Consider the following 56614-nt stretch of genomic DNA (forward strand, 5'->3'; position numbering starts at 1 on the left):
GAGGCGCCGTCGGGGACGGCGCCTCCGCGCGGGGGGTCAGGCCGATGCGCCGGACAGGGTGACCTCGACGGTGAAGGTCGCGCCCTGGCAGCCGTCGGCGGCCGTCGTCAGCATGGTCAGCGCGCCCGGGACGGTGACGTTGATGCCGACGGAGTTGGCCGGCAGCGTGATCCCGGAGAGGCTGACCGGGCCGGACACCGCCACGTCGGCGGCGGTGCACGTCCGGCCGTCGACCGGCGTCACGGTGACCGCGCCGAAGGTGGCCCCGGTGAGCATCACCGGGAACGGGTTCGGGTTGCTGACCCGGGCGGCGAGGTCCCCGGTGGCTCCCGGGTAGAGCGACGCCGTCGGCGTGCCGGCGGACACGCCCAGCTCCGCGACGGTGGCCGCCTTCGCGGAACCCGGACCCGTACCGTCGACCAGCCAGGACGCCACCGCCACGCTCCCGCCCAGCAGCGCCAGGAAGAGGACGGCGAGGACGCCGATGCGCCTCCGCTTGGTGTTCATGGGACCCCCCACTCGTTGCCTGATGTGACGCAGCACTCGCGCTGCGTCACGACAATGAATAGGGGAGGACGCACTGGTACCGGAAGTGCTGGAGGGGTGAAGTCACCCTTTCGGGGCCGCGGACGACCGTCCGTGGGGGTCCGGGGGCTCTGCTGCGTCGCGGGAGCCGGCGTCACGCCGTGCCGGTCAGGGTGATCGCCACGGTGACGACGGCACCCTGGCAACCCGGCTCAGCCGTGGGGAGCATGCGCAACGCTCCGGGCAGCACGACCGGCACCCCGGTGGCGCCCGGGCGCAGGTCCACCGGCTGGTCGAGCGTCACCGGTCCGCTGCTCACCGCCACGATGCTGCCGGGCGCGCAGGTCCGTCCCTCTGCCGGAGTGACGTCCACCCGGCCCAGGGCGGCGGTGGTCAGCCGGACCGCGGCGGTGCCGAGGTTGCTCGCGGTCGCCGAGACGGCCCCCACCGCGGGAGACGGGTAGCCGGTCGCCGGCTCGGGGTAGAGGGCGCCGGCCGGGGCCCCGTGGGTGATGGTGATCCGGGGCCGGTCCGCCGCCGCCGGGTCGGTGGTCCAGGCGGCCAGGGCCGCACCGCCGGAGAGCAGCACGACGGCGAGGACCTGGGCGATCACGGTGCCGGCACGGGCCACCAGGTTCACGGGTCCTCCTCGGGGTCGGCAGCGGCCGGAGGTCTTCCGGCCGTGCCATCCCCGTCGTCAGCTCCGCGCGGTGGCCTGAGGGATTCCGGAACAGATTCCCCCGAACGCGTGAACGAGCCTTTCCCCGGTGGAGACCACGGTCACACCCCGGTGCCCGGTACCCTCGTCGGCGTGCCACGGGTGATCGTCGACGTCGTCCTGAAGCCGGAGATCTCCGACCCCCAGGGGCAGGCGGTGCTCGGCGCCCTCGGACGGCTCGGCCACGATTCCGTCCGGAGCGTCCGCCAGGGCAAGCACTTCGTGCTCGAGGTCGACGGGACGCCGGACGAGGCCGAGCTGAAGCAGATCGCCGAGACGCTGCTGGCGAACCCGGTCATCGAGGACGTCGAGCTGCACCTCCCCACCGACTGAGAGAGACCGCTGTGCGCATCGGTGTCATCACCTTCCCGGGCTCCCTGGACGACGTCGACGCCGCACGCGCGGTGCGCCTCGCCGGCGGTGAGCCGGTCGGCCTCTGGCACGCCGACCACGACCTGAAGGACGTCGACGCCGTCGTCCTCCCCGGTGGCTTCTCCTACGGCGACTACCTGCGCGCCGGCGCCATCGCGGCCCGCGCCCCCCTGATGCAGGACGTCGTCGACCGCGCGAAGCAGGGCATGCCGGTGCTGGGCATCTGCAACGGCTTCCAGGTGCTCTGCGAGGCGGGCCTGCTGCCCGGCGCGCTGACCCGCAACAGCCACCTGCACTTCCGCAACCGCGACCAGGTGCTGGTCGTCGAGCGCGCCGACACCTCCTGGACGTCCGACTACGCGGCCGGCCAGCGCATCGTCATCCCGGTGAAGAACGGCGAGGGCCGCTACGTGGCCGCCGACGCCGACCTCGACCGGCTCGAGGGCGAGGGTCGCGTGGTGTTCCGCTACGCGGACGGCAACCCGAACGGCAGCTCCCGCGACATCGCCGGCGTCACCAGCGGGGACGGCCGGGTGGTCGGGCTCATGCCGCACCCCGAGCACGCGATCGAGGACCTCACCGGGCCGTCGACCGACGGCCTCGGCTTCTTCACCTCCGTCCTGAAGGCGGTCGTCAGCGCGTGAGCGAGTCAGCAACCGCAGGTCTGAGCGACCTCGACACGGGCCCCGGCCGGCTGGCCAACCGCCTCGACACCGTCGACCTGGCGGCGGGCACGCCCGGCGACGAGCAGCCCTACGCCGAGCTCGGCCTGAAGGCCGACGAGTACGCCCGGATCAAGGAGATCCTCGGCCGGCGGCCGACCACCGCCGAGCTGGCCATGTACTCGGTCATGTGGAGCGAGCACTGCTCGTACAAGTCCTCGAAGGTGCATCTCCGGCGGTTCGGCGACCTGCCGCCCAGCGACGCGCTGCTGGTCGGCATCGGTGAGAACGCCGGCGTCGTCGACGTCGGCGACGGCTACGCGGTCACCTTCAAGGTCGAGAGCCACAACCACCCGAGCTACGTCGAGCCCTACCAGGGCGCGGCCACCGGCGTGGGCGGCATCGTGCGCGACATCCTCACCATGGGCGCCCGACCGATCGCGGTCATGGACTCGCTCCGCTTCGGCCGGGCCGACGCTCCCGACACCGCCCGCGTGCTGCCCGGCGTCGTCGCCGGGGTGGGCGGCTACGGCAACTGCCTGGGCCTGCCCAACATCGGCGGCGAGCTGCTCTTCGACGACTGCTACGCCGGGAACCCGCTGGTCAACGCGCTGTGCGTCGGCGTGATGAGGCACGAGGACGTCCGGCTGGCCAAGGCCGAGGGCGTCGGCAACAAGGTCATCCTGTTCGGCGCCCGGACCGGCGGCGACGGGATCGGCGGGGTCAGCGTGCTGGCCAGCGAGACCTTCGACGCCGAGGGCCCGGCCAAGCGGCCGAGCGTGCAGGTGGGCGACCCGTTCACCGAGAAGCTGCTCATCGAGGCGTGCCTGGAGATCTTCGCCGCCGACCTGGTCACCGGCATCCAGGACCTCGGCGGCGCCGGGCTCTCCTGCGCCACCAGCGAGCTGGCCAGCGCCGGCACCGGCGGCATGCACGTCGACCTGGACACCGTTCCGCTGCGCGACAGCACCCTGACGCCCGCCGAGATCCTGATGAGCGAGTCGCAGGAGCGGATGTGCGCGATCGTCGAGCCGGCCAAGGTCGACGCCTTCCTCGCCGTCTGCGAGAAGTGGGACGTGCTGGCCACCGTCATCGGTGAGGTCACCGACGGCGACCGGCTCACCGTCGACTGGCACGGCGAGCGGATCGTCGACGTCCCGCCGCGCACCGTCGCGCACGAGGGCCCGGTCTACGAGCGCCCGATGGCCCGGCCGCGCGACCTCGACGCGCTGCAGGCCGACGACCCCGCCCGGCTGCCGCGCCCGCAGAGCGGTGCCGAGCTGCAGGCGCACTGGCTCGCCGTCGTCAGCAGCCCGGACGGCGCGGACAAGACCTGGGTCACCGAGCAGTACGACCGGTACGTGCGGGGCAACACCGTGCTGGCCCAGCCCGACGACGCCGGCGTGGTCCGCATCGACGAGGACAGCCACCGCGGCATCGCGCTCTCCCTCGACGGCAACGCCCGCTACGCCCGGCTGGACCCGTACACCGGGGCCCAGCTGAACCTAGCCGAGGCGTACCGCAACGTCGCCGTCTCCGGGGCGAAGCCGCTCGCGGTCACCAACTGCCTGAACTTCGGCTCCCCGGAGGAGCCCGAGGTCATGTGGCAGTTCGCCGAGGCCGTCCGCGGGCTGGCCGACGCCTGCCGCGAGCTGGGCCTCCCGGTCACCGGCGGCAACGTCAGCCTCTACAACCAGACCGGCGACGTCCCCATCAACCCGACCCCGGTCATCGGCGTCCTCGGGGTGCACGAGGACGTGCGCACCCGGGTGCCGTCCGGCTGGCGCGTGCCCGGGGAGACGGTGCTGCTCCTCGGCGAGACCCGGCCCGAGCTGGGTGGCTCGGCCTGGGCGAGCGTGGTGCACGGGCAGCTGGGCGGGCGGCCGCCGGCGGTCGACCTCGCCGCCGAGCGCGCGCTCGGGGACCTGCTGGGCGCGCTCGGCCGGGAGGGCCTGATCAGCTCCGCGCACGACCTGGCCGACGGCGGGCTGGCCCAGGCGCTGGCCGAGTCGGTGCTGCGCCACGGCGTCGGCGCCCGGCTGGAACTCGGGGACGACCCGTTCACCGCGCTGTTCAGCGAGTCGACGGCCCGCGCGGTCATCACGACGTCGGACCCCGGCGGTGTGAAGACGACGGCCGAGTGGGCCGGCGTGGCCGTGACGGAACTCGGGACGACGGGCGGGGACGCGCTCTCCCTCGACGGCGTCCTGGAGCTGCCGCTCGCCGAGCTGCGCGCCGCCTGGAGCGCCACCCTCCCGGCGCTGTTCGGCCGCCCCGAGGACGCGGTCGGCACCGTTCCGGCGGGCACCGTCCCCACCTCCTGATGCCGGCGGCCGCCCCCATCCCGGCCGAGGAGCTGCGCGCCGCCGTCGACCCGGTGCGCGCGTGGCTCGCCGGCGAGGCCGAGCAACCGCCCCGGGCGGTGCTCGGCGCTGCGGTGAAGACGACGGCGCGCTGGCTGGCCCAGCAGGTGCCGGGCCGGTCGGTGGAGCTGCGCGTGCCGCCGCACGTCGCCGTCCAGTGCGTGGCGGGGCCCCGGCACACCCGCGGCACCCCGCCGAACGTCATCGAGACGGACGCGGCGACCTGGCTGCGGCTGGCCACCGGGCAACTCACCTGGGGCGACGCCGTCGCCCAGGGCAGGCTGACCGCCAGCGGCAACCGCGCCGACCTGTCCGCCCACCTCCCGCTGCGCCCCCTGTCGCCCTCCGGGCGACACCGCGGCGATTTGTGCACATAACGCCGCACCGGGCCTCCCGTGGCGGCGGTTTGTGCACATAACGCGGCACTGGGACTCCCGTGGCGGCGGTTCGTGCACGAAACGCCGGGAACGACGACGGCGGGGACCCCGGGAGGGATCCCCGCCGTCGCGGGTGTTCAGCTGGTTCAGCCGCCGAAGAGCGAGCTGGCCGCCTTCACGGTGTTGTAGAGGCCGTACACCAGCGGGACGCCCACCAGCGTCCAGGCGAAGGCGATGAGGCCGGTGGGGGTGTGCGTCGTCGGCTGGTCGCCGGGCGTGGACGCGGGGTGGCTCATCGGACGGTGCTCCTCTCGGGGGCCGCGGCAGCGGTGGGGACGTCGGTGGGCTTGGGCTCCCACCACTTCTCGGCGACCGGCTTGATCAGCAGGTTGGCGACGAAGCCGACGCCCAGCAGCCCGACCATGATGAACAGCGCCGGCCGGTAGTCGCCGGCGACGAGCTCACCCGGGGTGCCGCGGGCGTCCAGGACGCCGTTGATGATCAGCGGACCGGCGATGCCGGCAGCTGCCCACGCGGTGAGCAGCCGGCCGTGGATGGCGCCCACCTGGTAGGTGCCGAAGAGGTCACGCAGGTACGCCGGGACCGTCGCGAACCCACCGCCGTAGAAGCTGATGATGATGGCGGCGGTGACCACGAAGATCCAGGTGGCGGTGCTGCCGAGGGTGGCCAGGATGACGTACAGCACGATGCCGACGCCCAGGTACACCATGTAGATCGGCTTGCGGCCGATGTAGTCCGAGGTCGAGGACCAGACGAATCGGCCACCCATGTTGAACAGCGAGAGCAGCCCGACGAAGCCGGCGGCGGTCGCGGCCGCGACCGCGGAGGTCCCGTTCTCCCGGAAGAAGTCCTGGATCATCGGCGCGGCCTGCTCGAGGATGCCGATGCCGGCGGTCACGTTGCAGAACAGGACGGTCCACAGCAGCCAGAACTGCGGCGTCTTGATCGCGTTGTTGGCCGACACGTTCTCGGTGGTGACGAGGGACTTCTGCTTGACCGACGACGGGTCGAAGCCGTCGGGCCGCCAGTTCGCCGCGGGCACCCGGATGATGAACGCGCCGAACATCATGAAGACCAGGTAGAGCGCGGCCAGCGTCAGGAACAGCAGGGCGACGGCGTTGCCGCCGGGCACCGTGCCGGCGACGGCGGGGTCGTAGTCCGGGTCGTACCAGTTCATCAGCTGGCGGGACAGCGGCGAGGCGATCAGCGCACCGCCACCGAAGCCCATGATCGCCATGCCGGTGGCCAGGCCCGGGCGGTCGGGGAACCACTTGATCAGCGTGGAGACCGGCGAGATGTAGCCGATGCCCAGGCCGATGCCGCCGAGGAAGCCGTAGCCGAGGTAGAGCAACCAGAGCTGCTCGGTGTAGATGCCGAGCGAGCCGACGAGGAAGCCGGACACCCAGAAGACGGCCGAGGTGAACATGGCGGCGCGGGGGCCGTTCTTGTCCACCCAGGTGCCGAACACCGCGGCCGACAGGCCGAGCATCACGATGGCGATCGAGAAGATGATCCCGATCTGGGTGAGGCCGGTGCCGAAGTGCTCGACGAGCGCCACCTTGTAGACACTGGTCGCGTACGCCTGGCCGATGCACAGGTGGACGGCGAGCGCGGCTGGCGGGATCAGCCAGCGGTTGAATCCCGGCCGGGCGACGATGCGCTCACGGGCCAGGAAGCTGGGTACTGCCACGGGGTGTACCTCCGGGGACGGGGACCGTGCGTCCGGGCGAACGCCACCGGGACGCGCACTGTGATATGGGTCGCTATCGGATGGCACCGTACGTCGCCATCGGTGCCATTGCGCGCTCAACGGGCGTCCCGTGATCCACGCGTGACCCCTCCCGCGGGGCGGAAGCGGCCCGGACGCGTCGGCGACCGGCCGCCTAGGCTGCCGGTATGGCGTACGAGGTGCGGGGCGTCGTAGCCCGCGGCAAGGGACAGCCCGTCACGGTCGAGACCATCCTGGTCCCCGATCCCGGTCCGGGTGAGGCGGTCGTGGACGTGCAGGCCTGCGGGGTCTGCCACACCGATCTGCACTACCGCGAGGGCGGCATCAACGACGACTTCCCGTTCCTGCTGGGCCACGAGGCGGCCGGCGTGGTGTCGGCGATCGGCGACGGCGTCACCAACGTCGCCGTCGGTGACTACGTCGTCCTCAACTGGCGGGCCGTCTGCGGCGAGTGCCGCGCCTGCCGCAAGGGGCAGCTGCAGTACTGCTTCAACACCCACAACGCTGCGCAGAAGATGACGCTGGCCGACGGGACGGAGCTCTCCCCGGCGCTGGGCATCGGCGCGTTCGCCGAGAAGACGCTCGTCCACTCCGGCCAGTGCACCAAGGTCGACCCGGCCGCACCCCCGACGGCCGCCGGCCTGCTCGGCTGCGGCGTGATGGCCGGCGTCGGCGCGGCGATCAACACCGGTGCCGTGCAGCGCGGCGAGACGGTCGCCGTGTTCGGCTGCGGTGGCGTCGGTGACGCCGCGATCGCCGGGGCGAAGCTGGCCGGCGCGACGACGATCATCGCCGTCGACATCTCCGACCGGAAGCTGGAGTGGGCCGAGCAGTTCGGCGCCACCCACACGGTCAACTCGAAGGAGACCGACGCCGTCGAGGCGATCAAGGCGCTGACCGGCGGCTTCGGCGTGGACGTCGCGATCGACGCCGTCGGCCACCCGGCGGTGTTCGAGCAGGCGTTCTACGCCCGTGACCTGGCCGGCCGCGTCGTCATGGTCGGCGTCCCGACGCCGGGCATGGAGGTCACCCTGCCGGCCACCGAGATCTTCGGCCGCGGCGGGGCGATCAAGTCCTCCTGGTACGGCGACTGCCTGCCCAGCCGCGACTTCCCGATGCTGGTCGACCTCTACCTGCAGGGGCGGTTCGACCTCGACGCCTTCGTCTCCGAGACGATCGCCCTCGACGACGTCGAACAGGCCTTCGAGAAGATGCACCACGGCGAGGTGCTGCGCTCGGTCGTGGTGTTCGACAAGTGAGCGAGCGTGCGAGCTCACCGATGGACACTGCACCGCGCGGCACGCGCGTGACGAGCGCCAGCGAGGAGGCCGCGTGACCGCGCGGATCGACAAGGTCGTCGTCGCGGGGGTCTTCTCCCTGGACGGCCAGGACTTCGACGTCGAGAACAACGTGTGGCTCGTCGGGAACGACGACGAGGTGCTGGTCATCGACGCCCCGCACGACGCCGCCCCCATCGTCGAGGTGATCGGCGGCCGGAAGGTCACCGCGATCGTGCTGACCCACGGGCACAACGACCACATCACCGCCGCCCCCGCCCTGCGCGAGGCCACCGGCGCCCCGATCTGGTTCAACAGCGACGACCGGATGCTCTGGGACATGACCCACCCGGACACCGCGCCCGACCAGGACCTGCGGGCGGGCACCCGGTTCGACGTCGCCGGCACCCGGCTGGTCGCGCTGCACACGCCGGGCCACTCGCCGGGCAGCACCTGCCTGCACGCGGCCGACCTGCGGACGGTCTTCACCGGGGACACGCTGTTCTGCGGCGGGCCCGGGGCGACCGGGCGGTCGTTCAGCGACCACCCGACGATCGTCAACTCCATCCGGGCGCAGCTGCTCAGCCTGCACGGCGACACCGTCGTGCGGACCGGGCACGGCGAAGACACGACGATCGCCGCGGAGCTGTCGAACGTCCGCTGACCCCGGGCGGGGCGTCGAGCGTCCCGTCGGCCTTGCGCCGGCGGGAGCCCGCAGTCATGGAGCAGTGGTCGCGGACCAGCGCGTCATCGGGGCTCCAGCTCCGCATCGCGTCTCCCCGGTCGACCGCGTACACCGGCGAGTCGGGGGAGCAGCACGGGCTCGACCGGCATGAAGTCGTCGACGTCGACCATGTCCGCGACGACGAAGCCCGGCTTCCCAGCGAGCTCGAGCAGCGGGGTGAGGGCCGATGCCGGTACCCGCTCCGGGTGCAGCACGAGCAGGTTTCCCGGGCGCGTCCCGGCGCTGACCAGGGTGGGCCGGCGCCGGGAGTGACGCGCTCCACCTCCTCGGCAGCGGGCGGAGCCGCCCGCGCCGGTACCCTCGGCGCTGTGCCCCGTGGTGATGGACGGCTGACCCATGACCTCGACCCCCAGTCCCCCGGACCTCAGGACGCCTGCGGCGTCTTCGGTGTCTGGGCGCCGGGGGAGGAGGTCTCGAAGCTGACCTATTTCGGTCTGTACGCCCTCCAGCACCGCGGTCAGGAGGCGGCCGGCATCGCGGTGTCCGACGGCGTCTCGGTCGTCGTCTACAAGGACCTCGGGCTGGTCAGCCAGGTCTTCGACGAACCGACCCTCGGCAGCCTCCGCGGCCACCTCGCCGTCGGCCACACCCGGTACTCGACCACCGGGGCCTCCACGTGGGAGAACGCGCAGCCGACGTTCCGCACCACCGAGGCCGGTACCGGCCTGGCGCTGTGCCACAACGGGAACCTGGTCAACACCGCCGAGCTGGCCAGCAAGGCCGCCGACGCCGGGGTGCCGGGAGCCTTCGTCGCGACGAACGACTCCGACCTGGTCACCGCCCTGATCGCCTCCTACCAGGACCTCTCGGTCGAGGCGGCGGCGATGGAGGTGCTGCCGCAGCTGCGGGGCGCCTTCTCCGTCACGTTCATGGACGAGGACACCCTCTACGCCGCGCGCGACCCGCAGGGGGTCCGTCCGCTGGTGCTCGGCCGGCTCGAGCGCGGCTGGGTCGTGGCCAGCGAGACCGCCGCCCTCGACATCGTCGGCGCCTCGGTGGTCCGCGAGGTCGAGCCCGGCGAGCTGATCGCCATCGACGAGAACGGGCTGCGCAGCCAGCACTTCGCCCCGGCGGAGCCCAAGGGGTGCGTCTTCGAGTACGTCTACCTGGCCCGGCCCGACACCACGATCTCCGGCCGCAGCGTGCACGCGGCGCGGGTGGAGATCGGCCGCCGGCTGGCCAGGGAGCACCCCGCCGAGGCCGACCTGGTCATCCCGGTGCCCGAGTCGGGGACCCCGGCGGCGGTCGGCTACGCCGAGGCGTCGGGCATCCCGTACGGGCTGGGCCTGGTCAAGAACTCCTACGTGGGGCGCACCTTCATCCAGCCCAGCCAGACCATCCGGCAGCTGGGCATCCGGCTCAAGCTCAACCCGCTGCGGGACGTGATCCGCGGCAAGCGGCTGGTCGTCGTCGACGACTCCATCGTGCGCGGCAACACGCAGCGGGCGCTGGTCCGGATGCTGCGCGAGGCCGGGGCGGTCGAGGTGCACGTCCGGATCGCGTCGCCGCCGGTCAAGTGGCCGTGCTTCTACGGCATCGACTTCGCCAGCCGGGCCGAGCTGATCGCCAACGGCCTGGACATCGACGGCGTGCGGGCGTCGGTCAACGCCGACTCGCTCGCCTACGTCTCCGAGCAGGGCCTGATCGCGGCCACCGAGCAGCCGGTCAACCGGCTGTGCACGGCCTGCTTCACCGGCGAGTACCCGATCCCGCTAGGCGCCCCGGAGGTGCTGGGCAAGCACGTCCTCGAGGGCATCGGCCACCGCGCGGTGAGCGGCTGGACCGGGCAGCAGGCCGGCAGCGCCGCGGTTCCCGGCGGCGCCGAGGACGCGCTGAGGCGGCCGTGAGCGAGACGTTCACCTATGCGGCGTCCGGCGTCGACATCGACGCCGGCGAGCGCGCGGTCACCCTGATGCGGTCCGCCGTGGAGCGGACCAACCGGCCCGAGGTCGTGGGCGGGCTCGGCGGCTTCGCGGGGCTGTTCGCCCTCGACACGCAGAAGTACCGCCGGCCCCTGCTGGCCTCCTCCACCGACGGGGTAGGCACGAAGATCGCGCTGGCCCGTCAGCTCGACCGGCACGACACCGTGGGCATCGACCTGGTCGCGATGGTCGTCGACGACCTGGTGGCCTGCGGTGCCGAGCCGCTGTTCCTCCAGGACTACGTCGCCTGCGGCAAGGTCGTGCCGGAGCGGATCGCCGCGATCGTCACCGGCATCGCGGCCGGCTGCACCCAGGCCGGCGCCGCCCTCGTCGGCGGGGAGACCGCCGAGCACGGCGACCTCATGGACGCCGACGAGTACGACCTCGCGGCCACCGCCGTCGGGGTCGTGGAGGCCGACGCCGTCCTCGGCCCGGAACGGGTACGCAGCGGGGACGTCGTCGTGGCGATGGCCTCCTCCGGCTTCCACTCCAACGGCTACTCGCTGGTGCGGCGGGTGGTCGCCGCCGCGGGGCTGGACCTCGCCGCCACCCCCGCCGGGCTGGACCGCCCCCTGGGCGACGTGCTGCTCGAGCCGACCCGCATCTACGCCCTGGACTGCCTGGCGCTGGTGGCCGACCTCGGCGTGGAGTCGGTGCACGCCTACGCGCACATCACCGGCGGCGGGCTCGCCGGCAACACCGCGCGGGTGGTCCCCGAGGGGCTGCAGGCCGTGCTCGACCGCGGTACCTGGGCGCTACCGGCCGCGGTGCGGCTGATGGAGGAGCACGGCGTGCCGCGGGCGGAGTCCGAGCGCGCCTTCAACTGCGGCGTCGGCATGGTCGCCGCCGTCGCTCCCGAGCACGCCGACGCCGCCGTCGCCCTGCTCGCCGCGCGCGGGGTGCCCGCGTGGATCGCCGGCACCCTGCGGGACCGCGACGACGCGGTGGCGCCGGCCGCCGAGCTGACCGGCTCCTACCGCTGACCTGACCGCGCGGCGGTCCCGGCGCCACGGCCCGAGACCCGCCCGACACCACGACACCGACCCGCCCGACACCACGACACCGCTGCCCCGGAGGGTCGCGGTGTCGTGGTGCTCGGACGGAGGATCAGCCGGTCAGCGGCTGGCCGCCCAGTCGTCGTCGGAGTCGTCGTCCGCCCAACGGTCGGCGTACGTGTCGTCCTCGTCCTCGTCGTCGTCCTCGGCCGCGCTGGGCGCGGTGTAGGTCGACGACGAACCGGCCAGCTCGCGCTGAAGCGCGGTGAGGTCGGTGTTCGGTGAGCTGTACTTGAGCTCACGGGCCACGCGTGTCTGCTTGGCCTTCGCTCGGCCGCGCCCCATCGGCTCGACCCCCTCGTTACGGAGTGCGGTGGACCAGCCAAGCGGCTGATGCGGCCCGCGTGGCGACCCCGACTGAGTGACTATGTCTCGGACAACATTACGACACGGATCGGCGGCGGGCACATGCCCTCCCCCAACGGGTGCTGCGCGACCCGCCGTCGGTCAGCGGGGGAGCCGGATCGTGGCCAGCCGGCCGACCGTCCGGATCCGCTCCTCGGCCAGCCGATCGGCCGCCACGGCGGGCGAGACGCCCTCGGCGTCGGCCAGGGCGAACACCCGCAGCGCCACGCCGAAGATGCCAGAGGCCTTCGCCCGGGCGCGGTCGAAGGAGAAGCCGTGCCGCTCGTCCTCCACCTGGATGACGCCGCCGGCGTTGACGAGGAAGTCCGGGGCGTAGAGGACGCCGCGCTCGCGCAGCCGGTCGGCCATCTCCGGGGTGGCGAGCTGGTTGTTGGCCCCGCCGCAGACCACGCGCCCGGGCAGCACCGCGACCGTCTCCTCGTCCAGCGCCCCGCCCAGCGCGCACGGCGCGTAGACGTCGTGCGGCGTCCGCACCAGGGCCGCGGTGTCGTCGACCGCGCGCACCTCCGGGTGGCGAGCCTGCAGGCGCTCCACGGCGGCCGGGTCCACGTCGGTGACGACCACGTCCGCGCCGTCGTCGACGAGGTGGCCCACCAGCCAGGACCCCACCTTCCCCACGCCGGCCACCGCGACCGTGCGCCCGGCGAGCGACGGGGAGCCCCAGCAGTGCTGCGCGGCCGCCCGCATGCCCTGGAAGACCCCGTAGGCGGTCAGCACCGAGGAGTCGCCGCAGCCCCCGTAGGCCTCGGACCGGCCGTGGGCGAACCGGGTCTCCCGCGCGACGACGTCGAGGTCGGCGTTGTACGTGCCGACGTCGCAGGCGGTGAGGTAGCGCCCGCCCAGCGATTCGACGAACCGGCCGTAGGCGCGCAGCAGCGCCTCGGTCTTGTCGGTGCGCGGATCGCCGATGATCACCGCCTTGCCGCCGCCGAGGTCGAGGCCGGCCAGGCTGTTCTTGTACGACATGGCGGCCGACAGCCGCAGCGCGTCGGCGACGGCGGCGTCCTCGTCGGCGTAGGGGTAGAAGCGCGTGCCCCCGAGCGCCGGCCCGAGGGCCGTGGAGTGGATCGCGATGATCGCCCGCAGCCCCGACTCGGGGTCGCTGCAGAACACGACCTGTTCATGACCGGATGCCAGGACGTCCACGACTGGAGCGTAGAACGCCCGGAGGCCGGTGCCCCGTCGGCGGAGAGCGGCCGCGTCGCCACCCTCGACGGCGCCGACGGCGGGCGGGAGGGGCATGATCCTGGGCGGACCGAACGCGCGGGCCCGGGCCCCGCGAGCACAGGAGGACTCTCGATGGCCGCACCCAAGCGTCTGCTGGCACTCGCCGTGGCCGCGCCCCTGCTCCTCGCCGCCTGCACCACGGACGGGGGTGGCGGCGGCAGCGACGGCGGATCCGGCGACGCCGCGGCGGGCGGCGGCGGCGACCTCGCCTTCTCGGTGATCACGCACGGCTCGGCCGGTGACGCGTTCTGGGACGTGGTGCAGAACGGTGCCCAGGCCGCCGGGGAGGACCTCGGGATCGACGTCGACTACCAGAGCGACGGCGACCCGCAGCGGCAGGCGCAGCTGATCGAGGCCGCGGTGAACCAGGACGTGGACGGCATCGTCGTCTCGATGGCGAACCCCGACGCGCTGCAGGCCTCCATCGAGGAGGCGGTCGAGGCCGGGATCCCGGTCGTCACCATCAACTCCGGTGCCGACCGGTCCACCGAGTTCGGCGCGATCGGCCACGTCGGGCAGGAGGAGCGGGTCGCCGGCCAGGGGGCCGGGCAGCGGCTCGCCGAGGACGGGGCCCAGAACGTGGCCTGCGTCATCCACGAGGCGGGGAACATCGGCCTGGAGCAGCGCTGCGCCGGGGCGGCGGAGGCGCTGGGCGGCGAGATCACCCCCGTGCAGGTGGACATCAACGACCTGCCGGGGGCGCAGTCGACCATCACGTCCCAGCTGCAGAGCGACCCGACCATCGACGCGGTCCTCGCGCTCAACTCGGCCGTGGCGGCCGTCGCCGTGGAGGCCGCCCAGGACGCCGGCTCCGAGGCGCAGGTGGCCACGTTCGACCTCAACGAGGACGTGATCGAGGGCATCCAGGCCGGCGACATCGCCTTCGCCGTCGACCAGCAGCAGTACGAGCAGGGCTACCTGCCGATCGTGATGCTCCAGCTGTACGTCGAGAACCTGAACACCGTCGGTGGTGGCCAGCCCGTGCTCACCGGACCGGCGATCGTCGACGCCGAGAACGTCGACGCGATCGCCGACCTGGCCACGGCCGGCACGCGCTGAGCACCCGGGAGGCCGCCGCCCCCACGGAGCCGCGCGGCGACGAACGGCTGGGCTCAGCCGGACCGCTGCGCCGGCTGCTGGTCAAGCCGGAGCTGGGCGCGCTGGTGGGCGCGGTCGCGGTGTTCACCTTCTTCGCCGCCCAGTCCGAGGTGTTCCGGTCACCCCGGGGCATCGCCAACTGGCTCGACCCGGCGTCGACGCTGGGGATCATGGCGGTCGCGGTCGCGCTGCTCATGATCGGCGGTCACTTCGACCTCTCCGCCGGGGTGATGACCGGGACCACCGCGCTCACCGTCGGCATCGTCGCCGTCGAGTTCCGGCAGAACCTGTGGGTGGCCATCGGCGTCGCGCTCGTGGTGGCGCTCGCGATCGGCTTCTTCAACGGCTGGCTGGTCACGCGCACCGGGCTGCCGAGCTTCATCATCACGCTCGGCACCTTCCTCATGCTCCAGGGGCTGAACCTGGGGCTGACGAAGCTGTTCACCGACACGGTCACCGTCGGCGGCATCGACGACGTGCCGGGGTACGCCGCGGCGGAGTGGGTGTTCGCCTCACGCGTGGAGATCCTGGGCGCGCCGATCCGGGTGGCGGTGCTGTGGTGGCTGCTGTTCACGGCCCTGGCGACCTGGGTGCTGCTGCGCACCCGCTTCGGCAACTGGATCTTCGCCACCGGGGGTGACGAGGTGGCCGCCCGCAACGTCGGCGTGCCCGCGCGGCGCACCACGATCGCCCTGTTCATGACGACGGCGGCCGCGGCGTGGTTCGTCGGCACCACCCTCGCCGTCCGGCTGACCTCGGTGCAGGCCAACACCGGCATCGGCCAGGAGCTGATCTACATCGTGGCCGCGGTCATCGGAGGATGCCTGCTCACCGGCGGTTTCGGCTCGGCCGTCGGGGCCGCCCTCGGCGCGCTGATCTTCGGGATGACCCAGCTGGGCATCCCGTACCTGCGCTGGGACGCCGACTGGTTCTACTTCTTCCTCGGGGCCATGCTGCTGCTCGCCGTCCTCGCCAACCGGCTGGTCCGCCGCTCCGCCGAGGCGACGCGGCGATGACCGGCTCCCGGGACGGCGCCCCGCCGCTGCTGCAGCTGACCGACGTCGGCAAGGACTACGGGTCGGTCATCGCCCTCGACGGCGTCAGCACCACCGTGCGCGCCGGGGAGGTCACCTGCGTGCTGGGGGACAACGGCGCGGGCAAGTCGACCCTGATCAAGATCCTCTCCGGGGTGCACCGGGCGGACCGCGGGACGATGCTGCTCGACGGGCGGCCGGCGGACTTCGGGTCACCGCGCGAGGCGCTCGACGCCGGGATCGCCACCGTCTACCAGGACCTGGCGATGATCCCGCTGATCTCGATCTGGCGGAACTTCTTCCTCGGTGCGGAGCCCACCCGCGGGCGGGGGCCGTTCCGCCGGTTCGACGTGGCGCGTGCCAAGGAGACCACCCGCCGGGAACTGGCCGCGATGGGCATCGACATCCGCGACCCCGACCAGCCCGTCGGCACGCTCTCCGGCGGGGAGCGCCAGTCGGTGGCGATCGCCCGGGCGGTGCACTTCGGCGCCCGGGTGCTGATCCTGGACGAGCCGACCTCGGCCCTCGGCGTGAAGCAGGCCGGCGTGGTCCTGCGCTACGTCGCGCAGGCGCGGGACCGCGGGGTGGGCGTCGTGCTGATCACGCACAACCCGCACCACGCGCACCCCGTCGGCGACCGGTTCCTCGTGCTCAACCGGGGGCGGAGCATGGGTGAGTTCGCCAAGGCCGACATCAGCCGGGACCAGCTCACCCGGCTGATGGCCGGCGGGGCGGAGCTGGACGCGCTCAGCCACGAGCTGGAGCGGCCGGGAGGCTGACCCGGGGGCGGTCGCCGACCCGTCGTGTCGACATACCTACCGTGACGAGACGGTCGCTGACCGTTCTATCTACGGCGCGGCGGGAATCCCGCGTGTTGCCTTTGTGACTCCGGGTGACAGTGGGACCGTTCGCGGGCCACACCGCCCACCCTCTTCCCCAGGGAGCGAGCACATGTCCCAGCGCCGTCCGTCCGGACCGGCGACTCCGGGGGGCCGCACCTGCCGGCCCGTCGCGGGCCGCTCTCCCCGACCGCTCCGCACCGCCCTGCTCGGCGTCCTGGCCGGCGCGACGCTGCTGGTCACGGCCGTCCCCGCCGTCGCGGTCCCCGCGCCGCCCCCCAACCCCAGTGACAGCCAGATCGGCGAGGCGCAGGGCAAGCAGGCGGCCGCGGCCGCCGAGGTCGGCCGCATCGCCGGGCTCGTCGCGGAGGCCGAGTCCGAGCTCGAGCGGGTGGGCATCCAGGCCGAGGCCGCCGGAACCGCCTACCTCGTCGCCGAGGAGGAGCTGGCGCTCGCCCAGGAGGCCGCCGACCGCGCCGCCGCCGAGCTCCGGGCCGCCGACGAGGCGGTCACCGCGGCCGAGGTGCGGATCGCCGCGTTCTCCCGGGACAGCTACATGAACGGCTCCTCGCTGTCCAGCTCGGCGGCGCTGCTGGACTCCGAGGGGCCCGGGGAGCTGATCCAGCGGGCCGCGATGCTCGACTACGTGGCCGCCAACCAGCTCGACGTCCTCGGCGAGCTCGAGGTGGCGCGGGTCCGGCAGGCCAACGCCGACTCGACGGCCCGCGCCACGCGGGACGAGCGGGCCGCGGCGGAGGACGCCGCGCAGGCGGCCAAGGAGGCCGCGGACGCGCAGCTCGCCGCCCAGCAGGCCGCCTACGTGGAGATCGAGAGGCAGAAGGCGCAGTACGAGGAGCAGCTGCAGGCCGCGCAGATCCACCTGCTCGAGCTCCAGGGAGCCCGGAACGCCTACCAGCAGTGGGTCGCCCAGAAGGAGGCCGAGGAGGCCGCGGCCCGGGCGGCCGCCGAGCGCGCCGCGCGCGAGGCCGAGGCGGCGGCCGAGGCGGCCCGCAACGCCGCCACCAGCGGCGGCAGCGGGAGCGGCGGCGACAGCAGCAGCAGCGGCGGTAGCAGCGGTGGCGGCGTCAGCGGCGGCGGGTACGTCAAGCCCACGTCGGGCCGCGTGTCCAGCTGCTACGGCTGGCGCTGGGGCGCCCTGCACGGGGGCGTGGACATCGCCGCCCCCATCGGCACGCCGATCTACGCGGCGACCAGCGGCGTGGTGCGCCGCGCCGGCACGGCCTCCGGCTTCGGCTACGCCGTCTACATCGAGGGTGACGACGGCGCCGTGACCGTCTACGGCCACGTCAACCGGTACTTCGTGTCCGTCGGCGAGCGGGTGGTGGCCGGCGAGCGGATCGCGGAGGTCGGCAACCGCGGGCAGTCCACCGGACCGCACCTGCACTTCGAGGTCCACCCGAGCGGCCGGATGTACGGCGGCCACGTCGACCCGGTCCCGTGGCTCAACGCCCGCGGCGTCCGGGTCGGAGGCTGCGGCGGCTGAGGGGGGCCTCAGGTGGACGGAGCGGTCTCCCCGGTGGGCGGCTGGATGCCGCACTCGTCGACGAGGTAGTTCTGCACGTTCGTCGAGGCCTCGTTCAGCTCCTGCTCCAGCGGGGCGAGCCGCTGCTCCAGGGTGGCCAGCGCGTTCGGATCGGTGAGGTCGACGTCCTGCAGCGTCGAGGCGAACCGCTCGGCGCCGTCGGCCAGGGCGTTCCAGTCCGGGGCCAGCTCGGCGGGCGCCTCGATGCTGCGGATCTCCTCCGCCGCCTCCCGGAAGATCTGCGGCAGGCCGCGCGGGTCACCGGCCGCGCCGGCGCTGCCGGTGAGCCGCTCCTGGATGCTCGTCGCCTCCCTGCAGAACCGGGAGCCGGCGTCCTCGGACCCGGTGTCCTCGGCGGGCGAGGTCTCCGGAGCCGTCGTCTCCGGAGCCGACGTCTCCGTAGCCGAGGCCGAGGTCTCCTCCGACGCGGTGGTGTCCCCGTCGTCGGAGCTCCCGCAGCCGGTGACCAGGACGAGGGCGACGGCCGCCGGGACGAACCCGGAGCGGACGAGGGATCGGCGCATGGCCGGAGGGTAGCCGCCGGATGCGCGCTGTGGGGGCCTCGCGGCTAGCGTGCCCGTCGTGACCGTCCCGACCGATCCCCGCGGCGCGTGGGATCTCCCCGCCCCCGGCGCCCTGCCGCGCACCGCCGAGCCGGAGCCGCTGGTCACCCGGGTCCTGGCGCCCAACCCCTCGCCGATGACCCTCGACGGCACCAACACCTACGTGGTCGGCGCACCGGGCAGCGGGCAGGCGGTGGTGGTCGACCCCGGTCCCGACGACCCGGCGCACCTGGCGGCCGTGGAGGCCGCGCTGGCCGCCCGCGCCGCGCGCTGCGTCGCCGTCCTGGTCACCCACCACCACGGCGACCACGCCGACGCCGCCAGGCCGTGGGGTGCCCGCTTCGGAGCCCCCGTCGCCGCCGCCACCGAGGCCGTCACCGGCCCGGGCGGGCGGCTGCTCGGTGCGGGGGAGCGGCTGCGCCTGGCCGGGACCACGATCGGCGTCGTCGCCACCCCCGGCCACACGTCCGACCACCTCGCCTTCCGGCTCGAGTCCGGCGCGGTGCTCGTCGGCGACCACGTGCTCGGCCGCGGCACCTCGGTGGTCACCCACCCGGAGGGCGACGTCGTCGCGTACCTGGAGTCGCTCCGGCGCGTGCACGACCTCGGCCCCAGCGCCCTCTACTGCGGCCACGGCCCCGAGCTGACCGAGGACCCCGGCGCCGTCCTCGACTACTACCTGGCCCACCGGGCGTACCGGGAGCAGCAGCTGGTGGACGCGCTGGCCGCCGGTGCGCGGAGCGTGGACGAGCTGGTGGCCACCGTCTACGCGGAGGTGCCCCGGGCGGTGTGGCCCGCCGCGGCGCAGTCCACCCGGGCCACGCTGGCCAAGCTCGCCGCCGAGGGGCGGGTCGAGCTGGCCGGTGACGGCGGGGTGCGGCCGGCATGAGCGACGTCGCCGTCGTCACCGCGGCCGGGAGCGAGCGCGACCAGCGGCGGGCCGCGGCGTCCTTGGCCACGGCCGGCCTGCGCGAGGGCGACCGGCTGCTGCTCTCCGCCGCCGCCTCGCCGGCGCTGCTCGCCGTCGTGCTCGGGGCGCTGCGCACCGGCATCGTGCCCGTCGTCCTGGACCCCGGCCTGCCCGCGGAGGAGCGGGCGGCCCTGGCCGCGGACGCCGACGCCGCGCTCGACGCCGGGACCGACCCGGCCCACCTGCTCGGCGACGAAGAGGCCGCGCTGGCACCGGTGCCGCTGGCCCGCCCGATGCACTACACGTCGGGCACCACCGGCCGGCGCAAGGGCGTGTGGTCCGGCGTCCTCGCCGACGACGACGCGCGGGCCCTGGCCGGCGAGGAGATCGAGCTGTGGGGCTTCGGCCCGAAGGACCGGCACGTCGTCCTCTCCCCGCTGCACCACAGCGCGCCGCTGCGGTTCGCCGTCCACACGCTGCTGGCCGGCGGCGAGGTGCTGCTGCCCGGCCCCTTCGACGCCGCCCGCGCCGCGCGGGTGCTGTCCGGCCTCCGGCCGACGACTGCGTTCTGCGTGCCCACGCACCTGCAGCGGCTGCTCGCCCGCGACGACGTCGACTGGTCGTCGTTCCGCCGCCTGGTGCACGCGGGTGCGCCCTGCCCCGAACCGCTCAAGCGCGCGGCGCTCGCCGCCCTGCCGGCGGGCAGCGTGTGGGAGTTCTACGGCTCCACGGAGGCCCAGTTCACCGTCTGCCCGCCCGAGGACTGGCTGGCCCACCCCGGCAGCGTCGGGCGGGCGCGCCCCGGCCGGCGGCTGGCGACCGACGAGCGCGGCCAGCTCTGGTGCACCGTGCCGCGCTGGGCCCGGTTCGAGTACTGGCGGGCGCCGGAGAAGACGGCGGCGGCGTGGCGGGGGGACCGGGTCACCGTCGGCGACCTCGGCCGGGTGGACGACGACGGGACCGTCTGGCTGGACGGTCGCCGGGAGGACCTGGTGATCTCCGGTGGGGTGAACGTCTACCCCGCCGAGGTGGAGGCGGTGCTCGACGCCCATCCCGGCGTCGTGGAGAGCGCGGTGTTCGGCGTACCCGACGCCGACTGGGGGCAGCGGGTGGTGGCCGCCTACGTCGGCGCGGCGGGCGCCGACGAGCTGGCCGCCTGGGCCCGGGAGCGGCTGGCCCCCGCGAAGCGCCCGAAGTCGCTGCACCCGCTGGCCGGCCTGCCCCGGACCTCCACGGGAAAGGTGCGCCGGCTGGACCTGCCGGGGGTGCTCGGGCTCGCCGGTGGCTGAGCACTGGGACGTCGTCGTGGTCGGCGGCGGCACCGCGGGCTGCCCGCTGGCCGCCCGGCTGGCCGACGCCGGCCGGACCGTGCTGCTGCTCGAGGCCGGGGCGCACCACCCCGGCCCCGCGGACGCCCCCGAGGAGCTCCGCGACGCCACCACGCTGCGTGCCGCCGTGCCCGGCCACCCCGCCAACTGGGACCTGCCCGGCCTGCTGCCCGGCGGCCGGACCGTTCGCGTGCCGCGCGGCCGGGTCACGGGTGGCTCCAGCGCGGTGAACGCGGGCTACTTCGTGCGCCCGACCCCCGCGGACGCCGCCGGCTGGGCCGCCGCGGGCAACGACCTGTGGTCCTGGGACCGGCTGCTGCCGGTGCTGCGCCGGCTGGAGGCCGACCGCGACTTCGGCGACCGCCCCGGGCACGGTGCCGACGGGCCGGTGCCGGTGACCCGCCCCACCGGGGGACCGCCGCTGGCCGAGGCGTTCGCCGCGGCCGCCGAGGAGCTGGGGGTGCCGGCCGAGCCGGACAAGAACGCTGGGAGCGCTCCCGGCTACGGCCCGCTGCCGCGCAACGTCGTCGACGGGGTGCGGATCAGCACCGCGGAGGCCTACCTGGCACCGCGCCGCGGGCATCCCGGGCTGACCGTCCGCGGCGGAGTCCGCGTGCTCCGGGTCCTGGTCGAGCGGGGGCGTGCGGTGGGGGTGCGGACGACCGCGGGTGACGTCGCCGCCGGCGAGGTCGTGCTCGCCGCCGGGGCCGTCGGGTCGGCCCACCTCCTGCTGCTGTCCGGGATCGGCCCCGCGCCGGCGCTGCGCGCCGCCGGCATCGAGGTGCTCGTCGATGCTCCCGGGGTGGGCCGCGACTGCTCGGACCACCCGCTGGTCTACCTGCCGTTCGCGCCGGTCGACGGGGTGACCGCGGGACCGGGGCGTGCCCCGCTGGACGGCGTCCTGCACCTCACGTCCACCGGGGCGGAGGTGCCGGGCGACCTGGAGGTGCTGCCGTGGCTGGCCCCCTTCGAGCAGGTGATGACCGGTCGCCCGGCGCCGGCGGGCGAGGTCGTCGAGATGGGCGTCGGGCTGCAGCGCACCCTCGGCCTCGGGCGCCTCGTCCTCGCCGACGGCGATCCGTCCGCTCCGCCGGTCGTGGAGTACGGCCACCTGGCCGAGGAGGCCGACCGCCGGCGGATGCGGGAGGGGGTCCGTGCCGCCGCACGGCTGCTGCGCACCCGGGCGCTGGCCGCCGTCGGCCGGCCCGCCGGCGGCCTCACCGAGCCGCTGCTGGCCGATGACGCGGCGCTGGACGCCTGGATCGGGGAGCGGCTGACCACGGCGGTGCACCTCTCGGGCACGGCCCGGATGGGGCCGGAGGGCGATCCGGGCGCGGTGGTCGACCAGCGGTTGCGGGTGCGCGGCGTCGACCGGCTGCGGGTGGCCGACACCTCGGTGCTCCCGCGGGTGCCGAGCCGGGGGCCGGCGGCCACCGCGGTGCTCGTCGGGGAGCGGGCCGCGGAGTTGATGGCCGGCCGGTGAGGCCGCCGCAGGCGGCCGGACGGTCCCGGCGGCGCGCTGTCGCAGCCGCCGGGACCCCGGGTCCAGGGATCAGCGGATGGCGGGGATCTCGCTGGTCGTGGTGGAGGTGAGGGGCGACCACGCGTCGGGGTGCGGGCGACCGGCGTCGGCGACCCAGCCCGGCGAGCGAGGGGCGGTCTGCGCGCCGCGGGTGGCCGGGCGTCCGCTCAGGCTCACGATCACCGCCAGCAGCACGAGCAGGCCGACCAGCACACCACCGATGACCAGGAGCGTCGAGAGCATGCACTCAACGTAAGCGTTCGGACCGTTCCGTGTCACCAGGCAGATGTAGCCGAAGATCAGCGTCGACACACGCACAGTTCGCCGCACGGACGTCGGCCGTTCCCGTGCGTACGGTCAGCATTCGCCAGACGGTCGACCGCCGCACGCAGCCCCTCCGGTGGCTGCTGCATCCCCCGCACCTCGCGGCGGGTAGGGCAGCGGCCGGTCCGAGGAGCGGAGGGTGTCGTGCGCGATCTGGTGGATGCCGCCGGGCGACTGGTGGCGGTGCCCCTCGGTGCCGTGGCGCGGTGGCGCCGGGGCCGGGCGATACATCCCCGGGGGGCCGTACTGGACGCCGTCCTGGAGCGGCACGGCGCGAGCCCGCCCTTCGGCGTCCCGTGGCTCGACGCGGTGCGCTCCGACCGGGTCGTCGTCCGCCTGTCCCGCGGCGCCGGCCTGCCGGCGCCCTTGCCCGACCTGCTCGGCCTGGCCATCCGCATCCCCGGCGAGGACGGGCCTCCGGTGGACCTGCTGCTGTCGACGAGCGGGAGCGGGCCGCTGACCCGGCGGATCCCGGTGCCGAGGTCCGGCGGGGCGGTCACCTACGGCTCGATCATGGCCTACCGGTCGGCCCCCGGGGCGGTGCGCCTGGCCGCCGTACCCGAACGGTCGGGCATCCCGTCCGACCCCGAGCCGGTGGCCGGGGCGGCCGACCGCGGTGCCGTCGTCTTCGCGCTCAGGGCGGCGGTCGGCTCCGGGGAGTGGCGGACCTTCGCCACGCTGCGCGCCACCGGTGCGCGCCGGCCGCTGGACCCGGCGCTCCGGTTCGACGCGGTCCGCCACGCGCCGCCGGGCCTGGCTGCCGACGGGCCGATGGCGCGCTTCCGCGAGCCGGCGTACGCGATGGCCCGGAAGGTCGGTCGGCCACCTGCCCGGTGACGCACCGGCCACGCCGGCTCACCCGATGGAGTTGGTCACGGGTTGGCCCGCAGGACGGTGGGTAGCAGGCTGGAGGACGGGCTCCAGCACCGCGGCCGGTCCCTGGATGTCGAGCCTGACCACCGTGATCGCTCGACCGTACGAGGAGACGTACCCCCGCGTGACGCATGCAGAGCCCCCGCTCCCGGGGCTGCCCGCCCTTCCGGGGCAGGGCGTCCGGGTGGCGTCGATCCCGCACGCCGGCCCCTACGTGGACGCCGTCGTCCCGCCGGGTGCCATCCGTGTCGGGGACGCCACCGAACCCAGCCCGTGGCTGGACGTCGCCCACCTCGCCGCCTCGGCGGGCGAGGTCGACGTCGTGCACCTGCACGCCGGCTACGGGCACCTGGGCACCGCGGAACTCGTGGCGTGGGCCGAGGAGCTGCAGCGGCTCGGCGTGCCGCTGGTCGTCACCGTGCACCAGCTGCGCGACGCCGACGAGGCGACGCCGGGCCGGCACGACGCGCTCCTCGCCGCGGTACTGGCCACGGCGGAGGTGGTCCTGACGCTCACGCCCGGCGCGGCGGACGAGATCGCCGAGCGGTACGGGCGCACCTCGATCGTGGTCGCGCACCCCTCGATCGCGACCCCCGACCCGGATCTCGGAGCCGAGCGCGGCCTCGTGGGCGTGCGCGTGGGGGCGGCGTCGAGCGCCGTTCCCGATCCGGTCGGTCTGGTGCGGGCGGCCCTCTCCGGCGCGGTCTCCGGCGGCGGCCGGCTGCGCGTCCTGGTCGACGAGGTGGCCGCACCGGCCCTGGCCCCGGCGATCGCCGCGCTGGCCGACGACGGGCAGCTCGAGCTGGTCCGCTACCGGGCGGGCGAGTGGGCCGCGGCGCTGCAGCAGCTGCACGTGGCGGTGCTGCCGGAGCGCTGCGGGACGCACTCGCAGGACGTGGAGATCTGCCGGGACGTCGGCACCCGCGTGGTGGCGCCGAGCTGCGGCTGGTTCGCCGACCAGTGGTCGGAGGTCGTGCCCTACGCCAACGACGAGCGCGGTGGCCTCGACCCGGTGTCCCTGACCGCTGCGATCGGTGCGGCCCTGACCCGGCCGATGCCGCGACCGGCCGACCGCAGCTGGCGCGCGCAGCAGCGGGCGGCCGTGCAGGAGGTCCACGCCGAGGTGTACGCGCAGGTGGCGGCGGACCGCAGCTGGGCCTGAGACGACGACGGGCCCGGCGCGATGCCGGGCCCGTTCCGAAAGTGTGGGCAGGGGCGGGGTCGAACCGCCGACCTCTCGCTTTTCAGGCGAGCGCTCGTACCGACTGAGCTACCTGCCCCTCCCGGCGTTCCCGCCGGAGAGCGACCCTGACGGGACTCGAACCCGCGACCTCCGCCGTGACAGGGCGGCGCGCTAACCAACTGCGCTACAGGGCCTTGCTGAATGGTGCTGGTGGTGCGTGCCCCCAACGGGGTTCGAACCCGTGCTACCGCCTTGAAAGGGCGGCGTCCTGGACCGCTAGACGATGGGGGCTCGTGTTCGCCGGGGGCAGCGAGAACAATACATGCCCCTCGCGCCTCCCCTGCGGCGGGGTCCCCGGATGTGAGGCTGTGTTCCGTGCGCACCCGATCCCAGGCGGTCCTCCCCGCCCTCGTGACCTCGCTGATCGCCCTGTCGGGATGCGCCGGCGGCAGCGGAGCTCCCGGCCCGACGACGACGGACAGCGCCGCGGGAACGGCACCCGCCACCTCCACGACCACCGCGACCACGGCGCCGGCGACGGACCCGGGGACGGAGCCGGCGACGGGCGGGGCGCCGTTCGACGCCGACACCGAGCCCGACACCGGGGACGCCTCGTCGGACGCCCGGGTGACGGTCCGCGACGTCCGGGTGGGGACCTCCGACGGCTACGACCGGGTGGTCTTCGAGGTCGCCGGGGCGGGAACGCCCGGCTGGGACGTCCGGTACGTCGACGAGGCGTCCGCCCCCGGCAGCGGTGCCGCGATCGAGGTCGCCGGGGACGCGGTGCTGCAGGTGCAGATCATCGGGGCCGGCTATCCCTACGACACCGGCGTGGAGGAGTACTCCGGGCCCGACCCGCTGACCGCTCCGGACACCGGAGCGGTGACGGAGGTGCTCTTCGAGGCCACGTACGAGGGGGTCACCACGGCGTTCATCGGCACCGGGGACCGCACGCCGTTCCGGGTGCACCTGCTGGAGGACCCGGCCCGGGTGGTCGTCGACGTCCGCCACGCCGGCTGACGTCCGCCGTCAGCCGACGCTGGCGGTCAGCTCCACCGAGTCCGCGGCGACGCTCGTGCAGGAGATCTCCAGCGGCCCGGCGGCGACGCCCTCGCCCTCGCCGCAGGACACGCTGTTCCCGCCGACGGTGAGCGAGGCACGGCCGTCCTGCACGCCGTCGAAGGAGAGCGTGGTGCCGAGGATCTCGGCCTGCGCGCCGTCGCCGGACAGGGTCACGGTGCAGGTCCCCGACGAGCACGAGACGTTCTCGGACGTGAAGGAGCAGCCGGTGAGCACCGCCAGGGAGAGGCCTGCGGCGAGCAGCCCTCCGGCGATCCGGGGAGCGCGGGTCGTCGACGTCATGGGCGAAGCGTAGGGCCCGTCGCTCAGCCGGGCGGGGACGCCGGCGCCACCGCGTCGCCGGCCGGGGCGGGGGCGACGACCGTGCGGTCCCCGGCCGTCGGCCCCGGCGCACCGTCGGACCCCAGCGCCTCGTCGGCCGCCGCCACGATCGTGCGCTGCACGGTCACGTCCGTCTCGCCGAGGCCACCGAGGGTGATCTCGTCGTAAGCCTGCAGCGCCCCGGTGACCGGGTCGAGGTAGAGGATCGTGCAGGTGAGCGGCTCGGGGTACTCGCCCTGCAGGGCACGCAGGCCGGCGCCGCCGGTGGAGCCCTGCACCATGAGCAGGGTCTCCTCGGACAGCTGCTCGACCGCGCGCTCGTGGGTGTGTCCGGCGAGCACCAGGGGGACGACGCCGTCGAGCGGCGGTGCCTGCTTCGGGTCGTGCACCAGGGCGATCGCCGGCTGCTCGGGCAGCGTGCCGGCGTAGTCCGCCAGCTCCTCGCCGGACGCCACCAGCACCTCCTCGCCCGCCTCGTCGTCGCCGGTGCTCTTGTCCGGGGTGAAGCGCGGATCGGGGGCGCCCACGATGCGGATGCCGGCGACGCTGACGCCGGAGTCGTCGAGGACGGTGACGTTCGACTGGGCCGCCAGGATGCTGGCGGTGGCGGCCGAGTCGTGGTTGCCGCGGATGTAGACGTAGGGGACGTCGAGATCGCCGACCGAGGTGATCAGCCGGTTCTCCGGCGCGCTGCCCCAGTCGGTGAGGTCCCCGGTGTCGAGGACCCCGTCCACGTCGAACTTGTCGACGACCTGCCGGACCAGGTCGAAGCCGGCGGGGTTGAGGTGGATGTCGGACACGTGCAGCAGCGCCACCGAGTCACCGGAACCGGTGGGGGTCGGCAGCGCCGACAGCGACGCGTACAGCGTGCCGACGTTGGCCACCAGGTCCTCCAGCGAGGCCCGGTAGGCGTCGAACCGGGCGACGATGTCCTGCGCGTTGCCGATGAGGCTGTTGGCGTTGACCAGCAGGCCGGTGTACGTCGGCTGGGAGAGGGCCTCCGGTCGCCACGTCGCGGCGCCCACGGCCCCCGTGCCGGCCAGGACGGCGGTGGTGACGCCGAGGGCGATCAGCGGCTCCCGGCGCCGCCGCAGCACCGCCCAGGTGGTCACCGCGGCACCGGCCAGCGCCCACAGCACGGTCACCCACACCAGCCGGACGACGGCCGACTGCAGGTTCTCGGTGACCCGGTCGACCACACCGGCCAGTCGGACCGGATCGCTCGCCAGCGCCTGGGCGCGGGCCTGGTCGACGCTCTGCAGGGAGATGTCGAGCCGGAGAGGTCCGTCGTAGACGTCCACCGCCAGCGAGCCGAGCGGGGGCACCGCGACCTCGGCGCCGCCGGAGGCCGGCCGGAAGGCAAGCGTCGCGTCGAACGGGCCGATCGGCGCGGAGACGCGGGCGAACAGCAGGACGGCGATCAGCGCACCACCGAGGGCGAGGGCGACGCGCGCGGCCCAGCGTCCGGCCACCCGGGCGCGGCCCGGCCAGGGGGACGTCGTCTCGGTGGGCTCGCTCACCGCGCACACGCTAGCGGTCGTCCGCGGCCCCCTCGGGTCGGCGCGGCGGGCCGGCTCAGGCGGTGGCCGGCCCGGGGCGGAAGATCCAGCGCAGGGCGAGGAAGCGCATCAGGCCGACGAGGGCGGTGACGGCGGCGACCGTGGCGATCTGCAGCCACGGGAGGGCGCCGTCGGTGACCGCGTCCAGCCAGCCGAGCGCGGAGCTGGTGGCGAGCAGGCCGATCACCGTGACGCCGCCTGCCTCCCACTGGGCGGTGAACCAGTTCACCCGCTCGTCGGCCCGGAAGGTCAGCCGGCGGTGCATCTCGTTGGCCAGCACCGTGGAGGCGGCGGTGGCCACCAGGTGGCCCGCCAGGTAGCCCCGGCTGCGCAGCGCGATGAAGAGGACCGCGTAGACCCCGGTGGTGACGGCGCCGACGAGGACGAACCGGAGGAACTGGGCGGTGGTGTCGTCCTTGCGCAGCCGCGCGGTCAGGTGCGGGGCGGACACCCGGGCCAGCTGCGCCGTCGTCCGTGCGAGATCGCCGACGGCGTCGGCGGCGTGGCCGCGGCGGAGCAGGGACGGGCAGGTCACGGGAGGTCCTTCGGGCAGGCGGCGAAAGCAGAGGTGAGCGAGGTCAAGGGTCCTCTCCGGCATAACCCTTGTCACCACCGAACATGCCGGGTGGACCTGTGACGCACCCGTGTCCTTGCTCACGGTTCCCTGTGGATCACCGGCTGAGAGTGCCGGCCGTGCGGTGCGTCGGGTCGCTGCCATCCGGGTAGGGGCCGCCCATGAGTCTCATGGGGTTCCTGGACCGCATCGCGGACGTGTCGGCGTTCGACAAGGCCATCGAGCCGGCCCGGCGCGCCGTCCAGGGCATGCCGAGCGCGGTCAAGGACGTCCTGCACGGCACGTGGCTGGGCCACCCGCTGCATCCGGTGCTGGTCCAGGTGCCGGTCGGCAGTTGGGTCTCCGCCGGGCTGCTGGACGCGGTGCCGCCCCTGCGACCGGCCGCCACGGTGCTGATCGGCACCGGCGTCGCCGCCGCCGTCCCGGCGGCGCTGTCGGGTGCCGCGGACTGGTCGGAGCAGGGCAGCGGGGTGCGCCGGCTGGGTGCGCTGCACGCGGTGATGAACACCGCCGCGCTGGGGCTGTACGCCGGCTCGCTGGTGGCCCGGGCCCGGGGGCGCGGCACGCTGGGTCGGGTGCTGGCCTACTCGGGGCTGAGCGTCGCCGGGGGGTCGGCGGCGATCGGTGGCCACATGTCCTACGCGCAGTCCTCGGGCGCCTCGCACGCGGCGCCCGCGGTGCGGGCGCTGAGCACCGACTGGATCGACCTGGGCCCGCTCGACGACCTGCCCGAGGGCCGGCCCGCGATGCGCACCGGGAAGGGCAGCAGCATGGCGGTGCCGCTGGCCGTCGTCCGGCGCGGGGCGCGGGTCGACGTCTTCGTCGCGGCCTGCTCGCACCTGTCCGGCCCGCTGGACGAGGGCACGGTCGAGAGCGTGCGGGGCAGCGACTGCCTGGTGTGCCCGTGGCACGGCTCGGCGTTCGACCTGGACAGCGGCGAGCCACGGCGCGGTCCCGCGGCGAACCCGCAGGAGAAGCTCGAGGTCCGCATGGAGGCCGGCCGGGTCAAGGCGCGGGTGCCGGGCCGCCACCGCTGACGTCAGTCGCCCGCGGCCCTACGCTGCGGCGCCATCAGGCGGACGCCGGTCCTGCTCGTGGCGGCGGTGCTGCTCGCCGGGTGCGGCGGGGAACCGATCGTCTCCGGCACCGCGCCGGCGTCCTCGCCGCCCGCCCGGGCCACCGTGCCGCCGGTGCCCGGCATCGCGGCCGAGGCCGTCCGGCTGCGGACCGACGAGGCCGCCGGAGGGCGGGTCCAGGTCCGGGTCACCGCCACGGGGGACGAGCCGTTCACCGTCACCGCGGTGGCCCTGGGCGTGTCGGGCTTCGCACCCCTCCCGCCGTCCCCGGTGACCGCCGCCTTCGTGCAGGGCCGGGTCATCGACCTGCCGGCCCCTACTGGGCGGCGCGGTGCCCGGGCGCCGGGGCGCCGGCTGCCGCCCGTCTCACGGTGCTCCGTCCGGACGGTGCGGTGGAGAACGTGCGCGTGCCGCTCGGCGGGCGGGCGCTGGAGCAGGTGCACGACGAGGAGTGCGTGGCCGTGTCGGTGGCCCAGGTGGTGGACCTCGGGGTGGCGGACCTGCGGGCGGGTGGGGTCGAGCTGGCGGCGGGAGCCAGGACGGTGGACAGCGCGGTGCGGTTCTCCCGTGGCCGCCTGCGAGCCGCACGTGCTGGCCGAGGTCAAGCAGCCCTACGTCGTGCCGCTGGGGGTGCGGATCGGGGACGAGCCGGCGGTGGTCGTGGACCTGCCCGTGAGCGACCGTCTGCGGACCGCGTTGGCCGAGCTGGTGGTCCGGGTGTGCCGGGCCGCAGGCTGAATCGGCCGGGAGAGGAGCCGGCCCGGCTGCCCCGGGGGGAACGGGTCAGCCGGGCCGGGGTCTGGCCGCCGGGCGCCGGAGCGCGAGGCGGACGATGCGGCGGACAGGAGCGCGGTGCCGCGCTCCCGACCGGAACGATGATGACGGTACGTAACTGGCAGGGTCGGCCGCGATCCCCTGAACGGGTGGTCCCCCGGCGCACCGAGGTGACGCGCCGCACACGAGGTGTCGTGGGTACCACGCGGCGGGCACCCCCCGGGGATGTTCTTCCTCTTCTCCAACCGCCTCGGTTGCCTCGGCTCGCTGCTGATCTCGGCGGTGCTGACGCTGATCCTGCTGCTGGTGCTGGGCGTGCTGTGACGACGATGCCCGGACGACCGGTCTGCGTGCAGACCAGCCGCCCGGGCGCGGATGCCGGGGAGTGCGGGAGGCCCTGAGGGGCCACCAGGCGATCAGCCGTTGAGCTCCAGCGTCTGCATGGTCTCGGTGCGGACCTGCTCGAGGAGCGCCGGCTCCTCGTTCAGCGAGTGCCCGTAGGAGGGGATCGCCGTCTGCAGCAGCGGCCGCCAGGCGTCGATGCGCTGCGGGAAGCAGCGCTCCATCAGGGTGAGCATCGCCGAGACGGCGGTCGAGGCGCCCGGGGAGGCGCCGAGCAGGCCGGCGATGCTGCCGTCGCCGCCGACGATCAGCTCGGTACCGAACTGCAGGACGCCCTTGCCGGTCTTCGGGTCCTGCTTGATGACCTGCACCCGCTGCCCGGCGGTGACCATGTCCCAGTCGGCCTTCTCGGCGGTGGGCACGAAGGCTTGCAGCGTGCGGTGCCGGGCCGACCGGGTCTGCAGCAGCTCGCCGATCAGGTACTTGGTCAGCGCCATCTCGGTGCGGGCGACGCCCAGCATCGAGCCCAGGTTGTTGGGTTTGACGCTCTTGGGCAGGTCGAACATCGAGCCGGCCTTGAGGAACTTGGGCGAGAAGCCGGCGTAGGGGCCGAACAGGACCGAGTACTCGCCGTCGATCAGGCGGAGGTCCAGGTGCGGCACGGACATGGGAGGCGCACCCACGGCGGCCTGCCCGTACACCTTGGCCTGGTGGGCGCCCACCAGCTCCGGCGACCGACTGCGCAGGAACATGCCGCTGACCGGGAAGCCGCCGAAGCCGCGGATCTCCGGGATGCCCGCCTTCTGCAGCAGGGGCAGGGCGCCACCGCCGGCGCCCACGAAGACGAAGCGGGCGCGCATGGTCACGCGGTCCCCGGAGACGGTGTCGCGGACGGTGACCTTCCAGCGCCCGTCGCTCTGCTTCTCCAGCGCGTCCACGCGCTGGTTGACGTGCACGTCGACGCCGCGGGTGGAAACGTCGTCGAGCATGAGGCGGGTGAGGGCACCGAAGTTCACGTCGGTACCGGCGGCCGAGCGGGTGGCGGCGACGATCTGCTCGGGATCGCGGCCCCGCATCACCAGCGGCAGCCACTCGGCCAACTCGGTCGGGCTCTCGGTGTACTCCATGCCCTCGAACAGCGGCTGCGCGGCCAGGGCGGCGTGGCGGGCGCGCATGTAGCTGCGGCCCTGCTCGCCGGTGACGAAGCTCAGGTGCGGGACCGGGGAGATGAAGTCCTTGGGCGAGCCGGTCATCCCGCCGCGCACGAGGTGCGACCAGAACTGGCGGGAGACCTGGAACTGCTCGTTGATCGTGATGGCCTTGGCCGGGTCGACCCGGCCGTCGGGGCCCGCAGGGGTGTAGTTGAGCTCGCAGAGGGCGGCGTGCCCGGTGCCGGCGTTGTTCCAGGGGCCCGAGCTCTCGCCGGCGACGACCTTGCCCGACTCGAAGACCGCGATGCTCCACTCGGGGGCGACGACCTTGAGCAGCTGCGCCAGGGTCGCGCTCATGATGCCGCCCCCGACGAGTACGACGTCGGGGTTCGCGCTGTCGGGAACGCTGCGCTCGGAAGTCACGTCTGCCTCTCTGGCTGTGCTCGGCGAGGCGCTGCAGCGCCCTCCATCGATCGTCGGCCGAAATCGGCCGGTACATACGCCGCCGGCGTATGAGGTATGTCACCGTGATTCGCCGGTACGGCCCCTCAAGGTTATGACCGGCACCGACGGGTCCCATGCGCGGGCCGGTGTGTGCACCTTCACCCCGTCGGCGCGCCGTCCTCGGGAGGTCAGGAGCCGTCGCGCCCCCGATACGGCTGCGCGGCGCCGCTCAGCCAGGCGCGCAACTCGGCTGCCTGCTCCTCCAGCCGCCGTCGCTGCCCGGGCAGCGGGGGCGCCTCGGTGGCGACGAGGTGCAGCGTCGGCCCGTCCCGCAGGAGCAGTTCCAGCCGGCGCAGGGAACCGGGCCCGCCCTGGCGCCCCAGCATCACCCGGCCGATGTCGGAGCGCTGGAGGCGGCGGGTCCTCAGCCGGTTGCGCACCTCGATCGAGCCGTCGTCGTGGGCGCGGACCCGGCTCAGCGCCGTCGCGGTGTTGTAGCCGGTGATGGCCACCGCGAACGCCAGGAAGAGGACCAGGACCAGCGGCGGGAATCCGGCGGTGAGCAGGACCACCAGGAGCCCGACGGCGACCACCAGGGAGATGCCCCGGCAGGCTGCGAGGCAGTGCGGGGTGACCGAGGATCACGTCGTGGCGGGCGAGGGGCGCATCGCGACCGGGGTCGCCGGGGCGTGCGTCGACGAGCGCGGTCGGCTGGTCGAGCACCCCCATGATCGACCAGGCCGTCCGCGCGGCGCTCACCGCCGATCTCGCTGCTGTGGGGCGCCTGGTGGAGGAGAGGGACGCGATCCGGATCGACCCCGCGCCAGTGGGTTGGGAGCCGTTGGACGTGGCCCTCCGACACCTGCTCGACGACGGTCGGACGCTGGACGATTGGATCCGCACGGGGCCGCTGGGCCTGTCGGACGTCGTCGATGCGCTCGTCGACGCCGGGGTGTGGCGCCGGCGGAGCCGATGGTTCCGGCGACGGGCCCGGTACGACCCGGGACGGCCGCGGGACCGGTGGGGGCGCACCCCGGAGCGGCGGCTCGTGCACGGGTTCGCGGGGGTGCCGGGGTCCCCGGCGGACGCTGCAGTACTGGCCCTCGCGTGGGCCGCCGGGGTCGGGGACCCGCAGCGATCGGTCGACGAGGTGCTGGACAGGACGCAGGGCATCCGGTGGATGTGCGAGTCGGCGCAGCTCATCAGCACGGAGCGGGCGAGGAACTTGCAGGCGGCGCGGGCGATGCGGCTGGGCGGGACCATCGGCGCACCCGGCTGACCGCGGCCTTCGGCTGAGCTCTCGGCGGTAGCCTTCCCGCGGGCCGCAGGACCACGGGACGTCGCACGTCCAGAGGGTCTGCACCCACCGGGCCTCTAGCTCAACTGGCAGAGCAGCGGACTTTTAATCCGCGGGTTGTGGGTTCGATCCCCACGGGGCCCACGCGGGATGCCCCCTGACCAGGAGATCCGCGGGTCAGGGGTCGCTCATGGGGAAGGCCTGAGGGTCGATCCGCGCGAACCCCTCACGCTGACCCCCGGCAGGACGATCTGGGAGGACGTCGGTTGGAACCGAGGGAGCCTGTCTCCTGGGCGCCGGGCTTGTCGTTGCTGGCCGACACCGGGCCGGCTGCCTGGGTGGAGAGGGCGCTGGCGCCCACCGCCGATGCCCGCAACTGGACCGTGGCCACGATGGTGCCGTCCGGGTTCGCCGCCTACGCCCGTGTGCTCCCCCCTACGTACGACCGGGACGACGAGCACGGCGAGCCGCGGCACAGGTGGTCGGAGATCTCGGCCCACACCGGCGTCCCGCTCACCGCCGAGACGCAGTTCGACGCCCTCGTGGCGGGGTCCGACCGCTGGGGCCGGCCCTCCGACGGCGGTCTGGACGCGCGGGAGACCGAGTCCCTCGCCGAGGTCCTCGCCGGCTTCACCGGGACACCGGAGGATGCCTACTTCTGTCTCTGGGAGGGCTTCGGCGTCGAGGAGACCGACGCCTGGCGGGACCGGCCGATGCGTGTCCGGGTTCCCCACCGGGCCTATCACCTGCTCGCCGGGCCCGTTTCCGCCGCCCCGGTGCTGCCGACGCCGCTGGAGTGGCGGTGCGCGAGCCTGTGGTGGCCGGCCGATCGGGCCTGGCTGGTCGCCACCAACATCGACGGCTACCTGACCTACGTGGGCGGGAGCCGGGCAGCGATCGATGCCGTTGTCACCGCCTCCGCGCTCGACGCCGTGGCGGTGGAGCCCTCGACTCCTGTCGACCCCAGCTACGGCTGACCTCGGCCGGCACTCCACCTCTCAGCGGGGCCGGCGGGCGTTGAGCCGGGCGGCCTGGCGGGTGAGGTGGTCGCGCTCGGCGGCGTCGGTCGCCTTGCGTGCGGCCTCGGCGTACAGCCGTGCCGCGGTGAGCGGGTCGCCGTCACGCTCGTGCAGGTACGCGGCGACGGCGGTGTGCCGCGGCAGCGAGTCGTCCAGCGCGGCGAGCGCCGCCAGACCGGCGCGCGGGCCGTCCGCCTCGCCGACGGCCACCGCCCGGTTGAGCCGGGCGACCGGATTGCCCGTCAGCCGCACGAGCTCGTCGTACCACTCGACGATCTGCACCCAGTCGGTCTCCTCCGCGGTGCGGGCGTCGGCGTGCAGCGCCGCGATGGCCGCTTGCGCCTGGAACTCGCCCAGCCGGTCGCGGGCCAGCGCCGCCTGCAGGATCCCGACGCCCTCGGTGATCGCCCCGGTGTCCCACCGGCTGCGGTCCTGCTCGGCGAGCGGCACCAGGCTGCCGTCGGGCGCGGTCCGGGCGGCGCGCCGGGCGGAGTGCAGCAGCATGAGGGCGAGCAGCCCCGCCACCTCCGGGTGGTCGATCACGGCCGCGAGCTGCCGGGTGAGCCGGATGGCCTCGGCGACGAGGTCGACGTCGCCGGAGTAGCCCTCGTTGAAGACCAGGTACAGGACGCGCAGCACGGTGGCGACGTCGCCGGGCCGGTCGAACCGCACGCCGGAGACGGTGCGCTTGGCCCGGCTGATGCGCTGGGCCATGGTCGGCTCGGGCACCAGGTAGGCGTGCGCGATCTGCCGGGTGGTCAGCCCGCCGACGGCCCGCAGCGTGATCGCGACCGCGGACGACGGCGTCAGCGACGGGTGCGCGCACAGGAAGTACAGCTGCAGCGTGTCGTCCACCGCGGATGCGGGCCGGGGCGCCGGCTCCTCGTCGACGAGCTCCTCGCGCCGGCGCCGGGCGGTGTCGGCCCGGGTCGCGTCGAGGAACCGGCGCCAGGCCACGGTGACCAGCCAGCCCTTCGGGTCCCGCGGCGGGTCGGCCGGCCACGCACGGACCGCCTCGACCAGCGCCTCCTGCACGGCGTCCTCGGCGGCGGCGAAGTCGGCGCCGCGGCGGACGAGGACCCCGAGCACGCCCGGCGTGAGGCTGCGGAGCAGGGCCTCGTCCACCGCGGGGGGTCATTCCGTGACGGTGGGCGGCGCGGTCAGGAACGGGCGCACCTCGAGCCATTCGTGGATCGGCTTCCCGCCCGCCCCCGGGGCGGCCGACAGCTCGCCGGCCAGTTCGACGGCGCGCTCCTGGCTGTCCACGTCGATGACCATCCAGCCGGCGATGAGGTCCTTGGTCTCGGCGAACGGCCCGTCGGTGACCGGCGGCCGGCCCCCGCCGTCGTACCGGACCCACATCCCCTCCGGGGCGAGCGCCTGACCGTCGACGAACTCGCCGCTGCCCTCGATCCGGGCGGCGAAGTCCCGCATGTACTGGACGTGCGCCGAGATCTCCTCCGGCGTCCAGCGGTCCATGGGCACGTCGTTGCTCGCCGTCGGGGCGCCTCGGTAGTGCTTCAGCAGCAGGTACTTGGCCATCGCGATCTCTCCTCGGTGCCGGCGCGACCCTTCGTGGTCACGTCCACCGCGGGGACGGAGCCGGTTCCGGCTTCTCGACATCACCGCCGGATGTTCCACGTGACACGTCGGCGCCGCGCCGGAACTCCCGCCACCTCATGTGTAGCAGGAAATCGCAGTCCTCATGAGCCGGAAAAATCGCTCTATGGTCGCGGGCCTCAGATCGGAGTTGATGGCGTGAACCCCCTGACCACCAGCGCATTCGACCTCCCCGACCACCTCGCTCCCAAGGCCGCTCCGGCCCTGATCGCCGCCGACGAGCAGCACTTCGCGGCCCTCGCCGAGAGCCTCCGGCGCTCGATCGCCGAGCTCTCCGCCCGCCTCGACGCCGAGCGCCGCGCGCCCGGCGGAGAAGGTCAGGCGGCGCTGGACCGGGACCTGGAAATCCACCGGCTCAGCGCCCGGCTGGGCACCCTGCGCCGGTTCGGCCTGGACCTCTGCCTCGGGCGGGTCGTCGGGGCCGACGCCGCACCGGTGTACGTCGGCCGGCTCGGGCTCACCGACAGCACCGGACGCCGGCTGCTGGTCGACTGGCGCTCCCCGGCGGCGGAGCCGTTCTTCGCCGCGACCCACGCGAACCCCATGGGGCTGGTGAGCCGCCGCCGCTACCGCTGGACCCGCGGCCGGATCACCGACTACTGGGACGAGGTGTTCACCCCCGACGGGCTCGAGGGGCACGCCGCGCTGGACGACCAGTCGGCCTCCCTCACCGTCAACTACCGGACGCCGGCGGAGGTCATGGCCGAGGCCGAGCCGGTCATCCGCGCCGCGCTGCCGGACGCGAACGTGCCGACGTCGATCCGCAGCAGCGGCGTGCCCGTCCGCCACGGACCGGTCGCGGACCTGCACCGGATCCTGGACAGCTGGCGCGCCGAGCACGCCGACGGCGTCGCCTGCGTCATCGGCGACCCGACGTTCCGGGGGACCGGCCGGGTCCGGTCGCTGAGCCCGGTGCTGGCGAAGGGGCTGGAGTTCGACCTCGTCGTCCTGACGACCTCAGGCCCCGGGTGAGGCGGCCCGGGTGGTCAGGACCTGGACTGCTCGCCGTGGGCCGGGCAGAGGGCGACCGCATCGCCGGTCGCGGCGAGCAGCCGTTCCGCGGCGGACAGCAGGGCCAGCAGGTCGGGGGAGTGGTTCAGCGACCACATCGACGCCCGGCCCTGGGGGCGGGAGGTGGCGAGACCGCAGTCGCGCAGGCAGGCGAGGTGAGCCGAGACGGTGGACTGGGCGAGGCCCAGGTGTGCGGTCAGGTCGACGACCCTGTGCTCACCCAGGGCGAGGTGCCGGACGATCGCCAGGCGCGCCGGGTCGGACAGGCTGTGGAACAGCGACGCCGCGGGTGACAGCACCGCCGTCTCGACCAGCGGCGGGGATCCCGGGACGGTGACCGCCGGTTCCATCGCCACGCGACGATGCTACCGCGCCGCTCCTCGTCCCCGGCCTTCCTCGCCGCCGTGGGGCGCCCCGACACGCCGGCGCGCCGATGCCGCGCAGGGACGACCGTGCCCCGGAGACGGTATTTCACGCTCAGGAGCGGGCGTCTTGTCGACAGGTCACCGAGCCGTGAGCCGGGTCACCGACCGCCCGGGATGCGCTGCGCAACGAATGGGACACGGGCGCCGTCCGGGGGTGTCCGGAGCGGCCGTCGTGCCCCGTCGCCGGACCTAGCCTTCGGGTCGTCGGCGGCGCTTCCCCAGCCGCGGAGCACGACCTGCGAGGAGTCCTTGTGCACGCCACTGCGGTACCGCCCTACGAGCCGTCCACCTCTGTCCGGGAGGTGCCCGACGGCGAGGCCCTGGCCCTGCTGCTCGACCTGATGGTGGACGAGGAGGTCGCCGTTCCCGCGAGCGCCGGCATGCCGGGGCCGGGGTGGAGCGCCCGTGTCCAGGAGTTGTCGCGCCGGGCGTCGTCCTGGGGCGCGGGCCCGCAGGGAGCATGGCGTGCCTGGTGAGCTGATGGCCGTCGTGGCACCGCTGATCGGCTGCTGCGCGCTGATCGCCGTCGTCGTCGCCCTGGGGGCCAGCTCGACCGCGCGGTACGAGTTCGAGCGCAACGGCGTGCAGCAGCAGCAGCGGGCGGCCGCCCCTGCGCAGCAGCCCGCGCGCACCGGTGCCGTCCGTGCCGCCGACGGGGCGGGCGCCGGGCAGCCGGTCGCGGAGCGGACCGCCGTCGGCCTGGCGACCCACCCGGCCGGCCGTCATCTCACCGACGGGCCGTCGGCCACCGGCTGGTGGCTGGTGGAGGAGCCCGGGGGCATGGCGGTGGCCGGGCCGTTCGGCGACCGGCTGGACGCCGACTGGGCCCTGTTCGCCGCGGACCTGCCCGGCACCGCGGAGGTCGTGCACGGCGCCCGGCGCGCCGACGGGGGCGTGGTCCGGCGGCAGTCGGCCCAGGAACGGGGGTGGCTCGCCGAGCTGGGGCGCCAGCTGGACCACCTGCCCGCGGACTGGGACCCGCTCATGGAGGACGACGAGGACGTCCTGACGACCCTCGCGGTCGACGTCGCCGCGGCGCTGATCGAGGCCGGCCTGCCGCTGCACGACTGCGAGGGCGCTGACCCGGCCGGCGGCGCCGTCGGCGGGGTCTGCCTGACGCCGCACCCGACGGGCGCGGGCGTCCTCGTCGCGTGGCGCCAGCACGACCGGATGAGCCTGCGGCAGGTGCGCGGCGCGGCGATGGACGCGGCGGTGCAGCGGACGATGACCGCCGCCGTCGGGACCCTGCTGCGGCAGCTGGGCTTCGCCGTCGAGGAGTTCGGCTCCACCGGCTGCCACCTGGTCAGCGCCCCTGCCCGCTGAGGGCGTCGTGGACCCGCGGTACCGGAGGGGACGGACGCCGCCGGCCCCGCCCGCTCACGGGTGGCGCGCGGCGTCGTCCAGCCTGGGGGGCACCACGAGGACGGGGCGGCGGCGCAACCGCGCCGGCAGGCGCGGCCCGGTGGGCGGCAGGCCGACGGTTCCCAAGCGGTCGGGACGGGCGGGCGTGGCGATCACTGGTCTCCTCGGTCGGGGTGTGCCCCGAGGGTGGCGGAGGGGTCTGACATTCCGCCGGTGGCCGGCGGTGCGTTCCCTGGGAGGCCGCGCCGCACGGTCCTCTCACACCTGGGGGGAGGGTGGGGTCTCAAGCGCCGTCCCGGGCTGCCGATACGAGATCGTGCGGATCTCCGGGGCAGTGCGGCGTGCACACCGGCGCGGTGCGCCGTTGTGGCGGTACCTGACCGCGCTCGTGCTGCTGCCGCTGGCCGGCGTGGTCGTCCTGGCCGGCGCGCTGGCGCAGGCCCGGGCGGTCGAGGCCGCCGGCGCCGCCCGTGCCGAGGAGGCGGTGCGCACGCTCGCCCTGCTGGATGCGGCACGCAGCGGCGTCGAGCGGGAGATGGTCCCGGTCCTCTCGCTGCACGTCATCGGTGATGCCCGGACCGCCGCCGCGCTGGGTCTGCCGGAGTTCCTGCTGGCCGCCCAGCGCCAGACCGCGATCGACGCGGCGGAGCGGGCGCGGGCGGTCACCGACGAGGCGCTGGCCCGGGTGCCGGCCGGCTCCGTGGGCGCGGCGGCGGCCGCGCAGGCCGTCGAGGATCTGGCGGCCGTCCGGGCGGACGACGCCGCCCACCGGCTGGACATCGAGGCCGTCTACCTGAACTACCTGGACGTCTCCAACGACCTGATGCACGCGCAGGCCTCGGCGGCCGCCGCGGCGACCGCCGAAGGGGTTCCCGAGGCCACGCTGCGGGCCGTCCAGGACGCCCAGACCATCGCCCGGCTGGCGCAGACCGTCGGCCGGCAGATGCCGCTCTTCCTGGGGTCGACGCTCGTCGACGCCGGGAACGGGCTGATCGGCTCGCGCACCGCGTGGCAGACGTCCTGGCTGGACTACGTCGACGCCCAGCGCCAGATGGAGACCCTGTCCTCGGAGCCGCTGCGCCGTGCCTGGGAGGACATCCGCACCTCCGCCGTCGTGGCGCGGGTCGACACGCTCCTGGCCGAGGGGGTGACCGGGGACGCCCCCGGTCTCCCGGTCGCGGAGCTGCTGCCGCTGCTGGTCGAGGGTCAGGAACGCAGCGCTCTGCTCACCGGGCTGGTGCACGCGGCGGTCGACGAGGCGGAGCAGCTCGTCTCCGCCGACCGGGAACGCGCCGGCGACCGGCTGCAGATGATCCTGGTGGTCGGGGCGGCCCTGCTGGCCGGCTCCGGGCTCGGGGCGTACTTCCTCGGCCGCAGCGTCGCGCGGGCGCTCCGCCTGCTGGCCGGTCAGGCCACGAAGATCAGCGAGGGCTGCCTCGTCGAGGTGGAGGTGGCGGGGCCGCGCGAGGTGCGCACCGTGTCCTCCGCCCTCGGGTCCGCGGTCGCCGGCCTGCGCCGGATCCAGGCGCAGGCGCAGGCCGTGGCCCGCGGGGACCTCGACGACGCGCTCCTCGACCAGCCGCTGCCCGGCCCGCTGGGCGAGGTGGTGCACGCGTCGGTGCAGCAGATCGTGCACTCGGTGCGCCAGCGGGAGGAGCTCCAGTTCGCCCTCGCGCACGAGGCGACCCACGATCCGCTCACCGCGCTGCCCAACCGCGCGCAGGCGCTCACCCTCGTCACCTCCGCGCTGCACCGCGGCCGGCGGTCCGGCGAGATGACCGGGCTCCTCTTCATCGACCTCGACGGCTTCAAGACCGTCAACGACGGCCACGGCCACGCGGCGGGCGACGAGGTGCTGCGCCAGGTCTCCCGGCGGCTGCGCGCCGCCGTCCGGCCGGGCGACGTCGTCTGCCGACTGGGGGGCGACGAGTTCGTCGTGCTCGTGGAGCCGGTGCGCGAGGAGCGCGACCTGCTGGAGCTCGCCGACCGGCTGATCGCCTCGATCAGCGAACCCATTGCCACGGGGACGGTCGAGGTGCGCGTCGGCGCCAGCGTCGGCGTGGCGGTCAGCCGGGACGGCGGCACGGACGCCGACGTGCTGTTCGCCGAGGCCGACACCGCGGCGTACCGGGCCAAGGCCCACGGTCGCGGGCGGGCGGAGATCTTCGACGAGGCCCTCCGGCAGCAGCTGCACGAGCGCGCCGAGCTGGAGGCGGCCATCTCGCACGCCCTGGCGACCGGCGAGATGCTGCTGCACTACCAGCCGGTCGTCGACGTGGTCTCGGGCCGGGTCGCCGGCCTCGAGGCGCTCGTCCGGTGGCAGCGGCCGGGCGCCGGCCTGGTCCCGCCCGACCGGTTCGTCCCGGTGGCGGAGAACTCCCGCCTCATCAGCGACATCGACCGGTGGGTGCTGCAGGAGGCGACCCGCCAGCTGGCCGCGTGGCGGGCCGCGTGGCGGGCCGCGTCCCCGGCCGCGCCGGGGGAGTCGGAGCCGACGGTGGCGGTCAACATCTCGGGCCGGCACCTGGCCAACCCCCGCGTGGTCACCGACGTCGCCGACGCGCTGCTCGCCTCGGGGCTGCCGCCCCACCTGCTCGTCCTCGAGGTCACCGAGACGGTCCTCGTGGACGACCCGGTGGCCTACGACCACCTGACCGAGCTGCGGGACATGGGCGTGGGGATCGCCATCGACGACTTCGGCACCGGCTACACCTCCATCGGGCAGCTCCGGGACATGCCCGTGGACACGCTCAAGATCGACCGGAGCTTCGTAGCGTCCACCGAGCCGTCCCACCGCGAGCTGGTGGCCCTGATGATCCGCGCGGCGCACACCTTCGGGCTGACCGTCGTCGCCGAGGGCGTCGAGGAGCCCGCGCAGCTCGCCCGCCTCCGGGCGCAGGCCTGCGACCGGGCCCAGGGCTACCTGCTCCACCGCCCGATGCCGGCTGCGGAAGCCGGTGCGCTGCTGCTGCGCCAGCAGGCACACTTCCCGGCGTGATCGACCCGGACGGTGCGGGGGCGACGATTCCGTCGACCGGGCAGGACAGCGTCCTGGCGCCCGGCGAGACCTGCTGGCGGATCGAGCGAGCGGACCGGTACGCGGTGTTCGTCGACGCCGCCGACTACTTCGCCGCCCTCAAGCAGGCGGTCCTGCACGCGCGACGCCGGGTGCTGTTCCTCGGCTGGGACTTCGAACCCCGGATCCGGCTGGATCCGCGCACGCCCGGCCGGGCGCGGGACGACCGGCTCGGCCGGGTGCTCGAGGCGGCCGTCCGGGCAACCCCCGACCTGGAGATCGGCGTCCTGCAGTGGGGGATGGGCATGCTGGAGTCGCTGCGGCGCGGCGTGCTCCCGGTGCCGCTGCTCCGCCGTGCGACGCACGAGCGGCTCCGGTTCGCCGTCGACCACCACCATCCGCTGGGCGCCGCGCACCACCAGAAGATCGTCGTGGTCGACGACTGCTTCGCCTTCGCCGGCGGGATCGACGTCACGGCCGACCGGTGGGACACCTCGGACCACGCCGACTGGCACCGGCACCGGCACCGGCACCGGCCGACGTCGCGGCGCCCGACCGGCCCGTGGCACGACGTCACGAGCCTGGTCTCCGGCCCCGCCGCCCGGGCCCTGGGGGAGCTGGCCCGCGAGCGGTGGGAGAGCGGCACCGGCCGGCGGCTGGAGCCGGTCGAGGAGGTCGGACCGTGCTGGCCCGACGGCGTGGAGCCGCTGTTGACCGACGTCGACGTCGCGATCTCGCGCACCCGCCGCCTGCTCGGCGAGCACCTGGGGGTCGAGCCCGCCGCCGTGGCCGCCGCGGTCGAGGCCTCCGGGGGGTCGCTGGTGCGGGCGGTGGAGAGCCTGCGCACCCCGGACGGCCGGACGCTGCGGCCGTTCGAGGCGCCGGCGCAGCACGTGGTCGACCGCGCACTGGCCGCGACCGAGCTGCTGGACGCCGAGCGCACCCCCGACCGCTGGAGCTGGATCCGGCGCACCTTCACCCCCCGCCGGAGCGGCCCCGCGCGCTGAACGGCGGCCCCGGTCACCCTGCCGAGGGCGGCCGGGTATGCCACCATCCGCCCGGTGGACGAGGACAGCGGACGCAGTGAGCAGGACAGTGGCGGCCTGAAGCGCCGGGTCTTCTACGGATCGGTCGCCGGCGTCCTCGCCGTCGCGCTCTGGGCGGTGCTGACCCCGACCGCTGCCGCCGGCACCATCGGCTCGCTGGTGGGCTGGACGTCGGAGTGGTTCGGCTGGTTCTACATCGCCTTCGCCACGGCCGTGCTCGTCTTCGTGCTGGCCATCGCGTTCTCCCGGTACGGGCGGGTGAAGCTCGGTCCCGAGCACTCCGCCCCGCAGTACAGCACCTTCGCCTGGGCGTCGATGCTGTTCGCCGCCGGGATCGGCACCGACCTGATGTTCTTCGCCGTCGCCGAACCGGTGACCCAGTACCTGGCGCCGCCGGTGGGCGAGGCCGAGACGGTCGACGCCGCCCGCGAGGCCACGGTCTGGACGCTGTTCCACTACGGCCTCAACGGCTGGGGCATGTACGCCCTGATGGGGATGGCGCTGGCCTACTTCGCCTACCGGATGAACATGCCGCTGGCCGTCCGCTCGGTGCTCTACCCGGTGTTCGGCCGGCGCGTGCACGGCGCGCTGGGCGACGGGGTGGACGTCGCGGCCGTGCTGGGCACGATCTTCGGCGTCGCCACCTCGCTGGGCATCGGCGTCGTGCAGCTGAACTACGGGTTGTCGGTGCTCTTCGGCATCCCCGAGGGCCGCGCCGCGCAGCTCGGGCTGATCGCGCTCGCGGTGACCGTGGCGACGGTCTCAGCCGTCAGCGGGGTGGACCGGGGGATCAAGCGGCTCTCCCAGCTGAACGTCGTGCTCGCGCTGGGCCTGGCCGGATTCATCCTCGTCACCGGCAACACCGCCTTCCTGCTCAACGGCCTGGTGCTCAACGTCGGCGACTTCGTGAGCAGCTTCCCCGGCCGGACCATGGAGACCTTCGCCTACGACCGGCCGGACGAGTGGCTGAACGGCTGGACGCTGTTCTTCTGGGCGTGGTGGATCGCCTGGGCCTCGTTCGTCGGGCTGTTCCTCGCCCGCATCTCGCGGGGACGCACCATCCGCCAGTTCGTCGCCGGGACGCTGCTCCTGCCGTTCAGCTACATCCTGATGTGGGTGTCGATCTTCGGGAACAGCGCCATCGACCGGATCCGGCAGGGGGACGCCGCGTTCGGGCAGACGGCGATGAACACCCCCGAGCGGGGCTTCTACACGCTGCTGGCCGAGTACCCGGCCTTCCCGTTCATCGCCTCGATCGCCACGTTCGTCGGGCTGCTCTTCTACGTGACCTCCGCCGACTCCGGCGCCCTGGTGATGGCCAACCTGTCGTCCCGGCTGAAGCGGCCGCAGGACGACGCGGCCGCCGGGGTCCGGATCGTCTGGGCGGTCGTCACCGGTGTGCTCACCGCGGCGATGCTCGTCGTCGGCGGTGTGCCCGCGCTCCAGAACGCGACCATCATCATGGGGCTGCCGTTCGGCTTCGTCATGGTGCTGGTGATGGTGGGGCTGTACCGGGCGCTGCGGAACGAGGCCGACCGGGCCACCGTCCGGCACGGGGTGCTGCCCTCGCGCCGTCCCGCCGCCCGGCGCCGGGACCGGTTGCGCCGCCGCCGCCGGCCGGTGCCCACCGGCCGGGAGCGGGTCGCGCAGTACCTCACCGAGACGGCCCGGCCGGCCCTGGGCGAGGCGGCGGCCGAGCTCCGGGCGCGCGACCTGACGGCCGAGACGCGCTGGTTCGTGGACGACCACGGCGGACGCTCGGTGGAACTGACGGCGGAGGTGGACGGCGAGCCGCCCTTCCGCTACCGGATCCAGGCCGGCCCTTCGCCCCGCCGGCCGGCCGACGGGGCGGACACGCGGCTCGACGTGCACCTCGGCCCCGAGGACCGGGGGCCCGTCGCCGGCTACGACGTCATGAACTACACGCACGCCCAGCTGATCGACGACGTCCTGCAGAAGTACGAGGAGCACCTCGCGGCCCGGTCGCGCTCGGTCTGAGCTCCCGGGTCAGGCGTCGAGGAACCGCTCGATCACCGGGGCCAGCTCGTCGGCCTCGGTGACCAGCGCGATGTGCCCCCCGCGGTAGACGTGCAGCTGCGCGTCGGGCAGCAGCCGCGCCATGACCCGCGCGTTCACCACCGGGATGATCGGGTCGTCGTCGCCGGCGACGATCAGGGTGGGCTGCCGGATGAGCCGCAGGAACGGCAGGCTGCTCCAGCCGGTGCTCGAGGCCAGCTGGTAGTAGTAGCCGCGCCGTGGCCCCACCCGGGTGTGCGTGTGCAGGGCCGCCGCCGCGCGCTCGGGCTCGGTCCGCATCGTGCCGCCGTAGATGTGCCCGGCGATCCGGTGGGCGTACTCGGGATCGCGGTGCCGGCGCGGCGTCAGCATGCGGGCCAGCACCCGGGGATGGGCCGGGACCATCAGGGAGCCCGTCGCCGTCGCGGCCAGCACCAGCCGCCGGCACCGGCGCCGGTGCTGCACCGCGAAGTGCTGGGCCAGGCCACCGCCCCACGACAGCCCGAGGACGTCGACCGGCTGGTCGTACCCCAGCCGGGTGAGCATCCCCGCCACCACCGGGCTCAGCGTGGGAAGCACGTACGGGACGACGGGCTTCGGGGAGCCACCCACGCCCGGCACGTCGAACCGGATGACGGTGCGCCGGGGATCGAGGGCGTCGACGAACGGCTGCAGCACCTCCAGGCTGGCGCCGATGCCGTTCATGAGCAGCAGCGGCGGCACCGCGTCGTCGTCGCCGGGCCGGACGGCGACGCGTAGCGTCCGGCCGCCGATGGTCAGGCTGCGGACGAGCTCGGGCCTACTTGTCGAAGACATAGGTCCCCGGCGCCTCGGCGAGGACCTCCAGGCCGTTCCCGCCGAGCTCGGTCGGCGCCGGCACCTCGTCGCCGGCCCGCTCGCCCAGCCAGCTCATGAAGTCCGGCCACCAGGAGCCCTTGGTCGTCTCGGCCTGCCGCAGCCAGCGGTCCGGGTCCGGCGGGGTGGACTCCGCCACCTGGAAGGTGGACTTGGGGTTCCCGGGCGGGTTGACCAGCGAGGCGATGTGGCCGTTGGTGGACAGGATGAACCGGCTCTCGCCCCCGAACAGCTGCGTGCTGCGGTAGCACGCCTGCCACGGGCAGATGTGGTCGGCGATCCCCGCGGTCACGTAGTTGTCCACCGTGATCGCCGACAGGTCCACCGGCGAGCCCAGCATGCTCGACGCCCCCGGCTGGGTCAGCGCGTTCTTCAACGCCACGTCGATGAAGCCCCGGTGCAGCCCGGCGGTCATCCGCGTGGTGTCGGCGTTCCAGAACAGGATGTCGAAGTTCGGCGGGGGCTTGCCCTGCAGGTAGTTGTTCACCCAGTAGTTCCACACCAGGTCGTTGGGCCGCAGCCAGGCGAACACCTCGGCCAGCTGGGCCCCGTCGAGGTAGCCCTTCTTCCGCGAGCGCTCGGTGGCGGCCTCCACCGCCTCCTCGTCCATCAGCGCCGCCATGGTGCCGGCCCGGTTCCAGTCGAGGACGGTCACCGCATAGCTGGCGGCCCGGACCCGGTCCTGCCGCCCCGTGGCGGCCAGGTGGGCCAGCACCATCGCGGTGATGATCCCGCCGGAGCAGAACGCCTGGAGCGCCACCTGCTCCTGGCCGGTGATCCGCTCCACGGCGTCCATCGCGTCGATGACCGCCTGCCCGTAGGTGTCGAGGTCCCAGTCGGCGTGCCGCTCGTCGGGGTTGCGCCACGACATCATGAAGACCTGCTGCCCGGCGGACACGTAGTGCTCGACGATGCTGCGACCCGGCGCGAGGTCGGCGATGTAGAACTTGTTGATCGTCGGCGGCACCATGACCAGCGGCAGCGCACGCACGGTCTCCGTCGTCGGCCGGTACTGGATCAGCTCGAACACCTCGGTCCGGAAGACGACCGCACCGGGCGTGGCCGCGAGGTCCTCCCCGACCGTGAAGGCGTCGGGTTCGACCATCGTCGGCACCCGGGGCGGCTTCGACAGATCCTTCACCAACCGCCGCAGACCCGTGACGGCGCTCGCCCCGCCGGTGTCGATGACCGCCTTGAGCGACACCGGGTTGAGCCCGGGGACGTTGCTGGGCGCCAGCGCGTCCACGAGGTTCGTGGCGGTGAACCGGATCCGCTCGTCGTCCTGCCAGTCCAGGTCGGCGTCCTCGATCAGCTCCCAGGCGGTGCGGGCGGTGGCGAGGTGGGTCTGCATGGCCCGCTTGAGCAGCGGGTTGCCCGTCCAGGCGGGATCGGCGAACCGCTTGTCCTTCTTGCCGGGGGCGAGCTCGGAGCGGCCCACGGTGATCCGGCCGAGCTCCTGGGCGAGCTCCCCGGCCCGGCGGGCGACCGTGCCGGGTTGCCGCGCCAGCGAGGAGCCGAACCGCAGGGCGGTGCCGGCCGGGGGGACCAGCCGGCGCAGGGGGCCGCGGGCGGCGTCGACCAGCACCATGTCCAGGCCCATGGCCGCCTCGGCCGCCTCCTCGGGGGCCCCGGCCGCCGGAGCGGTGTCGGGCTTGCCCTGCGCGGGCGTGGAGGCGGTGCGGGCCGGTTCGGTCGCGGGCTGGGCCATCGGTGAACTCCTTCGACGCGGCCCGGGGAGACGACGGCGCCGTCCCCCGGGGCGCGGTTGTGACCTGCCCCACTGAACCACAGCGGCCGGGGTCCGGCAGGCTGTGCGCCGAGGCCGTCAGACGATGGCGCTCGACCCGGTCACGCCCCGGCCGACGATGAGGGTGTTCACCTCGCGGGTGCCCTCGTAGGAGTAGATGGCCTCCGCGTCGGCGACGTAGCGGCCCACGTGGTTCTCCAGCAGGATCCCGTTGCCGCCCATCAGCTCGCGGGCCCAGCCGACGGTCTCGCGCATCCGCATGGTGCAGAAGGCCTTCGCCAGCGACGCCTGCTCGTCGGTCATCTCCCCGGCCCCCTGCAGGCGTGACAGCCGCGCGCACATCGCTGCCGAGGCGGTGATGTTCCCGAGCATCCGCACCAGCAGGTCCTGCACGAGCTGGAACTCCACGATCGGCTGGCCGAACTGCTCCCGACCCATGGCGTAGCGCAGCGCGTGCTCGTAGGCGCCGCGGGAGCAGCCCACGGCCGACCAGGCGACACCGGCGCGGGTCATCCGCAGCACGTCGGCGGTCTCCCGGAAGCTGTGGGCCTCCTGCAGCCGGTTCTCCTCCGGGACGCGGACGCCCTCGAGCGTGATGTGCGCGTTCTGCACCACGCGGAGCGCGATCTTGTCCTCGAGGTCCACCGCGGTGAAGCCCGGCGTGCCCTGCTCGACGACGAAGCCGAGCACCCGCTCGGTCTCGACGTCCCGGGCCCAGATGATGATCAGGTCGGCGAACGTGGCGTTGCCGATCCACTTCTTCTCGCCGTCGAGCACCCAGGAGTCGCCGTCCCGCCGGCACGTCGTCTGCAGCCCGCGGGCGACGTCGGAGCCGTGCTCGGGCTCGGTCAGCCCGAACGCGCCGATCAGCTCCATGCGGGCCATGGCGGGCAGCCAGCGCTCCTTCTGCTCCTCGGACCCGCAGAGGTAGATGGAGCCCATGGCGAGCCCGCCGTGGACCCCCATGAACGTGGCGATCGACGGATCGCCCTTGGACAGCTCCATGGCGATCATCCCATCGAGCAGCGGCGAGCCGCCCCGGCAGCCGTAGCCCTGGATCGAGACGCCGGCGATGCCCAGCTCGGCCATGACCGGGATGAGGTGGCGCGGGAACTCCGCCCGCGTCCAGTACTCGTTGATGATCGGCTCGACCTGCTCGTCCATGAACGCGCGAACGCGGTGCAGCAGCGCCCGGTCGTCGTCGTCCAGGAGGGCCTCGAGGTCGTAGAAGTCGGACGTGATCATCGACCGGTCGCTCATGTGGGTGCTGCCTCCAGGCGCTGCGGACTGTGGCACCCAGGTACCCCGGCGCCCTGGGCGCAACCAGGCATGCGTGACCGGGCATCCGGGCAGACACCGTGCGAACTCGAGACCCGGAGGTGTCCTGTGCCCCGATCCATCGCCGACCAGACCGTCGAGGAACTGGGTGGTCGCGGCAGCGTGCTGGTCCGCCAGCGCAGCGACCACATGCAGCTCGACCGCATGCTGCACGAGCTCGACGGCGTCACCGGCGCCGACCAGGAGGAGGTGCTGCAGCGCATCGAGCGGCTCGTGTTCAGCCACGCCTTCGCCGAGGAGACGGTGCTGTGGCCGGTCATCCGGCGGGTCCTGCCCGACGGCGACGCCCTCACCCGCCAGGTGGAGGAGGAGCACCAGGAGGTCAACGAGCTGGTCAGCGCGCTAGAGCGGGACGGGCTGGACTCCCCGGAGCGTCCGGCGCGGCTGGCCCGTCTCGTGGAGGTGCTGCGCGAGGACGTCCGGGACGAGGAGGACGTGCTCTTCCCACGGCTGCAGGAGCGGCTCGGCCCCGAGGAGCTCCGGGCGCTGGGCCGCCGCTGGGCGCTCATGGCGCGGATCTCGCCCACCCGACCGCACCCCACCGTCTCCCGGCGCCCGCCGGGCAACGCGCTCTCCGGCCTGCCGCTGTCGCTGATCGACCGCACGCGGGACGTCGTCGACGCCGGGGTGCGCCGCGCGCCGGACCGGTTCGTCCCGGCCGGGCGGGCGGTGAGCCAGGGGCTGGCCGCCGTCGCGGGCCTGGTGGAGCGGGTGCCGCTCTCGCGCACGGGCGACCGGCCACCGACCAGCCGCTGAGCGGCTCCGCCCGCCAGGGCCCCGGACACGTCGAAGGCCCCCTCCCGCATCGGGAGGGGGTTTTCGACCTTCGTGCGTCGTGCTTACGTCGTCTGCTGGGGCTTCGGGTCGTCGCGGGCGTCGAGCTGGATCTCCTTGTCCGCCCTCGGCACGCCGTCCTTCAGCTCCTTCGTGCGCTCCATCTCGGCGTCGAGCTCGATGCCGAAGAGCAGGGCCAGGTTGATCAGCCAGAACCAGATCAGGAAGATCACCACGCCGGCCAGTGCGCCGTAGGTGGCGTTGTAGCTGCCGAAGTTGGCCACGTAGAAGGCGAACAGCGCCGAGGCGATGACCGCCACCAGGATCGCGACGCCGGCACCGGGGCTGACCCACTTGAACCCGCGCAGCTTCACGTTCGGGGTCGAGTAGTAGAGCACCGCGATCATCAGCGCCAGGATCACCAGGATGACCGGCCACTTGGCCCAGCTCCAGACGGTGAGGACGGTGTCGCCCAGGCCGATGGCCTGCCCGATGGCGTCGACCACCGGGCCGCTGAGCACGAGCATCGCCACGATGAGCGCGGCGAAGAGGATGCCGATCAGCGTGATCAGCAGCTGCAGCGGCTTGAGCTTCCAGATCTTGCGGCCTTCCGGCGTCTCGTAGACGACGTTCGCCGCGCGGGTGAAGGCGCCGACGTAGCCCGACGCCGTCCAGAGCGCACCGACGAGGCCGAGCACGAGCGCGAAGCCCAGCGGCGCACTCTGCCCGGCGATGTCCTGGATGACCGGGTTGAGGGTCTCCGCCGCGGACTGGGGCACCACCGCGGTCAACGCGTCGGTGAGCTGCTGCGGGGTGGTGAAGAGGCCCACGATCGCCGCCAGGGCGGTCAGGGCGGGGAACAGCGCGAGCACGCCGTAGTAGGTGAGCGACGCCGCCCAGTCGGTGAGGCCGTCCTCGCTGAACTCCTTGGCCGCTCGCTTGAGCGTGTCGCCCGTGCCGGTGCCGGGATCGGCGCCCGTGGGCGCCTTGTCGGCCCGCGTGCCGTTGACGACGTCGTCGTTCGGCGCGGGGTCGTGCTCGGCGCCGTTGCCGGCGGAACGCTTGCCCGCCGTGGTGTGGCCGGTCGAGCCGGTGGGTCGGGACATGTAGAAGTCCTCCGGGAAGCGGTGACGGTCGGGTCTCCGATGCCCCGGTCGGCCGTGTTCCATGCCGGACCCGCCGGTAACGGTTCGGTCGCACCTGGCCGGCGGCCGGGCGGCGCCGGTCAGCGGATGCCGGACACCGGCGACCACTCGCCGGCGCCGGCGGTGGCCTGCTCGACGTCGGCCAGCCGCTCGGGGCGGTGCCGGGTGCCGCTGCGCCGGTCGGCGCGCATGCCGAGGAGGGCCACCGCGACCACCACCGCGGACGCCCCCACGCCGATCAGCGCGACGAGGGTGAAGGCGATCGCGCGGGGCAGCCCGGTGGTGGGGTCCAGGTTGCCGGCGATCAGCGTGACGGCGAGCGTGCTGCCCAGGGCCTGGCCGGTGGACCGGGCGATGGAGTTCACCGCGTTCGCCACGCCGGTCTCCTCCTCCTCGACGGCGTCGACCACCAGTGCGGGGAGGGCGGCGTAGGCGACGGTGACCGAGAGCTGGGTGAGCACCCCGGCGACGATCACCCACGCCGGCTCCGCGCGGAGGCCGGCCAGCACGGCGAAGCCGGCGACCCCGGACAGCGCACCGGCCACCAGCGTCGGCAGCGCCCCGAAGCGGGTGACCACCCGCCCGGCGAACGGTGCGACGACGATCCCGAGCACCCCGCCGGGCAGCAGGTAGACCACCGCCGCCTCGAGCACACCCACGCCGAACCCGTAGCCGGTCACCTCCGGGGGTGACTGCACGTACTGGAGGACGGCGAGGAACGAGGCGAACAGCGCGATGCCGGTCATCAGGCCGGCCAGGTTGGGCACGACGGTGCGCCGATCGGCGAGCATCGCCGGCCGCACCAGGGGGTGGGTGGTGCGGCGCTGCAGGGCGACCCAGCCGGCCAGCACGACGACCGCCGCGGCGAGGCAGCCGAGCGTGGCCGGTGACGCCCAGCCCCAGCTGTGGCCCTGGGACAGGGGCAGGAGCAGCAGCACCAGGCCGGCGCCGAGCACGATCGCGCCCCACCAGTCGACCCGGCCGTGGCCGGGGACCGGGCGGGCGGGCAGCAGCCAGGCAGCCAGGGCCAGGGCGAGCAGCGCGACGCCGAGGCCGATCCAGAACGGGTGCCGGTAGTCGCCGTCGTCGCCGGTGAGCAGCCCGGTGGCGACCAGGCCGGCGACGCCGCCGACGGCCAGCGTGCTGCTGACCACCGACATCGCGACGCTCAGCCGCGCCTCCGGCAGCTCCCGCCGGAGGACGCTGATCGAGAGCGGGAAGAGCCCGTAGGAGGCGCCCTGCAGCACCCGGGCGGCCAGCAGCACCGGCAGCGACGTCGTCACGATGGCCAGCAGGGTGCCGAGCGCGACGACCGCGAGGATGGCGAGGATGACCGGCCGCTCGCCCTTCAGGTCGCCGAGCCGGCCCAGCACCGGGGTGAGGACGGCGGCGGCCAGCAGGTTCGCCGTCAGCACCCAGCCGGCCGCGCCGGCGGAGACGCCGAGCTGGTCCTCGATCCGGCCGAGCGACGGGACGACGAGGCTCTGCAGGAGCGAGAGGGTGGTGACACCCAGCGAGAGCGCCAGGACGAGCACCGCAGGCCGGGTGCCCGAGCCCGGGCGGGCCGCCGGAGCGGCTGTGGGGTCGGACACGCCAGTGATGCAATCACGGCGGTCGCTGCGCCCGGACGGCGCGGTTGCACGACCGGCTCGTGTGGTTCTGCTCACACTCAGTCAGGTGACGTGGCCGAAGCGACGATTGAGACGGCGTCGGACGGGGGACACAGTGCCTCGACGACGTGCTGTCCGCCCCTGACCCGGCGGCGGCACCCGATGGTTCTCGAGGAGATTGATCTGATGATGTTGTGGCCGGCCGTGACCCTCTTGGGCTTCCTGGTCCTGACGGCCCTGGTCATCGCGATGGGCACCCAGTCCACCGCCCGGTACGAGCAGGAGAAGCGCGCGGCCAGCCGCGCCTCGAACGGGCGGCACTCCGCCTCCGAGGCCGTCCGGGTCTAGCTTCCCCCTCACGCGCGACCGGCGCCCCGCCACTCCCTCGGGAGCGGCGGGGCGCCGTGCTGTGCGGGTCTAGAGGACGTCGGCGGACGTGTCGAGGACCGTGCGGTCCAGCGACTCCAGGAGGTCGAACTGCCCGCGGGTGCGCGGCAGCTCCCAGCGCCAGAAGTAGCGGGCCGCCGCGCGCTTGCCCTCGTAGAACGCGCCGGTGCCGCCCTCGGCCGCCAGCGCCTGCTCGAGCCACAGCCACGCCACCACGATGTGGCCGGTCGCCTCCAGGTAGACGTGCGAGTTCGCCAGCGCCAGGTCGGGGTCGCCGGTGCCCCACAGCGTGGCGGTGACCGCACCCATGCGCGCGACCGCGGCGTCGAGGTCGGCGGCGAAGCCCGCCCACTCGGTGCCGGCCGCGCGGGCCGTCGTCGCCGCGATCGTCTCGCCCAGCAGCTGCAGCCCGGCGCCGCCCCTCATCACGACCTTGCGGCCGAGCAGGTCCAGGGACTGGATGCCCTGCGTGCCCTCGTGGATCGGGTTGAGCCGGTTGTCCCGGTAGAACTGCTCGACCGGGTAGTCGCGGGTGTAGCCGTAGCCGCCGTGCACCTGGATCGCCAGGTCGTTCGCGGCCAGCCCCCACTGGGAGGGCCAGGCCTTGGCGACCGGGGTCAGCATGTCCAGCAGCAGGTGGGCGCGCTCGCGCTCCTCCTGGGTGTCGGCGGTCTGCTCCTCGTCGACCAGTCGCGCGCAGTACAGGCCCAGCGCCATGCCGCCCTCGGCGTAGGACTTCGCGGCCAGCAGCATCCGGCGGACGTCGGTGTGCTCGATGATTGGCACCATCGGCGAGGCCGGGTCCTTGGCGCCCGCCGGGCGGCCCTGCGTCCGGGTGCGCGCGTAGTCCAGTGCGTGCAGGTAGCCGGTGTAGCCGAGCACGGTCGCGCCGACCCCGACGCCGATCCGCGCCTCGTTCATCATGTGGAACATGTAGGTGAGGCCGCGGTGCGGCTCGCCCACCAGGTAGCCGACCGCGCCGGCCTGCCCGCCCGGCGTGTGCACGCCCTCGCCGAAGTTGAGCAGCGTGTTCGTCGTCCCCCGGTAGCCCATCTTGTGGTTGAGCCCGGCCAGCACGACGTCGTTGCGCTCGCCGAGGCTGCCGTCGGGGTTGACCAGGAACTTCGGCACGATGAACAGCGAGATGCCCTTCACGCCGGGCGGACCGCCGGGGATCTTGGCCAGCACGAGGTGGACGATGTTCTCGGTCAGCTCGTGGTCGCCGCCGGAGATCCACATCTTGTTGCCGCTGAGCCGGTAGGTGCCGTCGTCCTGCGGCACCGCCTTGGTGGTGATGTCGGCGAGCGACGAGCCCGCCTGCGGCTCCGACAGCGCCATCGTGCCGAACCAGCGGCCCTCCAGCTCGGGCCGGACGAAGGTGTCGATCTGCTCCTGGCTGCCGTGGGCGAGCAGCAGCCGCGCGTTGCCCATGGTGAGGAACGGGTAGGCCGACGTGCCGACGTTGGCCGCCTTGAACCACGCGAACACCGCCTGGCCGACGGTGTGCGGCAGCTGCATGCCGCCGTACTCCTCGTCGAACGAGCCGGCCATGAGCCCGGCGTCGGTGAACACCTTGAGCGCCTTGGCCACCTCGGGGATCAGCACGGCCTTGCCGTCGACCATGTGCGGCTCGTTCTCGTCGGCCGTGCGGTTGTGCGGCGCGAAGTGGTCGGCGGCGATCTGCTCGGCGAGGTCCATGACCGCGTCGAAGGTCTCCCGCGAGTGCTCGGTGAAGCGCGGCCGCTTGGTGAGCGACTCGACGTCGAGCCATTCGTGGAGGAGGAAGTCCAGGTCACGGCGGGACAGGATCAGCGACGACGACGGCACGAGGGTCTCCAGGGCGCGGGTCTCCGGGGCGGTGCGAACCACTTCACAGTAGGCCGGTTGCTCTCCGGCCGACCGCGGGTAGGGCCGGGGCCCGCCGTCGACCGACCGGGGCCCGCCGTCGACCGAGGAGCTCCCGTGGACCTACCAGCGATCGTCAGCCGCGCGGGAGGTGCCTTGCTGAGCACGCTCCAGCACGTCCGGCTGCCCGGCGTCGGCCAGGCGTCGGTCACCGACGACCCCGCGACCGCGGCCCGCCGCTGGCGGGCGGTGACCGTGCTCAAGGCGCCGGAGCAGGTGGGTTCCGCGGTGTCCCCTCCGGCCCCGCTGGACCGCTTCGGCGAACGGGTCGAGGTGCGCATCGCTGCCGCGCCGGCGGACAAGGGCACCGAGCTCGCGGCCCGCTTCCGGGAGCCGCCGACCGACGAGGAGATCGGCGAGCTGCGAGCCGCGCTGCGCGAGGCCAAGCAGCGGCTGGAGACCGGTGAGGTGCTGCGGGTGGACCCGCAGCCGCACGGCGTCCGCACGCCGACGCCGCAGGGCGCCGCCCTGGAGGGCATGACCGAGCAGGCGCCGAAGGAGGGAGTGCTGTGAAGGCCGCGACCTGGACCGGCGTCAACGAGGTGTCGGTGGAGGACGTCCCCGAGCCGACGCTGCTCAACGACCGGGACGTGATCCTGAAGATCAGCCAGTCGGTCACCTGCGGCTCGGACCTGCACCTGATCGGCGGCTACATCCCGTTCATGCGCGCCGGCGACGTGATGGGTCACGAGTTCATCGGCGAGGTGGTGGAGGTCGGCAAGGAGGTCCGGGACCGGAAGGTCGGCGACCGGGTGGTCGTCGCGCCGTTCGCGGCCTGCGGCAGCTGCTGGTACTGCAGGCAGGAGCTCTATTCCCTCTGCGACAACGGGAACCCGAACCCCGGCATCACCGAGGGGCTGTGGGGGCAGTCGCCCGGTGGGTGCTTCGGCTACTCGCACGCGATGGGCGGCTACGCCGGCAGCCACGCCGAGTTCATGCGGGTGCCCTACGCCGACGTCGGCACGTTCGTCGTGCCCGAGGGCGTCTCCGACACCCGGGCGCTGTTCGCGTCCGACGCGGCTTCGACCGGGTGGATGGGTGCCGACCTCGCGGGTACGAAGCCCGGCGACGTCGTCGCCGTCTGGGGCGCCGGCGGGGTGGGGCAGATGGCCGCCCGCGCGGCGATGCTGCTGGGCGCCGAGCAGGTCGTGGTGATCGACCGGATCCCCGAGCGGCTCGCGCAGGTGCGGGAGCACGTGGGTGCCGAGGCGGTGGACTACACGACCACCGACGTCGTCGCGGAGCTGCGCGAGCGCACCGGCGGGCGGGGCCCCGACGTCTGCATCGAGGCCGTGGGGATGGAGGCGCACGCCCCCGGCACGCCCGGGATCTACGACCAGGTCAAGCAGCAGCTGCGGCTGCAGACCGACCGGCCGACCGCGGTGCGGGAGGCGATCATGGCCTGCCGCAAGGGCGGGACGGTGTTCACCCTGGGCGTCTTCGCCGCGATGGTGGACAAGTTCCCGCTGGGTGCGGCGATGAACAAGGGGCTGACGATCCGCGGCGCCCAGGTCCACGCCCAGCGGTACATCCCCGAGCTGCTCGAGCGGATGCAGCGCGACGAGCTGGTCACCGAGCACCTGGCCACGCACGTGATGCCGCTGACAGAGGCGCCCGAGGGCTACCGGCTGTTCAAGGAGAAGGAGGACGGCTGCGTGCGCGCGGTCTTCCGCCCCTGACCCGCGGACCTGCGCTTTGGGGGTCTTGTTCGGCGCTGACCTGCGATTTCGGGTTGTCGGTGTCGATCGGACCGGCTAGCCTTCGTACATCTGTTCGGCCTCCGGGGATGAGGCGCTGGCCCGGTTGTCGGCCGCGCTGGACGACCTCGCGGCCGAGGACCTGTCGGGCCGGATCGGCCCGCAGCTGCTGGACCGGCTGACCGGTCTGCTGACCGCGCAGAACCGGTTGGCCGCGCAGGTGGCCCGCACGGTGCGGGAGTGTGAGGTGACCCAGGCCGCCGAGCACGACGGGAAGGCATCGATGGCCGCCTGGCTGCGCGGCCACGCCCGCTTCTCGGCCGGCGCGGCCTCACGGGCGGTGCGGTCGGGCCGGGTGCTGGCCGAGCTGCCGGCGGTCGCGGCTGCGTTCGACCGGGGCGAGCTGACCGCCGAGGCCGTGGTGGTCATCGCCCCGGTCGCCTCACC

At 74.2% G+C, this 56614-nt stretch carries 56 protein-coding genes and 4 tRNA genes (1 of these 60 cut by a window edge); 34 read left to right on the plus strand and 26 right to left on the minus strand.

From position 1 onward, the window contains the following. Positions 1–36: 36 nt before the first annotated feature. A complete protein-coding gene (locus ACI790_RS07670) occupies positions 37–507 on the minus strand; it encodes a hypothetical protein (RefSeq protein ID WP_456569199.1) in 471 nt (156 codons plus the stop codon). Positions 508–679: 172 nt separating this feature from the next. After that, on the minus strand, positions 680–1165 hold the full coding sequence (locus ACI790_RS07675) for a hypothetical protein (protein WP_456569200.1): 486 nt from the start codon (positions 1163–1165) through the stop codon (positions 680–682). A gap of 171 nt (positions 1166–1336) precedes the next feature. Here ACI790_RS07675 and purS point away from each other — a divergent pair, with 171 nt between their 5' ends. The 4 genes from purS to ACI790_RS07695 are packed head-to-tail and all read left to right on the plus strand — an operon-like array spanning position 1337 to position 5017. Continuing rightward, positions 1337–1576 carry a phosphoribosylformylglycinamidine synthase subunit PurS gene (purS, locus tag ACI790_RS07680; protein ID WP_456569201.1) on the plus strand — a complete coding sequence of 80 codons (240 nt, stop codon included), beginning with the start codon at positions 1337–1339 and terminating at the stop codon, positions 1574–1576. 11 nt (positions 1577–1587) lie between these two features. Then, positions 1588–2259: a phosphoribosylformylglycinamidine synthase subunit PurQ gene (purQ, locus tag ACI790_RS07685; protein ID WP_456569202.1), complete on the plus strand. Its 672-nt coding sequence runs from the start codon at positions 1588–1590 to the stop codon at positions 2257–2259. After that, on the plus strand, positions 2256–4601 hold the full coding sequence (gene purL, locus ACI790_RS07690) for a phosphoribosylformylglycinamidine synthase subunit PurL (RefSeq protein ID WP_456569203.1): 2346 nt from the start codon (positions 2256–2258) through the stop codon (positions 4599–4601). The genes purQ and purL overlap by 4 nt, the downstream gene beginning before the upstream one ends. Further along, positions 4601–5017 carry a sterol carrier family protein gene (locus ACI790_RS07695; RefSeq protein WP_456569204.1) on the plus strand — a complete coding sequence of 139 codons (417 nt, stop codon included), beginning with the start codon at positions 4601–4603 and terminating at the stop codon, positions 5015–5017. Before purL ends, ACI790_RS07695 begins: the two co-directional genes overlap by 1 nt. Positions 5018–5163: 146 nt before the next feature. On the opposite strand, the gene ACI790_RS07700 is transcribed toward ACI790_RS07695, so the two are convergent. Together ACI790_RS07700 and ACI790_RS07705 are read right to left on the minus strand one after the other, a co-directional pair. Beyond that, entirely contained in the window at positions 5164–5313 is a 150-nt protein-coding gene (locus ACI790_RS07700) for an MFS transporter small subunit (RefSeq protein ID WP_456569205.1), read from the minus strand. Further along, on the minus strand, positions 5310–6728 hold the full coding sequence (locus ACI790_RS07705; RefSeq protein ID WP_456569206.1) for an OFA family MFS transporter: 1419 nt from the start codon (positions 6726–6728) through the stop codon (positions 5310–5312). Before ACI790_RS07705 ends, ACI790_RS07700 begins: the two co-directional genes overlap by 4 nt. Positions 6729–6934: 206 nt before the next feature. Here ACI790_RS07705 and ACI790_RS07710 point away from each other — a divergent pair, with 206 nt between their 5' ends. After that, positions 6935–8026, plus strand: coding sequence for an S-(hydroxymethyl)mycothiol dehydrogenase (locus tag ACI790_RS07710; protein ID WP_456569207.1), 1092 nt, complete (start codon positions 6935–6937; stop codon positions 8024–8026). Positions 8027–8099: 73 nt separating this feature from the next. Further along, positions 8100–8708: an MBL fold metallo-hydrolase gene (locus ACI790_RS07715; protein WP_456569208.1), complete on the plus strand. Its 609-nt coding sequence runs from the start codon at positions 8100–8102 to the stop codon at positions 8706–8708. A gap of 83 nt (positions 8709–8791) precedes the next feature. On the opposite strand, the gene ACI790_RS07720 is transcribed toward ACI790_RS07715, so the two are convergent. Continuing rightward, positions 8792–9127 carry a DUF5701 family protein gene (locus ACI790_RS07720; RefSeq protein WP_456569209.1) on the minus strand — a complete coding sequence of 112 codons (336 nt, stop codon included), beginning with the start codon at positions 9125–9127 and terminating at the stop codon, positions 8792–8794. Here ACI790_RS07720 and purF point away from each other — a divergent pair. Next, on the plus strand, positions 9098–10636 hold the full coding sequence (gene purF, locus ACI790_RS07725) for an amidophosphoribosyltransferase (RefSeq protein ID WP_456569210.1): 1539 nt from the start codon (positions 9098–9100) through the stop codon (positions 10634–10636). The genes ACI790_RS07720 and purF overlap by 30 nt on opposite strands. Beyond that, complete coding sequence (purM, locus tag ACI790_RS07730) at positions 10633–11694, plus strand: phosphoribosylformylglycinamidine cyclo-ligase (protein WP_456569211.1); 1062 nt, start codon at positions 10633–10635, stop codon at positions 11692–11694. Before purF ends, purM begins: the two co-directional genes overlap by 4 nt. Before the next feature lie 132 nt (positions 11695–11826). Here the strand turns inward: purM and ACI790_RS07735 are convergent, their stop codons facing one another. Further along, complete coding sequence (locus tag ACI790_RS07735) at positions 11827–12051, minus strand: DUF3073 domain-containing protein (RefSeq protein WP_456569212.1); 225 nt, start codon at positions 12049–12051, stop codon at positions 11827–11829. Positions 12052–12213: 162 nt separating this feature from the next. Continuing rightward, a complete protein-coding gene (locus tag ACI790_RS07740; RefSeq protein WP_456569213.1) occupies positions 12214–13278 on the minus strand; it encodes a Glu/Leu/Phe/Val family dehydrogenase in 1065 nt (354 codons plus the stop codon). A gap of 153 nt (positions 13279–13431) precedes the next feature. Here ACI790_RS07740 and ACI790_RS07745 point away from each other — a divergent pair, with 153 nt between their 5' ends. The 4 genes from ACI790_RS07745 (at position 13432) to ACI790_RS07760 (ending at position 17834) form a co-directional block, all read left to right on the plus strand. Beyond that, positions 13432–14418, plus strand: coding sequence for a sugar ABC transporter substrate-binding protein (locus ACI790_RS07745; protein ID WP_456569214.1), 987 nt, complete (start codon positions 13432–13434; stop codon positions 14416–14418). 104 nt (positions 14419–14522) lie between these two features. Then, complete coding sequence (locus ACI790_RS07750; RefSeq protein ID WP_456569215.1) at positions 14523–15473, plus strand: ABC transporter permease; 951 nt, start codon at positions 14523–14525, stop codon at positions 15471–15473. After that, complete coding sequence (locus tag ACI790_RS07755; protein ID WP_456569216.1) at positions 15470–16270, plus strand: ATP-binding cassette domain-containing protein; 801 nt, start codon at positions 15470–15472, stop codon at positions 16268–16270. Before ACI790_RS07750 ends, ACI790_RS07755 begins: the two co-directional genes overlap by 4 nt. Positions 16271–16442: 172 nt before the next feature. Continuing rightward, positions 16443–17834 (plus strand): M23 family metallopeptidase, encoded by a 1392-nt coding sequence (locus ACI790_RS07760; protein ID WP_456569217.1) that lies wholly within the window; start codon positions 16443–16445, stop codon positions 17832–17834. Between the two features lie 8 nt (positions 17835–17842). On the opposite strand, the gene ACI790_RS07765 is transcribed toward ACI790_RS07760, so the two are convergent. Then, positions 17843–18397, minus strand: a complete 555-nt coding sequence (locus ACI790_RS07765; RefSeq protein ID WP_456569218.1) for a hypothetical protein — start codon at positions 18395–18397, stop codon at positions 17843–17845. A gap of 58 nt (positions 18398–18455) precedes the next feature. Here ACI790_RS07765 and ACI790_RS07770 point away from each other — a divergent pair, with 58 nt between their 5' ends. Genes ACI790_RS07770 through mftG form a run of 3 tightly spaced genes read left to right on the plus strand, consistent with a single transcriptional unit; the run spans position 18456 to position 22157 of the window. Further along, on the plus strand, positions 18456–19325 hold the full coding sequence (locus ACI790_RS07770) for an MBL fold metallo-hydrolase (protein ID WP_456569219.1): 870 nt from the start codon (positions 18456–18458) through the stop codon (positions 19323–19325). Continuing rightward, the gene (locus ACI790_RS07775; RefSeq protein ID WP_456569220.1) at positions 19322–20635 is read left to right on the plus strand and encodes a class I adenylate-forming enzyme family protein; all 1314 of its coding nucleotides are present in this window, start codon (positions 19322–19324) and stop codon (positions 20633–20635) included. Before ACI790_RS07770 ends, ACI790_RS07775 begins: the two co-directional genes overlap by 4 nt. Continuing rightward, a complete protein-coding gene (gene mftG, locus ACI790_RS07780) occupies positions 20628–22157 on the plus strand; it encodes a mycofactocin dehydrogenase MftG (protein WP_456569221.1) in 1530 nt (509 codons plus the stop codon). The genes ACI790_RS07775 and mftG overlap by 8 nt, the downstream gene beginning before the upstream one ends. Positions 22158–22226: 69 nt before the next feature. Here mftG and ACI790_RS07785 read toward each other — a convergent pair whose 3' ends face one another. Next, the gene (locus tag ACI790_RS07785) at positions 22227–22439 is read right to left on the minus strand and encodes a hypothetical protein (protein ID WP_456569222.1); all 213 of its coding nucleotides are present in this window, start codon (positions 22437–22439) and stop codon (positions 22227–22229) included. A gap of 225 nt (positions 22440–22664) precedes the next feature. Between ACI790_RS07785 and ACI790_RS07790 the strand changes: the two genes are divergently transcribed. Both ACI790_RS07790 and ACI790_RS07795 read left to right on the plus strand, forming a co-directional pair. Continuing rightward, a complete protein-coding gene (locus ACI790_RS07790) occupies positions 22665–23357 on the plus strand; it encodes a phosphodiesterase (protein WP_456569223.1) in 693 nt (230 codons plus the stop codon). Between the two features lie 124 nt (positions 23358–23481). Further along, a complete protein-coding gene (locus tag ACI790_RS07795; protein ID WP_456569224.1) occupies positions 23482–24555 on the plus strand; it encodes a glycosyltransferase in 1074 nt (357 codons plus the stop codon). Positions 24556–24599: 44 nt separating this feature from the next. Here the strand turns inward: ACI790_RS07795 and ACI790_RS07800 are convergent. The 3 genes from ACI790_RS07800 to ACI790_RS07810 form a co-directional block, all read right to left on the minus strand. Next, positions 24600–24673 (minus strand) — tRNA-Phe (locus ACI790_RS07800). A 23-nt stretch (positions 24674–24696) separates the two neighbouring features. Beyond that, positions 24697–24770 (minus strand) — tRNA-Asp (locus tag ACI790_RS07805). Between the two features lie 24 nt (positions 24771–24794). Further along, a tRNA-Glu gene (locus ACI790_RS07810) sits at positions 24795–24867 on the minus strand. A gap of 84 nt (positions 24868–24951) precedes the next feature. Between ACI790_RS07810 and ACI790_RS07815 the strand changes: the two genes are divergently transcribed. Next, positions 24952–25596, plus strand: coding sequence for an AMIN-like domain-containing (lipo)protein (locus ACI790_RS07815; RefSeq protein ID WP_456569225.1), 645 nt, complete (start codon positions 24952–24954; stop codon positions 25594–25596). A gap of 9 nt (positions 25597–25605) precedes the next feature. Here ACI790_RS07815 and ACI790_RS07820 read toward each other — a convergent pair whose 3' ends face one another. Genes ACI790_RS07820 through ACI790_RS07830 form a run of 3 tightly spaced genes read right to left on the minus strand, consistent with a single transcriptional unit; the run spans position 25606 to position 28071 of the window. Next, on the minus strand, positions 25606–25938 hold the full coding sequence (locus tag ACI790_RS07820) for a hypothetical protein (RefSeq protein WP_456569226.1): 333 nt from the start codon (positions 25936–25938) through the stop codon (positions 25606–25608). Positions 25939–25961: 23 nt separating this feature from the next. Beyond that, positions 25962–27497, minus strand: a complete 1536-nt coding sequence (locus ACI790_RS07825; RefSeq protein ID WP_456569227.1) for a metallophosphoesterase family protein — start codon at positions 27495–27497, stop codon at positions 25962–25964. A 55-nt stretch (positions 27498–27552) separates the two neighbouring features. Further along, positions 27553–28071: a GtrA family protein gene (locus ACI790_RS07830; RefSeq protein WP_456569228.1), complete on the minus strand. Its 519-nt coding sequence runs from the start codon at positions 28069–28071 to the stop codon at positions 27553–27555. Positions 28072–28271: 200 nt separating this feature from the next. Here ACI790_RS07830 and ACI790_RS07835 point away from each other — a divergent pair, with 200 nt between their 5' ends. Further along, entirely contained in the window at positions 28272–29147 is an 876-nt protein-coding gene (locus tag ACI790_RS07835; protein WP_456569229.1) for a Rieske 2Fe-2S domain-containing protein, read from the plus strand. Positions 29148–29753: 606 nt separating this feature from the next. Continuing rightward, complete coding sequence (locus tag ACI790_RS07840; protein ID WP_456569230.1) at positions 29754–29924, plus strand: hypothetical protein; 171 nt, start codon at positions 29754–29756, stop codon at positions 29922–29924. Between the two features lie 452 nt (positions 29925–30376). Here the strand turns inward: ACI790_RS07840 and mqo are convergent, their stop codons facing one another. Further along, the gene (mqo, locus tag ACI790_RS07845) at positions 30377–31876 is read right to left on the minus strand and encodes a malate dehydrogenase (quinone) (protein ID WP_456569231.1); all 1500 of its coding nucleotides are present in this window, start codon (positions 31874–31876) and stop codon (positions 30377–30379) included. A gap of 209 nt (positions 31877–32085) precedes the next feature. Then, positions 32086–32490 (minus strand): PH domain-containing protein, encoded by a 405-nt coding sequence (locus ACI790_RS07850; RefSeq protein WP_456569232.1) that lies wholly within the window; start codon positions 32488–32490, stop codon positions 32086–32088. Positions 32491–32624: 134 nt separating this feature from the next. Between ACI790_RS07850 and ACI790_RS07855 the strand changes: the two genes are divergently transcribed. From ACI790_RS07855 to ACI790_RS07865, 3 genes are all read left to right on the plus strand, one after another. Continuing rightward, a complete protein-coding gene (locus tag ACI790_RS07855; RefSeq protein ID WP_456569233.1) occupies positions 32625–33176 on the plus strand; it encodes a GPP34 family phosphoprotein in 552 nt (183 codons plus the stop codon). A gap of 89 nt (positions 33177–33265) precedes the next feature. Next, positions 33266–33338: transfer RNA gene (locus ACI790_RS07860), tRNA-Lys, on the plus strand. A 122-nt stretch (positions 33339–33460) separates the two neighbouring features. Continuing rightward, positions 33461–34171: a hypothetical protein gene (locus tag ACI790_RS07865; protein WP_456569234.1), complete on the plus strand. Its 711-nt coding sequence runs from the start codon at positions 33461–33463 to the stop codon at positions 34169–34171. Between the two features lie 21 nt (positions 34172–34192). Here ACI790_RS07865 and ACI790_RS07870 read toward each other — a convergent pair whose 3' ends face one another. Then, positions 34193–35338 (minus strand): RNA polymerase sigma factor, encoded by a 1146-nt coding sequence (locus ACI790_RS07870; RefSeq protein ID WP_456569235.1) that lies wholly within the window; start codon positions 35336–35338, stop codon positions 34193–34195. 9 nt (positions 35339–35347) lie between these two features. Then, positions 35348–35755, minus strand: coding sequence for a YciI family protein (locus ACI790_RS07875; RefSeq protein WP_456569236.1), 408 nt, complete (start codon positions 35753–35755; stop codon positions 35348–35350). 216 nt (positions 35756–35971) lie between these two features. Between ACI790_RS07875 and ACI790_RS07880 the strand changes: the two genes are divergently transcribed. After that, positions 35972–36805, plus strand: a complete 834-nt coding sequence (locus tag ACI790_RS07880; RefSeq protein WP_456569237.1) for a hypothetical protein — start codon at positions 35972–35974, stop codon at positions 36803–36805. A gap of 14 nt (positions 36806–36819) precedes the next feature. Here the strand turns inward: ACI790_RS07880 and ACI790_RS07885 are convergent, their stop codons facing one another. Continuing rightward, positions 36820–37194: an ArsR/SmtB family transcription factor gene (locus ACI790_RS07885; RefSeq protein ID WP_456569468.1), complete on the minus strand. Its 375-nt coding sequence runs from the start codon at positions 37192–37194 to the stop codon at positions 36820–36822. A 326-nt stretch (positions 37195–37520) separates the two neighbouring features. On the opposite strand from ACI790_RS07885, the gene ACI790_RS07890 reads away from it, so the two are divergent. The 5 genes from ACI790_RS07890 (at position 37521) to betT (ending at position 44691) form a co-directional block, all read left to right on the plus strand. After that, positions 37521–37745: a hypothetical protein gene (locus tag ACI790_RS07890; RefSeq protein ID WP_456569238.1), complete on the plus strand. Its 225-nt coding sequence runs from the start codon at positions 37521–37523 to the stop codon at positions 37743–37745. Continuing rightward, positions 37735–38592, plus strand: a complete 858-nt coding sequence (locus ACI790_RS07895) for a hypothetical protein (RefSeq protein ID WP_456569239.1) — start codon at positions 37735–37737, stop codon at positions 38590–38592. Before ACI790_RS07890 ends, ACI790_RS07895 begins: the two co-directional genes overlap by 11 nt. 403 nt (positions 38593–38995) lie before the next feature. Next, positions 38996–41629 carry a putative bifunctional diguanylate cyclase/phosphodiesterase gene (locus ACI790_RS07900; protein WP_456569240.1) on the plus strand — a complete coding sequence of 878 codons (2634 nt, stop codon included), beginning with the start codon at positions 38996–38998 and terminating at the stop codon, positions 41627–41629. Continuing rightward, a complete protein-coding gene (locus ACI790_RS07905; protein WP_456569241.1) occupies positions 41626–42654 on the plus strand; it encodes a hypothetical protein in 1029 nt (342 codons plus the stop codon). The genes ACI790_RS07900 and ACI790_RS07905 overlap by 4 nt, the downstream gene beginning before the upstream one ends. A gap of 54 nt (positions 42655–42708) precedes the next feature. After that, entirely contained in the window at positions 42709–44691 is a 1983-nt protein-coding gene (gene betT, locus ACI790_RS07910) for a choline BCCT transporter BetT (protein WP_456569242.1), read from the plus strand. Between the two features lie 9 nt (positions 44692–44700). On the opposite strand, the gene phaZ is transcribed toward betT, so the two are convergent. From phaZ to ACI790_RS07925, 3 genes are all read right to left on the minus strand, one after another. Then, positions 44701–45525 (minus strand): poly(3-hydroxyalkanoate) depolymerase, encoded by an 825-nt coding sequence (phaZ, locus tag ACI790_RS07915; protein ID WP_456569243.1) that lies wholly within the window; start codon positions 45523–45525, stop codon positions 44701–44703. Further along, a complete protein-coding gene (locus tag ACI790_RS07920; RefSeq protein WP_456569244.1) occupies positions 45509–47272 on the minus strand; it encodes a PHA/PHB synthase family protein in 1764 nt (587 codons plus the stop codon). Before ACI790_RS07920 ends, phaZ begins: the two co-directional genes overlap by 17 nt. A 117-nt stretch (positions 47273–47389) precedes the next feature. After that, the gene (locus tag ACI790_RS07925; protein ID WP_456569245.1) at positions 47390–48571 is read right to left on the minus strand and encodes an acyl-CoA dehydrogenase family protein; all 1182 of its coding nucleotides are present in this window, start codon (positions 48569–48571) and stop codon (positions 47390–47392) included. A gap of 126 nt (positions 48572–48697) precedes the next feature. Here ACI790_RS07925 and ACI790_RS07930 point away from each other — a divergent pair, with 126 nt between their 5' ends. Further along, on the plus strand, positions 48698–49405 hold the full coding sequence (locus tag ACI790_RS07930; RefSeq protein WP_456569246.1) for a hemerythrin domain-containing protein: 708 nt from the start codon (positions 48698–48700) through the stop codon (positions 49403–49405). An 83-nt stretch (positions 49406–49488) separates the two neighbouring features. Here ACI790_RS07930 and ACI790_RS07935 read toward each other — a convergent pair whose 3' ends face one another. Next, positions 49489–50529, minus strand: coding sequence for a YihY/virulence factor BrkB family protein (locus tag ACI790_RS07935; protein WP_456569247.1), 1041 nt, complete (start codon positions 50527–50529; stop codon positions 49489–49491). Between the two features lie 119 nt (positions 50530–50648). Continuing rightward, a complete protein-coding gene (locus tag ACI790_RS07940) occupies positions 50649–52160 on the minus strand; it encodes an MFS transporter (RefSeq protein ID WP_456569248.1) in 1512 nt (503 codons plus the stop codon). Between the two features lie 204 nt (positions 52161–52364). Here ACI790_RS07940 and ACI790_RS07945 point away from each other — a divergent pair, with 204 nt between their 5' ends. Then, positions 52365–52526, plus strand: coding sequence for a hypothetical protein (locus tag ACI790_RS07945; RefSeq protein ID WP_456569249.1), 162 nt, complete (start codon positions 52365–52367; stop codon positions 52524–52526). Between the two features lie 69 nt (positions 52527–52595). Here the strand turns inward: ACI790_RS07945 and ACI790_RS07950 are convergent, their stop codons facing one another. Then, on the minus strand, positions 52596–54434 hold the full coding sequence (locus ACI790_RS07950; protein ID WP_456569250.1) for an acyl-CoA dehydrogenase: 1839 nt from the start codon (positions 54432–54434) through the stop codon (positions 52596–52598). A gap of 132 nt (positions 54435–54566) precedes the next feature. On the opposite strand from ACI790_RS07950, the gene ACI790_RS07955 reads away from it, so the two are divergent. From ACI790_RS07955 to ACI790_RS07965, 3 genes are all read left to right on the plus strand, one after another. Then, the gene (locus ACI790_RS07955; RefSeq protein WP_456569251.1) at positions 54567–54983 is read left to right on the plus strand and encodes a hypothetical protein; all 417 of its coding nucleotides are present in this window, start codon (positions 54567–54569) and stop codon (positions 54981–54983) included. Next, a complete protein-coding gene (locus ACI790_RS07960) occupies positions 54980–56149 on the plus strand; it encodes a zinc-dependent alcohol dehydrogenase (RefSeq protein ID WP_456569252.1) in 1170 nt (389 codons plus the stop codon). The genes ACI790_RS07955 and ACI790_RS07960 overlap by 4 nt, the downstream gene beginning before the upstream one ends. A 124-nt stretch (positions 56150–56273) precedes the next feature. Next, positions 56274–56614, plus strand: partial view of a DUF222 domain-containing protein gene (locus tag ACI790_RS07965; protein WP_456569253.1) — the 5' end (the start) only. Its footprint extends 883 nt past the window's final position; the window shows 341 of its 1224 coding nt (coding positions 1–341); its start codon is at positions 56274–56276; its stop codon lies beyond the right edge, outside the window.

This window comes from Blastococcus sp. SYSU DS0539 (assembly GCF_054050855.1).

Coding starts and splice junctions, on each gene's coding strand:
- ACI790_RS07735 (WP_456569212.1), bottom strand. CDS start 12,051: ATGGGGCGCGGCCGAGCGAAGGCCAAGCAGACACGCGTGGCCCGTGAG.
- ACI790_RS07710 (WP_456569207.1), top strand. CDS start 6,935: ATGGCGTACGAGGTGCGGGGCGTCGTAGCCCGCGGCAAGGGACAGCCC.
- ACI790_RS07720 (WP_456569209.1), bottom strand. CDS start 9,127: ATGGGTCAGCCGTCCATCACCACGGGGCACAGCGCCGAGGGTACCGGC.
- ACI790_RS07835 (WP_456569229.1), top strand. CDS start 28,272: ATGAGTCTCATGGGGTTCCTGGACCGCATCGCGGACGTGTCGGCGTTC.
- ACI790_RS07695 (WP_456569204.1), top strand. CDS start 4,601: ATGCCGGCGGCCGCCCCCATCCCGGCCGAGGAGCTGCGCGCCGCCGTC.
- ACI790_RS07885 (WP_456569468.1), bottom strand. CDS start 37,194: ATGGAACCGGCGGTCACCGTCCCGGGATCCCCGCCGCTGGTCGAGACG.
- ACI790_RS07920 (WP_456569244.1), bottom strand. CDS start 47,272: ATGGCCCAGCCCGCGACCGAACCGGCCCGCACCGCCTCCACGCCCGCG.
- ACI790_RS07760 (WP_456569217.1), top strand. CDS start 16,443: ATGTCCCAGCGCCGTCCGTCCGGACCGGCGACTCCGGGGGGCCGCACC.
- ACI790_RS07855 (WP_456569233.1), top strand. CDS start 32,625: ATGATCGACCAGGCCGTCCGCGCGGCGCTCACCGCCGATCTCGCTGCT.
- ACI790_RS07785 (WP_456569222.1), bottom strand. CDS start 22,439: ATGCTCTCGACGCTCCTGGTCATCGGTGGTGTGCTGGTCGGCCTGCTC.
- ACI790_RS07935 (WP_456569247.1), bottom strand. CDS start 50,529: ATGTCCCGACCCACCGGCTCGACCGGCCACACCACGGCGGGCAAGCGT.
- ACI790_RS07925 (WP_456569245.1), bottom strand. CDS start 48,571: ATGAGCGACCGGTCGATGATCACGTCCGACTTCTACGACCTCGAGGCC.
- ACI790_RS07945 (WP_456569249.1), top strand. CDS start 52,365: ATGATGTTGTGGCCGGCCGTGACCCTCTTGGGCTTCCTGGTCCTGACG.
- ACI790_RS07775 (WP_456569220.1), top strand. CDS start 19,322: ATGAGCGACGTCGCCGTCGTCACCGCGGCCGGGAGCGAGCGCGACCAG.
- ACI790_RS07700 (WP_456569205.1), bottom strand. CDS start 5,313: ATGAGCCACCCCGCGTCCACGCCCGGCGACCAGCCGACGACGCACACC.
- ACI790_RS07670 (WP_456569199.1), bottom strand. CDS start 507: ATGAACACCAAGCGGAGGCGCATCGGCGTCCTCGCCGTCCTCTTCCTG.
- ACI790_RS07875 (WP_456569236.1), bottom strand. CDS start 35,755: ATGGCCAAGTACCTGCTGCTGAAGCACTACCGAGGCGCCCCGACGGCG.
- phaZ (WP_456569243.1), bottom strand. CDS start 45,525: ATGTCTTCGACAAGTAGGCCCGAGCTCGTCCGCAGCCTGACCATCGGC.
- ACI790_RS07820 (WP_456569226.1), bottom strand. CDS start 25,938: ATGACGTCGACGACCCGCGCTCCCCGGATCGCCGGAGGGCTGCTCGCC.
- ACI790_RS07765 (WP_456569218.1), bottom strand. CDS start 18,397: ATGCGCCGATCCCTCGTCCGCTCCGGGTTCGTCCCGGCGGCCGTCGCC.
- ACI790_RS07745 (WP_456569214.1), top strand. CDS start 13,432: ATGGCCGCACCCAAGCGTCTGCTGGCACTCGCCGTGGCCGCGCCCCTG.
- ACI790_RS07755 (WP_456569216.1), top strand. CDS start 15,470: ATGACCGGCTCCCGGGACGGCGCCCCGCCGCTGCTGCAGCTGACCGAC.